General features: G+C 72.9%; 48 protein-coding genes, 1 tRNA gene and 1 pseudogene (2 of these 50 cut by a window edge). 27 read left to right on the top strand and 23 right to left on the bottom strand.

Annotation, left to right across the window (positions count from 1 at the left end):
* A protein-coding gene (locus ACFPCY_RS27595; protein WP_378259746.1) for an MFS transporter crosses the window boundary here: on the top strand, window positions 1-1,068 show its 3' portion. The gene continues 444 nt to the left of window position 1, outside the view; only the last 1,068 of its 1,512 coding nucleotides appear in the window; its start codon lies beyond the left edge, outside the window; it ends in the stop codon at window positions 1,066-1,068.
* Window positions 1,049-1,690 carry an acyl-CoA-like ligand-binding transcription factor gene (locus ACFPCY_RS27590; RefSeq protein WP_378259745.1) on the top strand — a complete coding sequence of 214 codons (642 nt, stop codon included), beginning with the start codon at window positions 1,049-1,051 and terminating at the stop codon, window positions 1,688-1,690. Before ACFPCY_RS27595 ends, ACFPCY_RS27590 begins: the two co-directional genes overlap by 20 nt.
* A 30-nt stretch (window positions 1,691-1,720) precedes the next feature.
* Here ACFPCY_RS27590 and ACFPCY_RS27585 read toward each other — a convergent pair whose 3' ends face one another.
* From ACFPCY_RS27585 to ACFPCY_RS27565, 5 genes are all read right to left on the bottom strand, one after another.
* Window positions 1,721-2,890 carry a C40 family peptidase gene (locus tag ACFPCY_RS27585; RefSeq protein ID WP_378259744.1) on the bottom strand — a complete coding sequence of 390 codons (1,170 nt, stop codon included), beginning with the start codon at window positions 2,888-2,890 and terminating at the stop codon, window positions 1,721-1,723.
* A 220-nt stretch (window positions 2,891-3,110) separates the two neighbouring features.
* Complete coding sequence (locus ACFPCY_RS27580; protein ID WP_378259743.1) at window positions 3,111-5,090, bottom strand: thioredoxin domain-containing protein; 1,980 nt, start codon at window positions 5,088-5,090, stop codon at window positions 3,111-3,113.
* A gap of 76 nt (window positions 5,091-5,166) precedes the next feature.
* Window positions 5,167-6,525, bottom strand: coding sequence for a dihydrolipoyl dehydrogenase family protein (locus ACFPCY_RS27575; protein ID WP_378259742.1), 1,359 nt, complete (start codon window positions 6,523-6,525; stop codon window positions 5,167-5,169).
* A 29-nt stretch (window positions 6,526-6,554) separates the two neighbouring features.
* Window positions 6,555-7,463: a glycoside hydrolase family 16 protein gene (locus ACFPCY_RS27570; protein ID WP_378259741.1), complete on the bottom strand. Its 909-nt coding sequence runs from the start codon at window positions 7,461-7,463 to the stop codon at window positions 6,555-6,557.
* A gap of 119 nt (window positions 7,464-7,582) precedes the next feature.
* A complete protein-coding gene (locus ACFPCY_RS27565; protein ID WP_378259740.1) occupies window positions 7,583-8,518 on the bottom strand; it encodes a ribonuclease Z in 936 nt (311 codons plus the stop codon).
* An 82-nt stretch (window positions 8,519-8,600) separates the two neighbouring features.
* Between ACFPCY_RS27565 and ACFPCY_RS27560 the strand changes: the two genes are divergently transcribed.
* Complete coding sequence (locus ACFPCY_RS27560; RefSeq protein ID WP_378259739.1) at window positions 8,601-9,074, top strand: pyridoxamine 5'-phosphate oxidase family protein; 474 nt, start codon at window positions 8,601-8,603, stop codon at window positions 9,072-9,074.
* Here the strand turns inward: ACFPCY_RS27560 and ACFPCY_RS27555 are convergent.
* From ACFPCY_RS27555 to mca, 3 genes are read right to left on the bottom strand one after another with little or no spacing between them, the layout of a single operon-like run.
* Window positions 9,049-10,323, bottom strand: coding sequence for a low temperature requirement protein A (locus tag ACFPCY_RS27555; protein WP_378259738.1), 1,275 nt, complete (start codon window positions 10,321-10,323; stop codon window positions 9,049-9,051). The genes ACFPCY_RS27560 and ACFPCY_RS27555 overlap by 26 nt on opposite strands.
* 13 nt (window positions 10,324-10,336) lie before the next feature.
* A complete protein-coding gene (locus ACFPCY_RS27550) occupies window positions 10,337-10,627 on the bottom strand; it encodes a hypothetical protein (RefSeq protein WP_378259737.1) in 291 nt (96 codons plus the stop codon).
* Window positions 10,627-11,484: a mycothiol conjugate amidase Mca gene (gene mca, locus ACFPCY_RS27545; protein WP_378259896.1), complete on the bottom strand. Its 858-nt coding sequence runs from the start codon at window positions 11,482-11,484 to the stop codon at window positions 10,627-10,629. The genes ACFPCY_RS27550 and mca overlap by 1 nt, the downstream gene beginning before the upstream one ends.
* A gap of 175 nt (window positions 11,485-11,659) precedes the next feature.
* On the opposite strand from mca, the gene ACFPCY_RS27540 reads away from it, so the two are divergent.
* The 4 genes from ACFPCY_RS27540 (at window position 11,660) to ACFPCY_RS27525 (ending at window position 15,134) form a co-directional block, all read left to right on the top strand.
* Entirely contained in the window at window positions 11,660-12,184 is a 525-nt protein-coding gene (locus tag ACFPCY_RS27540) for a DUF4307 domain-containing protein (RefSeq protein WP_378259736.1), read from the top strand.
* 224 nt (window positions 12,185-12,408) lie between these two features.
* A complete protein-coding gene (gene greA, locus ACFPCY_RS27535; RefSeq protein WP_378259735.1) occupies window positions 12,409-12,906 on the top strand; it encodes a transcription elongation factor GreA in 498 nt (165 codons plus the stop codon).
* A gap of 339 nt (window positions 12,907-13,245) precedes the next feature.
* Window positions 13,246-14,496, top strand: coding sequence for a sensor histidine kinase (locus tag ACFPCY_RS27530; protein ID WP_378259734.1), 1,251 nt, complete (start codon window positions 13,246-13,248; stop codon window positions 14,494-14,496).
* A complete protein-coding gene (locus tag ACFPCY_RS27525; RefSeq protein WP_378259733.1) occupies window positions 14,484-15,134 on the top strand; it encodes a response regulator transcription factor in 651 nt (216 codons plus the stop codon). The genes ACFPCY_RS27530 and ACFPCY_RS27525 overlap by 13 nt, the downstream gene beginning before the upstream one ends.
* Window positions 15,135-15,212: 78 nt before the next feature.
* Here the strand turns inward: ACFPCY_RS27525 and ACFPCY_RS27520 are convergent, their stop codons facing one another.
* Window positions 15,213-15,680 (bottom strand): Lrp/AsnC family transcriptional regulator, encoded by a 468-nt coding sequence (locus ACFPCY_RS27520; RefSeq protein WP_378259732.1) that lies wholly within the window; start codon window positions 15,678-15,680, stop codon window positions 15,213-15,215.
* Window positions 15,681-15,796: 116 nt separating this feature from the next.
* Between ACFPCY_RS27520 and hppD the strand changes: the two genes are divergently transcribed.
* From hppD to ACFPCY_RS27485, 7 genes are all read left to right on the top strand, one after another.
* Complete coding sequence (hppD, locus tag ACFPCY_RS27515; protein ID WP_378259731.1) at window positions 15,797-16,888, top strand: 4-hydroxyphenylpyruvate dioxygenase; 1,092 nt, start codon at window positions 15,797-15,799, stop codon at window positions 16,886-16,888.
* A gap of 484 nt (window positions 16,889-17,372) precedes the next feature.
* On the top strand, window positions 17,373-17,858 hold the full coding sequence (locus ACFPCY_RS27510; protein WP_378259730.1) for a DUF4190 domain-containing protein: 486 nt from the start codon (window positions 17,373-17,375) through the stop codon (window positions 17,856-17,858).
* Between the two features lie 82 nt (window positions 17,859-17,940).
* A complete protein-coding gene (locus ACFPCY_RS27505; protein ID WP_378259729.1) occupies window positions 17,941-18,666 on the top strand; it encodes an RDD family protein in 726 nt (241 codons plus the stop codon).
* Window positions 18,667-18,805: 139 nt separating this feature from the next.
* On the top strand, window positions 18,806-20,473 hold the full coding sequence (locus ACFPCY_RS27500; RefSeq protein ID WP_378259728.1) for a M1 family metallopeptidase: 1,668 nt from the start codon (window positions 18,806-18,808) through the stop codon (window positions 20,471-20,473).
* Between the two features lie 204 nt (window positions 20,474-20,677).
* A complete protein-coding gene (locus tag ACFPCY_RS27495; RefSeq protein ID WP_378259727.1) occupies window positions 20,678-22,273 on the top strand; it encodes a M1 family metallopeptidase in 1,596 nt (531 codons plus the stop codon).
* On the top strand, window positions 22,270-23,919 hold the full coding sequence (locus ACFPCY_RS27490; RefSeq protein ID WP_378259726.1) for a M1 family metallopeptidase: 1,650 nt from the start codon (window positions 22,270-22,272) through the stop codon (window positions 23,917-23,919). Before ACFPCY_RS27495 ends, ACFPCY_RS27490 begins: the two co-directional genes overlap by 4 nt.
* A 77-nt stretch (window positions 23,920-23,996) precedes the next feature.
* A complete protein-coding gene (locus tag ACFPCY_RS27485; RefSeq protein ID WP_378259725.1) occupies window positions 23,997-25,427 on the top strand; it encodes a M1 family metallopeptidase in 1,431 nt (476 codons plus the stop codon).
* Window positions 25,428-25,653: 226 nt separating this feature from the next.
* Here the strand turns inward: ACFPCY_RS27485 and ilvA are convergent, their stop codons facing one another.
* Genes ilvA through ACFPCY_RS27470 form a run of 3 tightly spaced genes read right to left on the bottom strand, consistent with a single transcriptional unit; the run spans window position 25,654 to window position 29,072 of the window.
* Window positions 25,654-26,868, bottom strand: coding sequence for a threonine ammonia-lyase (gene ilvA, locus ACFPCY_RS27480; RefSeq protein ID WP_378259724.1), 1,215 nt, complete (start codon window positions 26,866-26,868; stop codon window positions 25,654-25,656).
* 45 nt (window positions 26,869-26,913) lie between these two features.
* Window positions 26,914-27,909: an ROK family protein gene (locus ACFPCY_RS27475; RefSeq protein ID WP_378259723.1), complete on the bottom strand. Its 996-nt coding sequence runs from the start codon at window positions 27,907-27,909 to the stop codon at window positions 26,914-26,916.
* Window positions 27,906-29,072: an FIST signal transduction protein gene (locus tag ACFPCY_RS27470; RefSeq protein ID WP_378259722.1), complete on the bottom strand. Its 1,167-nt coding sequence runs from the start codon at window positions 29,070-29,072 to the stop codon at window positions 27,906-27,908. The genes ACFPCY_RS27475 and ACFPCY_RS27470 overlap by 4 nt, the downstream gene beginning before the upstream one ends.
* A gap of 153 nt (window positions 29,073-29,225) precedes the next feature.
* Here ACFPCY_RS27470 and ACFPCY_RS27465 point away from each other — a divergent pair, with 153 nt between their 5' ends.
* From ACFPCY_RS27465 to ACFPCY_RS27450, 4 genes are all read left to right on the top strand, one after another.
* Window positions 29,226-30,614, top strand: coding sequence for a sigma 54-interacting transcriptional regulator (locus ACFPCY_RS27465; protein ID WP_378259721.1), 1,389 nt, complete (start codon window positions 29,226-29,228; stop codon window positions 30,612-30,614).
* Between the two features lie 15 nt (window positions 30,615-30,629).
* Window positions 30,630-32,606, top strand: a complete 1,977-nt coding sequence (locus tag ACFPCY_RS27460; RefSeq protein WP_378259720.1) for a vWA domain-containing protein — start codon at window positions 30,630-30,632, stop codon at window positions 32,604-32,606.
* A gap of 251 nt (window positions 32,607-32,857) precedes the next feature.
* Entirely contained in the window at window positions 32,858-33,115 is a 258-nt protein-coding gene (locus ACFPCY_RS27455; protein WP_378259719.1) for a hypothetical protein, read from the top strand.
* A 153-nt stretch (window positions 33,116-33,268) separates the two neighbouring features.
* Window positions 33,269-33,805 carry a hypothetical protein gene (locus tag ACFPCY_RS27450; RefSeq protein WP_378259718.1) on the top strand — a complete coding sequence of 179 codons (537 nt, stop codon included), beginning with the start codon at window positions 33,269-33,271 and terminating at the stop codon, window positions 33,803-33,805.
* A gap of 62 nt (window positions 33,806-33,867) precedes the next feature.
* Here the strand turns inward: ACFPCY_RS27450 and ACFPCY_RS27445 are convergent, their stop codons facing one another.
* The gene (locus tag ACFPCY_RS27445) at window positions 33,868-34,989 is read right to left on the bottom strand and encodes an alpha/beta hydrolase (protein WP_378259717.1); all 1,122 of its coding nucleotides are present in this window, start codon (window positions 34,987-34,989) and stop codon (window positions 33,868-33,870) included.
* A gap of 163 nt (window positions 34,990-35,152) precedes the next feature.
* Window positions 35,153-36,319 carry a cystathionine gamma-synthase gene (locus ACFPCY_RS27440; protein ID WP_378259716.1) on the bottom strand — a complete coding sequence of 389 codons (1,167 nt, stop codon included), beginning with the start codon at window positions 36,317-36,319 and terminating at the stop codon, window positions 35,153-35,155.
* Between the two features lie 161 nt (window positions 36,320-36,480).
* Between ACFPCY_RS27440 and ACFPCY_RS27435 the strand changes: the two genes are divergently transcribed.
* On the top strand, window positions 36,481-38,649 hold the full coding sequence (locus ACFPCY_RS27435) for an MMPL family transporter (protein ID WP_378259715.1): 2,169 nt from the start codon (window positions 36,481-36,483) through the stop codon (window positions 38,647-38,649).
* Between the two features lie 139 nt (window positions 38,650-38,788).
* On the opposite strand, the gene ACFPCY_RS27430 is transcribed toward ACFPCY_RS27435, so the two are convergent.
* Window positions 38,789-40,192, bottom strand: coding sequence for a cystathionine beta-synthase (locus tag ACFPCY_RS27430; protein ID WP_378259714.1), 1,404 nt, complete (start codon window positions 40,190-40,192; stop codon window positions 38,789-38,791).
* A gap of 205 nt (window positions 40,193-40,397) precedes the next feature.
* Between ACFPCY_RS27430 and ACFPCY_RS27425 the strand changes: the two genes are divergently transcribed.
* The 4 genes from ACFPCY_RS27425 to ACFPCY_RS27410 all read left to right on the top strand — a co-directional run bounded on the left by ACFPCY_RS27425 (window position 40,398) and on the right by ACFPCY_RS27410 (window position 44,781).
* Entirely contained in the window at window positions 40,398-41,405 is a 1,008-nt protein-coding gene (locus ACFPCY_RS27425) for an SGNH/GDSL hydrolase family protein (RefSeq protein ID WP_378259713.1), read from the top strand.
* Window positions 41,406-41,537: 132 nt separating this feature from the next.
* Window positions 41,538-42,887, top strand: a complete 1,350-nt coding sequence (locus ACFPCY_RS27420; RefSeq protein WP_378259712.1) for an outer membrane protein assembly factor BamB family protein — start codon at window positions 41,538-41,540, stop codon at window positions 42,885-42,887.
* Between the two features lie 228 nt (window positions 42,888-43,115).
* Window positions 43,116-44,336: an acetyl-CoA C-acetyltransferase gene (locus tag ACFPCY_RS27415; RefSeq protein ID WP_378259711.1), complete on the top strand. Its 1,221-nt coding sequence runs from the start codon at window positions 43,116-43,118 to the stop codon at window positions 44,334-44,336.
* A 217-nt stretch (window positions 44,337-44,553) separates the two neighbouring features.
* The gene (locus ACFPCY_RS27410; RefSeq protein ID WP_378259710.1) at window positions 44,554-44,781 is read left to right on the top strand and encodes a DUF4287 domain-containing protein; all 228 of its coding nucleotides are present in this window, start codon (window positions 44,554-44,556) and stop codon (window positions 44,779-44,781) included.
* Window positions 44,782-45,036: 255 nt separating this feature from the next.
* Here ACFPCY_RS27410 and ACFPCY_RS27405 read toward each other — a convergent pair.
* The 3 genes from ACFPCY_RS27405 to ACFPCY_RS27395 form a co-directional block, all read right to left on the bottom strand.
* Window positions 45,037-45,112, bottom strand: a tRNA-Leu gene (locus ACFPCY_RS27405).
* A 62-nt stretch (window positions 45,113-45,174) separates the two neighbouring features.
* Window positions 45,175-46,422: a class I SAM-dependent methyltransferase gene (locus ACFPCY_RS27400; RefSeq protein WP_378259709.1), complete on the bottom strand. Its 1,248-nt coding sequence runs from the start codon at window positions 46,420-46,422 to the stop codon at window positions 45,175-45,177.
* A 190-nt stretch (window positions 46,423-46,612) separates the two neighbouring features.
* Window positions 46,613-48,007 (bottom strand): NAD(P)/FAD-dependent oxidoreductase, encoded by a 1,395-nt coding sequence (locus ACFPCY_RS27395; RefSeq protein WP_378259708.1) that lies wholly within the window; start codon window positions 48,005-48,007, stop codon window positions 46,613-46,615.
* Between the two features lie 201 nt (window positions 48,008-48,208).
* Here ACFPCY_RS27395 and ACFPCY_RS27390 point away from each other — a divergent pair, with 201 nt between their 5' ends.
* The gene (locus ACFPCY_RS27390; protein WP_378259707.1) at window positions 48,209-48,835 is read left to right on the top strand and encodes a DUF4232 domain-containing protein; all 627 of its coding nucleotides are present in this window, start codon (window positions 48,209-48,211) and stop codon (window positions 48,833-48,835) included.
* Window positions 48,836-48,971: 136 nt separating this feature from the next.
* Here ACFPCY_RS27390 and ACFPCY_RS27385 read toward each other — a convergent pair whose 3' ends face one another.
* The gene (locus ACFPCY_RS27385) at window positions 48,972-49,814 is read right to left on the bottom strand and encodes a uracil-DNA glycosylase (RefSeq protein ID WP_378259706.1); all 843 of its coding nucleotides are present in this window, start codon (window positions 49,812-49,814) and stop codon (window positions 48,972-48,974) included.
* A 166-nt stretch (window positions 49,815-49,980) separates the two neighbouring features.
* Here ACFPCY_RS27385 and ACFPCY_RS27380 point away from each other — a divergent pair, with 166 nt between their 5' ends.
* Window positions 49,981-50,646 (top strand): DUF2510 domain-containing protein, encoded by a 666-nt coding sequence (locus ACFPCY_RS27380; RefSeq protein WP_378259705.1) that lies wholly within the window; start codon window positions 49,981-49,983, stop codon window positions 50,644-50,646.
* A gap of 408 nt (window positions 50,647-51,054) precedes the next feature.
* Here ACFPCY_RS27380 and ACFPCY_RS27375 read toward each other — a convergent pair whose 3' ends face one another.
* The 4 genes and pseudogenes from ACFPCY_RS27375 to eno all read right to left on the bottom strand — a co-directional run bounded on the left by ACFPCY_RS27375 (window position 51,055) and on the right by eno (window position 54,989).
* Window positions 51,055-51,978, bottom strand: a complete 924-nt coding sequence (locus ACFPCY_RS27375) for a Ppx/GppA phosphatase family protein (protein WP_378259704.1) — start codon at window positions 51,976-51,978, stop codon at window positions 51,055-51,057.
* A gap of 164 nt (window positions 51,979-52,142) precedes the next feature.
* Window positions 52,143-52,634, bottom strand: a pseudogene (locus ACFPCY_RS27370) (DUF501 domain-containing protein); the annotation flags it as partial.
* Window positions 52,635-52,921: 287 nt separating this feature from the next.
* The gene (locus ACFPCY_RS27365) at window positions 52,922-53,644 is read right to left on the bottom strand and encodes an FtsB family cell division protein (RefSeq protein WP_378259703.1); all 723 of its coding nucleotides are present in this window, start codon (window positions 53,642-53,644) and stop codon (window positions 52,922-52,924) included.
* Window positions 53,645-53,705: 61 nt separating this feature from the next.
* Entirely contained in the window at window positions 53,706-54,989 is a 1,284-nt protein-coding gene (eno, locus tag ACFPCY_RS27360) for a phosphopyruvate hydratase (protein ID WP_378259702.1), read from the bottom strand.
* A 229-nt stretch (window positions 54,990-55,218) separates the two neighbouring features.
* Here eno and ACFPCY_RS27355 point away from each other — a divergent pair, with 229 nt between their 5' ends.
* Together ACFPCY_RS27355 and ACFPCY_RS27350 are read left to right on the top strand one after the other, a co-directional pair.
* Window positions 55,219-56,268 carry an ABC transporter substrate-binding protein gene (locus ACFPCY_RS27355; RefSeq protein WP_378259701.1) on the top strand — a complete coding sequence of 350 codons (1,050 nt, stop codon included), beginning with the start codon at window positions 55,219-55,221 and terminating at the stop codon, window positions 56,266-56,268.
* Window positions 56,265-56,455, top strand: the start of a protein-coding gene (locus tag ACFPCY_RS27350; protein WP_378259700.1) for an ABC transporter ATP-binding protein. 619 nt of this gene lie beyond the right edge of the window; 191 of the gene's 810 nt are visible here — the first part of the coding sequence; the start codon lies at window positions 56,265-56,267; its stop codon lies off the right edge, out of view. Before ACFPCY_RS27355 ends, ACFPCY_RS27350 begins: the two co-directional genes overlap by 4 nt.

Here is a 56,455-nt window from a genome sequence, read left to right as displayed (position 1 = left end):
CTCGGGCCGCTGCTGGGCGGGGTCCTGCTGGAGCACTTCTGGTGGGGCTCGATCTTCCTGATCAACGTGCCGGTCGTGGTCGTCGGCGGGATCGCGGTCGCGCTGCTGCTGCCGGAGTCGCGCGACGCGTCCGCGCCCCGGCTGGACCTGCCCGGCGCGGCGCTGTCGGCGGCCGGGCTCGCGCTGCTCGTCTACGGCGTCATCCAGGCCCCGGAGAACGGCTGGACGGACCCGGCCGTGCTCGTCGCCATCGCCGCCGGGATCGTGCTGCTCGCCGCGTTCACGGTCCGCGAGTCGCGCGTCCGGGAGCCGCTGATGGATCTGGGCCTGTTCCGCTCCCCCGCCTTCCTCTGGGGGACGCTGGCGGGCGCGGTCGGGACCGTGGTGATGTCGGGGGCGCTGTTCGTCCTGCCGCAGTACCTCCAGGCCGTGCGCGGCGCGGACGCGTTCGGCACCGGGCTGCGGATGATCCCGCTGATGGCCGGGCTGCTGGTCGCGGGCGTCGCGGTGGACCGGCTCGCGCCGCGCTTCGGGCACAAGCCGATCATCGTCGCCGGGCTGCTCGTGCTGGCTCCGGGGCTGGTGCTCGGCGCGCTCAGCACCGCCGGGTCGTCCTACGCGTTCGTGGCGGCCTGGCTCGCGATCACCGGCCTGGGCACGGGGTTCGCGCTCGTCCCGGCGATGGACCTCGCGCTCGCGGGCCTCCCGGACGACCAGGCGGGCCGGGGCTCGGGCCTGGTCCAGACGATCCGGCAGACGAGCGGCGCGCTCGCCGTCGCCGCGCTCGGCAGCCTGTCGTCGGCGGTGTACCGGCACCACCTCGGGCCGGGCGTCCCGCACGCGGCGCGCGAGTCGATCGGCGTGGCGGCGGCGCTGGCCCGCAGGACCGGGGACGCGGCGCTGCTGCGCTCCGCGCGCGACGCCTACACCGCCGGCATGGACGCCGTCCTCGCCGCGTCCGCCGCCGGCTCGCTGCTCATGGCCCTGCTGGTCTGGCGGCTTCTCCCCCGTCCCCCGCGTCCCGGAGCCGATGTACCAGAATCGGACCATGAGCACATCGCCTCCTGAGCAGCGGGCCGACCGCGCCGACGATCCGCTCGACCGGCTGCCGCTCCGGGAGCGCAAGAAGCTGAAGACCCGGAGGGCGATCCAGCAGCACGCCCTCCGGCTCTTCGAGGAGCAGGGCTACGACGCCACGACCGTCGAGCAGATCGCGGCCGCCGCGGAGATCTCGCCGAGCACGTTCTTCCGCTACTTCCCCACCAAGGAGGACGTGGTCGTCTCGGACGAGTACGACCCCGTCATGGCGCGGATGCTCCGCGAGCAGCCCGCCGACCTGCCCCCCGTCGAGGCCCTGCGCCGGGTGCTCCGCGACCTGCTGCCGGAGATGTTCGCGGCCGACCAGGAGACCGTCCTCGCGCGGGTGCGGCTGACGGCGTCCGTGCCGTCCGTCCGGTCGCGGACGTTCGAGGCGATGCGGGCGGGCACGCAGGCGATGCTCCGGGAGGTCATCGCCGAGCGCGCCGGACGCCGCCCGGACGACCTGGACGCCGACGCGCTCGCCTGGGCGGTCGTCGGCGTCCTCATGTCGGCCATGTACGCCTGGATGGACGGCGTGGTCGAGGTCGGCGACATGGCCGACCTCATCGACCACAACCTCGCGTTCCTCGCCGCGGGCTGCCCCCTCTGAGGCGGCCCGGCGACAGCGCCAGGCGGAAGGTCAGTCCGCGACGCGGGCGGCCATCTGCGGGCTGACCCGGATCGCGCCCTTGAAGTTGCGCATGTACACGTTCTGGATCTGGACGTCGGTCCCGGTGTGCGGCGCGACGATCATCTTGCCGTTGCCGATGTAGAGCGCGATGTGCGAGATGTAGCCGGGCGCCGTCGGGTCGTTCGCCCAGATCAGCATGTCGCCCGGCTGGGCCTGGCTGTAGGGGACGACCCAGCCCGCGCGGGCCTGGTCGGCGGCGACGCGCGGCAGCCGGATCCCGGCCTTGGCGAACGCGTAGAGCATCAGGCCCGAGCAGTCGTACCCGCCCTCGGACTCCGACTCGCCGCCCCACACGTACGGCCAGCCGATCCGCGACGCGGCGGCCCGGATCACCGTCTGCACCTGCGCGGCGGTCATCACCTTGCCGGGCGCGCCGGAGGTCCCGCCGGGCGCCGGGTAGTCGATCTTCGGGTTGACCTCGACCGCCTTGAGGCCCTTCGGCAGCGCCTTGCGGACCGCCTTGAGCAGCTTGTCGGTGTCCACCTTGGGCGCGCTGACCAGCATCGCGTTCCCGGACGGCAGGCCGAGCGACATCGCGGTCTGGTGCGAGACCACCGCGTCCACGTCGCCGATGCCCATCGTCGCGTACGCGCCGACGCGCAGCTCGGTCTGGTGGTCGCGCCCGCCCGCCGGGACGCGGCTGCCGAGCGCGACGCCGCCGTCGTTGCCCATCGTGAACGAGATCGCGACGTCGCCGCCCGCGACGTTCCGCCACAGCGGGTCGGACTTGGCGGTCGGCTCGGGCGTGTAGTTGCGGAAGGTCGACGGGTTGACGCCCATCAGCCCGACGCGCTTGCCCGCGATCATCGCCTGGACGGCGTCCACGGACTCGACGCCTTGCACGCCCTTCAGCTTGCGGACCTTGTCGACCACGTCGGCGGGCAGCGTGGTGGACCCGGCGACGAGCACCTGGGGCGTGAGCCGCCTGCCGATCGGGGCGACGGCCTGCGGGGACACCGACGAGTTGTCGGAGGCGACGACGAACCGCCCGCTCATCGTCTGGGGTGCGTGGGGCTTCCGCCCGTCGTAGGCCACCACGACGGCCGTGTTGACGGCCAGGGTGGTCACGACCGAAACGCCGATGATCGTCGGTAGAACCCGGCGGTTCGGCTTGCGCACGGCATCGCTCCTCGTCTTCGGTGGACCCGCTCCGGTGGCCCGCTGGGTGACCATCGACTATGGCGCAGATATGCGACCAGAGTCCAGATACCCGGCGTCTCCGCCGACACCCTGCCCCAAGGGGCCGCATTGGGTCAGTCCCGTCTCCGCTACCAAGTGGTAACACCAACCACAGAAGAGATCAAGGTCACCCCGTGACAAAAATGGACCGGGAGTCCAATTACTCCTGTAGTTCGCGTCCGAGGGCGGCGCTGGTCGTGACCGGGAGCCGGCACACGAAACCCTTGCACACGTAGGCGGTGGGCGCGCCGTCGAGCAGCGGGCGGTCGGCGAGCAGCGGGACGTCCTCGACGCCGGGCTCGCCGATGCTCACGACCGCGCCGGGCGAGGTCGCCATGAGGGCCGTGCGGTGCAGTTCGTGCGTGCGCGGGTCGTCCGGGGCGCCGACGATGCCGATCTCCAGCGGGCCCGCGAGGTTCGCCTCGGCGACCGCGAGGCCCCACCCGGCGAACCTCGCCGCACCCCGCTCGGCCAGCACTCTCGCGGGCGCGAGCGCCCCGGCGGCCGACTGCCGCGCCCACGGCGACGCGGTCAGCGCCGCGTAGGACAGCAGCGCCCCGGCGGCGGCGAACTGCCCGGACGGCGTCGCGTTGTCGGTCGGGTCCTTCGGACGCCGGAACAACCGCTCGGCGTCGTCGGCGGTGTCGTAGAAGCCGTCCTGCCCGTCGGAGAAGTGCTCCTGAACCGTTTCGAGAAGTTCACCCGCCAGTCGCAGATGCTTCGGGTCGCCGGTGACGCCGTGGAGCGCGAGTAGCCCTTCGGCCACATTTCCGTAGTCGTCCAGCACGCCGGCGTTGGCTCCGGCTACACCGTCGCGGGACGTGCGCGCCAACCGGCCGTCGCGCAGGTGCACGTCCACGAGCAGGCGCACCGCGTCCTCGGCGGCCCTGACCAGGTCCGGGCGCTCGAACAGCGCGCCGCACTCGGCGAGCGCCGCGACCGCGAGGCCGTTCCAGGACGCCACGACCTTGTCGTCCCGCGCGGGCGGGACGCGCTGCTCGCGGGCGGCCAGCAGCGCCGTCCGGACGCGTTCGTAGCGAGGGCGGTCGTCCGGGTCGTCCAGCAACTGGAGGACGGACGTCCCGTGCTCGAACGTCCCGGTGACGCAGAACAGCTCGGCCGCGGACGCCGCGTCGTCCGGGCCGATGACCTCGCTGAGCTGCTCCGGCGTCCAGACGTAGTACTTGCCTTCCTCGCCCTCGCTGTCGGCGTCCAGGGCGGAGGCGAAGCCGCCCTCGGCTGTACGGAGGTCGTGGACCATCCAGTCGCAGGTCTCCAGCGCGATCCGGCGCGCGAACGGGCTGCCGGTGACCCGCCACCAGTGCGCGTAGACCCGCGCCAGCAGCGCGTTGTCGTACAGCATCTTCTCGAAGTGCGGGACGACCCACGACGCGTCCACCGAGTAGCGCGCGAAGCCGCCGCCGAGCTGGTCGTACATGCCGCCCCGGGCCATGGCCTCCAGCGTGTGCGAGGCCATGGCGAGCGCCCGGTCGTCCTTGGTGCGCACGTGGTGGCGCAGCAGGAACTCCAGCACCATGGACGGCGGGAACTTCGGTGCCCCGCCGAACCCGCCGCGCGCGGCGTCGTAGTCCTCGGCGAGCGACTCGGCCGCGCTGATCAGCAGCTCCTCGTCCGGGGCGAGCGCGCCCGCGAGGCCGGTCCCCTTGGGGGTCAGGGCCTCGACGACGTGCCGCCCCTGCTGCTCGACGTCGTTCCGCTGCTCCGTCCACGCCTTGTGGACGGCCCGCAGGAGCGCCTGGAAGTGCGGGCGCGGGAAGTAGGTCCCGCAGTAGAACGGGGCTCCGTCCGGGGTCATGAACACCGTCATCGGCCAGCCGCCCTGGCCGGTCATCGCCTGCGTGGCCTCCATGTAGACCGCGTCGATGTCCGGCCGCTCCTCGCGGTCCACCTTGATGCTGACGAACAGCTCGTTCATCAGCGCGGCGGTCTCGGCGTCCTCGAACGACTCGTGCGCCATGACGTGGCACCAGTGGCACGCGGCGTAGCCGACGGAGAGCAGAACCGGGACGTCCCGCCGGCGCGCCTCGGCGAGGGCGTCCTCGCCCCACTCCCACCAGTCCACCGGGTTGCCGGCGTGCTGGAGCAGGTAGGGGCTGGTCGCGTCCTTGAGACGGTTCATGCCCCGATCCTCCCCCACGCCGCCCGAACAATGTCGGGGGCCTCGCCGGTGACCCGGAGACGGGCGGGCGGCGCCGTCAGCCGAGATCGGCGAGCGCCGACTCGATGGCCCGGTGGAACGTCGGATACGCGTAGATCATGGTGCGCAGCGTCTCGGTCGGGACGCGCGCGTGCACGGCCGTGGCCAGCGCGCCGAGGATCTCGCCGCCGTACGGTCCCGCCGCCGTCGCGCCCACGAGGATGCCCTTGTCCGCGTCCTCGACGAGCTTGATGAAGCCCTCGTTGCCGGGCGAGCCGTGGATCCAGCCTCGCGTCGACTCCGGGATCCGCGTCTTGCCGATGCGGACGTTCAGGCCCTCGTCGCGCGCCTGCTTCTCGGTGAGCCCGACCGCGCCGATCTCCGGATCGGTGAAGGTCACGCGCGGGACGGCGTGGTACGACGCGGCCGGTCCGTCCTCGCCGAGGATCGAGCGCACAGCGATCGCCGACTGGTACATCGACATGTGCGTGAACGCGCCCTTGCCCGTGATGTCGCCGATCGCCCAGAGGCCGTCGGTGACGCGCAGGCGGTCGTCCACCGGGAGCGCGCGGGCGGTCTCGTCCACGTCGTAGTGGTCGAGGCCGAGGTCCCGGATGTTGGGACGGCGCCCGGCGGCGACGAGCAGGCGGTCGGCGGTCAGGTCGCCGTCCGGGAGCGACAGCGTGAAGGACGTGCCGTCGTAGGACGCCGACGTCACCTTCGCGCCGGTGCGGACGGTGATGCCCTGGTCGGTGAAGACGTCCTCGATGAGCTCGGACGACTCGGGCTCGTCCATCGCGAGCAGCCGCTCGGCGACCTCGACGATCGTGACGCGGGTGCCGAAGCGGGCGAAGATCTGCGCCAGCTCGACGCCGACCACGCCGCCGCCGAGCACCAGCAGCGACTTCGGCGCGCCGGTCGCGCGGACGACGTCCCGGTTCGTCCAGTAGGGCAGGTCGGCGAGGCCGTCCACGGGCGGCGCGGACGGGCTCGTGCCGGTGTTCAGCAGGATGCCGCGGCTCGCGCGGAACACCCGGCCGTCCACGGTGACCTCGCCGCGCCCGGTGATGCGGCCGTGCCCCTTGACGACGCGGACGCCCTTGCCCTCCAGCCGCTCGACCGCGGCCTGGTCGTCCCAGTGGTCGGTGGCCTCGTCGGAGATCCGCGCCTCGACCGGCGTCCAGTCGGGCTTCACCGTCGTGGTGCCGGCGCGTCCGGACGCGCGGCGCGCCTCGGCCAGCAGGTCCGACGCGCGCGCCATGATCTTGGTCGGGACGCAGGCGTAGTACGGGCACTCGCCGCCGACCAGGCGGGACTCGACCGCCACCACCGACAGGCCCGCCTCCGCGAGCCGTCCGGCGGCGTCCTCGCCACCGGGGCCGGTTCCGATCACGACCACGTCCACCGATTCGCTCATGCGCACCATCCTGCCCTACCCGCCACCGGTCAACCGGGGGCGCGGTAGATCTTGATCCAGTCCACGGACATGGTCACCCACCTGGGCGTCGACCGGTTCCGGCAGAATCCCGGGCCGCGGTCGCAGACCTGGTCGTTCTGGAGCGCCAGCCCCATCTGGGACCGCTCCGGCGTGAGGTCGCCCCGGTAGTCCCAGACCTTCCTGCCGTCCAGCCAGAAGGTCAGGCGGTGCGGCAGCCAGTCGAGCGCGAACACGTGCCACTGCGTGAAGTCGCCGCGCAGCACGTTGTGCTTCTGCGTGTCGTTCGGCCCGTAGTGGATGTACTGGTCGGCGCTCTGCTTGGTCGAGTCGATCATCTCGGCGAAGTCGATCTCCGCCTTCTCCGGGTCGCCGAAGACCTTCGGCCACAGCAGCGCGACCGCCGAGTAGCCGGTGCCCTTCTCCGCCCGCATGCGCACCTCCCAGCGGCCGTGCGTGAGGGTCAGCCGGGACGCGATGCCGCCGGACAGGTCCTTGCCGTTGTAGATGCCGCCGGTGAGTTGCAGCGTCCCCGCGTCCTCCCTGGTCGCGGCGGCGGTGCGCGGGTTCACCCGGTCGTTGGGGCTGTCGTAGACGATCCATTTGGACGTGTCGACGGCCGTGCCGTCGAAGCCGTCCTCGACGACCGGCCTGCCCCAGAAGGCCGGTGTGGGCGGATCCGTCGTCCCGGCCGGGACGGGGCTCGGCGTCACGGATCCGCGCGTCGGCGGCACGCCGTCGGCCGTGCCCTGCCCGCCGTTCTGCCCGCCGTTCTGCCCGCCGCTCGGCGGGACGCCGCCGGGCGCGGGCGGCGGCTGGACGCGCTGCGGACCGGAGTTCGAGCAGGCGGCGGCGAGCGTCGCCGCCAGCAGCGCCGCCGCCCCGATCCGGGCGGCGCGGGTGGTCGCTGGGCTCCCCATGCCCTCATCAGAACGCCCACCGGACCACGAGTCAGCAGAAATGCCGATAGTTGCCGTTCCCTTGCATCCGTCCGCCGGGCGGCGTTCAATTCGCCTTTCAACGACCCGCCGGGGAAGGCTCAGCGGGCCGCCCGGCGCGGCGGCAGCGGGATCCGGTCCAGGTCGTGGACGAGCGTGATCTCCCCGTCGAAGACGCGCGCGGCCTCCTCGACGAACCGCGGCTCGTCGGACGGCCGGTACCGCTCGGAGAAGTGCGTCAGGACGAGCCGCCCGACGTCCGCGCGCTTCGCCACCTCGGCCGCCTGCCCGGCCGTGAGATGCCCGTACTCGCCCGCGAGCGCGCGCTCCTCGTCCAGGAACGTGGACTCGATGACCAGCATGTCCACGCCGTCGGCGAGCTCGAACACGCCCTCGCAGAGCCGGGTGTCCATGATGAAGGCGACCTTCTGCCCCGGCCGCCGGACGGCGCACTCCTCCAGGGTGACCGTGCGGCCGTCCGGCGTGACGACCCGGCCGTCCTCCTGGAGGCGGCGCACCAGCGGGCCGCGCACGCCGAGCGCGGCGAGCCGGTCGGGCAGCATCGTCACGCCGTCCGGCTCGGCGAGCCGGTACCCGTACGCCTCGACCGGGTGGGACAGGCGGCGGGCCGTCAGCGTGAACGGGTCCCCGGCGGCGAGCGTGGCGCGCTCGCCCCCGACCGGCAGCTCCACGATCACGTCGCTCTCCCGGTGCGGGGTCGCGTGCCGCAGCCGGTCCCAGTACACCGCGCCGCTCGCCGGGAACGCGGCGCGGACGGGGTGCGCGACGCCGTCCCGCGCGATCCGCTGCACCATGCCGGGGACGCCGAGGCAGTGGTCGCCGTGGAAGTGGGTGACGCAGATCCAGGTGACGTCGTTCGCGGCCAGCCCCGCCATGATCATCTGGCGCTGGGTGCCCTCCCCCGGGTCGAACAGCAGGCCCTGCCCGTCCCAGCGGAGCAGGTAGCCGTTGTGGTTGCGGTGCCGGGTGGGGACGGCGCTGGCGGAGCCGAGGACGACGAGTTCGCGAACGGACACCCGACCATGATGCCGGTGCGCCCGCGAAATAAGCGCTTGATTATTCTGGGCGCGTCGATCGAACCGTCGCAGGGAGGCCGCCGTGGCGAGCAAGCGCGAGAAGATCAGGATGTCCCCGGAAGAGGTCGCGGACTTCCTCGACGCCAGCTACAAGGTGCAGGTCGCGACCGTCGGCAAGGACGGCGAGCCGCACCTGGTCACGATGTTCTACGCGCTGCTCGACGGCAGGATCGCGTTCACCACCTACCACTCGTCGCAGAAGGTGCTGAACCTGCGCCGCAACCCCGTCATGACCTGCCTGGTCGAGGACGGCGTCCAGTACGGCGAGCTGCGCGGCGTCGCGCTCTACGGGCGCGGTCTGGTCATCGAGGACCGCGAGCCCCTGCTGAAGGTCGGGGCGGTCGTCGGCTCGCGCATGGCCGGGCTGCCCGTGCCGAGGATCGGCGACCCGGTCGATCCGGAGTTCGCCGCCGGGCTGGAGCAGGCGATGGCCAAGCGGGTCCTGATCGTGATGGAACCCGACCGCGTCGTCAGCTGGGACCACCGGAAGGCGTGACGGCGACCTCCGCGGCCAGGCCGCCGTGCTCGGCGGCTTCGAGCTCGCGCCGGGCGCGCTGGTAGGCGCGCACGTCCCAGAGCGCCAGGGCCGCGATGACGAGCGTCGTGGCGAAGCCGAGCGTCAGGGGGGTGAGCCGTCCGGCGACGAGCCCGACCGCGCCGAGCGCGATGATCGTCACGACGCGCGCGGTCGTGAAGTGCCCGAACACCACCCGCTTGAACAGCGCGTGCCCGGCGACGAACAGCGCCGGGCCGCCGAGCGCGACCGCGATCATCCCGCCGGACACGTGCCCGGACGGGTGCGCGATCACCATCTCGTCCGCGACCGCGCCGACGATGATCCCGGCCACCATCGGGATGTGCATGAACGTGTACGCCGAGCGGCCGAGCCGTCCGGGGTCGTCGGACCCGGCGATCCGCTCGGCGGCGACGTCGGCGGTGTGGTCGAAGTAGATCCACCACAGCGCGACGCTGCCCACGAACGCCGACGCGAACGCCGCCACGTGCGGCGCGTCCACCGGCAGCCCGCTGATCGTCGCCCCGGTGACCAGCACCGACTCGCCCAGCGCGATGATCACGAAGAGCTGGCAGCGCTCGGCCATGTGCGCGCCGTCGATCGTCCAGTCCCGGGTGGAGGAGCGGCCGAGGCCCGGCACGTAGAAGCCGAACCACGGGACGGTCTGCTCGACGGCGATCGCGGCCACCCAGAGCAGTGCCCGCTCGCCGGGACGGTCCACGAGGCCGCCGATGATCCACAGCGCGGACGCCACCGACAGCCAGGTCAGGACGCGCTGGAAGTTGCGACCGAGGACGTGCCGCCGGGTCACCCAGGCCACGAACAGCGTCCGGCCGACCTGGATCACCGCGTACGTCGCGGCGAACCAGACCCCGCGCGCGCCGAACGCGGCGGGCAGCGTCGCCGCCATCAGCAGCCCGGCCACCATCACCCCGACCAGCATGATCCGGACGGCCGGATGGTCGGGATCGAACCAGTTGGTCGTCCAGCAGGTGTACATCCACGCCCACCAGACGGCCATCAGCAGGATCAGCGTCTCGCCCGCGCCGCGCCAGGACAGGTGCTGGAGCAGACTGTGCGAGAGCTGGGTGACCGCGAAGACGAAGACCAGGTCGAAGAACAGCTCGAAGAAGGTGACCCTGCCGCCCTGGCCGTCGTCACTGCGGATGCGCAGCACCGGCATCGCGGCCGCGACGCCGGTGCTCCGCGCCCGGGGGGTCGGCGCGCTCATCGGGCGGGGACGGTCAGCCGTCGGAGTCGGACGAGGCGGAGCCCGACGCGGGACCCGTCTTGGAACCGGCCGTGGAGCCGGCCTTCGCCTTGGCGGCCTCGGCGCGCTCCCACTCCTGCTGCTTCAGGTCGGCCTCCTTCGGCGCCTGGATCTTCTTCATCTGCTTGTTCATCGAGCGGATGAGGAAGAACAGCACCACGCCGAGCGCCACGAACACGCCGAACCCCAGGAAGCCGGGGCTGACCGTGTCGTTGTTCAGCGGCAGGTTGTTGTCCGCGAGGACGGTGGTGGCTAGGGCGAGCATCAGACTGACACCTTCTCCCGGATACCGGCGAACAGATCGTCCTCCGGCAACTCGGTGTCGACCAGGGACCTCGCCAAATGGTAGTCCTCGGTCGGCCAGGCCTCGCGCTGGACGTCCAGTGGGACGGCGAACCAGAACCCGTTCGGGTCGATCTGGGTCGCGTGGGCGAGCAGCGCCCGGTCCCGCGTCTCGAAGTGCTCGCCGCACGGGACGCGGGTCGTGACCTCCCACTTCTCCGGCCGCTCCTTGGCGCGCTCGCGCCAGTCGCCGTAGGGGGACTCCAGCCCGGCCGCCTTCATCGCCTCGTCCAGCGCCTGGATCCGGCCGTGGTTGAAGGTCATGTGGTAGTAGAGCTTCAGCGGCTGCCAGGGCTCGCCCCCGGCGCCCGGGTAGCGGTCCGGGTCGCCGGCCGCCTCGAACGCCTCGACCGACACCTCGTGCGTCTTGACGTGGTCGGGATGCGGGTAGCCGCCGTTCTCGTCGTAGGTGAGCATCACGTGCGGGCGGAACTCCCGGACGGCCCGGACCAGCGGCTCGGCGGCCGTCTCCAGCGGCTCCAGCGCGAAGCAGCCCTCCGGTAGCGGCGGCAGCGGGTCGCCCTCGGGGAACCCCGAGTCGACGAAGCCGAGCCAGCGCTGCTCGACGCCGAGGATCTCCCGCGCCCGCGCCATCTCCTCGTTGCGGACCTGGCCGATGTTCGCCAGGATCTCCGGCCGGTCCATGGCCGGGTTCAGGATGGAGCCGCGCTCGCCGCCGGTGCAGGTGACGACCAGGACCTCGACGCCCTCGGCGACGTAGCGGGCCATCGTGGCGGCGCCCTTGCTCGACTCGTCGTCCGGGTGGGCGTGGACCGCCATGAGCCGCAGCCGGGGCCGGCCGGGGCCCGCGTTCTCGGACGGGGCGGTGGTGAGCTCGGACACTCTGGGACTCTCCCTCGCAGCACGGTTCGACGGGACCCGGTGCGGAGCATCAGCCGGGACCGAAGAGAATTGTTCCTGACAACGCCGCCACCCCGCACGGAGATTCCCCGCCATGAGCGCCAGCGTCCCAGCAGACTCCGCGCCCGAGCCGTCCGCTCCGGGCACCGCCGAGGCGCGCCCGAGCGCGGTCGGCACGGACGCGGAGCCGACCGCGGCCGGCACGGACGCGGAGCCGACCGCGGCCGTGGTCGAGGAGGAGTCGTCCTCGCCGTTCCGGCGGCGGGCCGACCGGCCGCGGCTGGGCTGGCTCGGCTGGGTCGTGATCGGGATCCCGACCGCGGTGCTGGCCGGGGGCTGGGCGATCATCATGGCGCACGTCGGGCAGACGCCGGGAATCTCCATGGAGACCCGGACCGTTGAACTGAGGGAGAACGCCGCCGTCGTGACCTACGCGGTCGGCAAGCCCAAGGACGAGCAGGTGCGGTGCGTGGTGGACGCCTACGACGACCGGTTCGGCGTGCTCGCCCAGCGCGAGATCACCGTCCCGAAGGGGACGGCGAAGGTGACCGCGCAGGAGACGTTGCCCACGTCGAGGAAGGCGACCGGAGGCCGCGTCCGCGACTGCCACCGGGTGTGAGGGACCGGCCTGACCGGCCCAAACGCCCCACCGGGTCGGACATACCCGGATTTACAGGACCCGGCGAAGCCGAAACCCTCCCGGCAGATTGCGGGGACCGGCTTCAGGGAACCTTTACCGCACACACCGGATAGGCTAGAGGTTTAACCCGGCCGCACTTCATGTCGATGTGTCGCTCTCCCGTCCGGGCGAGCGAGATCGCAACATGTGGATGAGGAGTACCCGTGACCGAGACCCGCGCTGACAACGTCACCTGGCTCACCCAGGAGGCGTACGACCGGCTCAAGGCTGAGCTGGACCACCTGTCGGGCCCGGGCCGCATCGAGATCGCGCAGAAGATCGAGGCGGCGCGGGAGGAGGGGGACCTGCGCGAGAACGGCGGCTACCACGCGGCCAAGGAGGAGCAGGGCAAGATCGAGGGCCGCATCCTGCAGCTGCAGAGCATTCTCGAGAACGCCCGCGTCGGCGAGGCGCCCCGCTCGGAGGGCGTGGTCGGTCCCGGCATGACCGTCACGATCTCCTTCGAGGGCGACGACGAGGAGGTCACCTTCCTGCTCGCGTCCCGCGAGGAGAGCGGCGTGCCGATCGACGTGTACTCCCCGAACAGCCCGCTCGGCTCGGCGATCAACGGCAAGAAGGTCGGCGACAAGGCCACCTACACGCTGCCGAACGGCCGGGGCATGACGGTCGAGATCCTCGACGCCACCCCGTACGGCGGCTGATCCGCCCCCGGCGAACGTTCGCACGCCCCGTCCCGGCTTCCGGGACGGGGCGTCGCGCTGTCCGCCCCCTTCCTGAGCCCAAGCGCGTACTGTCCGCGCCCTTCCTGAGACCAAGCGTCCACTCGGACGAGTCCGCGCCGCGCGTCCGCCCGAATGAGCCGGGGTCGCACCCACCTGGCTCGGCGGGTGGGGTCGGCCACACGACGGGGTGGGGCTGGACCCACTTCCCGCCCGGACGGCCCTGGTCCGGAGTCTCCGGCGTGCAGAGTGGGAGGTCCAAGCCGTAATGTCCGGGTCGGCGTCGCGCCGGCGCGGGACGTGGAGCGAGAAGGAACACTCATGGGACGACTGGGGTCGTGGGCGCGGGGTGCCTGCGTCGGGTTCGTCCGCGCGTGCGCGGTGGCGGCCCTGGGGTTGCTCGTCCCGGCGGTGTGGGCGGCGCTCGCGGCGGGCATCTGGCGGTTCGGCAACCCCTGGGCGTGGACGGCCCCGATCGTGTTCGCGGCGCTCGGCACCGCGCTGTACGCGCGCCCGCTGTGCCGGGCGTTCCGCGCCCTCGTCGCGCGCTGGACGGGCACCGTGATCCCCGGCGGATACCGGGAGGCCATGCCGGTGCTGCGCATGTCCACCGGCTACTGGTGGAACGGCTACTCCTACGCGCGCACCAGCAAGGAGGCCGCCGAGGACCAGCGGCTGCGGCTCCTGTGGGCCGATCCGGCGAACTGGCGCGATCTGCGGTTCGTCGCCATCGCGCCGCTCGCCGGGCTGGTCGCGGCCGTCCCGCCGGCCGGGCTCGCGCTGGCGATCGTGGCGGCGGTCGCGGGTCGCGGCCCGTCGGCGCTCGCGGTCGGCCTCGGCGGGCTGGCCGTCGCCGTCGCGTCCGCCCCGTACGCGTGGCGGGCCGCTCCCCCGCTGGCCGTCCGGTTCCTGCGGCCGTCCGGCGCGATGCTGCTCGCCGACCGGGTGGACGAGCTGACCGTCCAGCGGGCGGACACGACCGTCGCGCAGGCCGCCGAGATCCGGCGCATCGAGCGCGACCTGCACGACGGGGCGCAGGCGCGGCTGGTCTCCCTCGGCCTGTCCCTGGCGACCGCCGAGAAGCTGATGGAGACCGATCCGGAGGCGGCGCGGGCGCTGATGCGGGAGGCGCGGGCGGGCGCGGCCTCGTCGCTGACCGAGATCCGCGACCTGGTCCGCGGCCTCAACCCGCCGCTGCTGAGCGAGCGCGGGCTGGTCGACGCCGTCCGCGCGCTCGCCCTGGACACCCCGCTCGCGGTGACCGTCAGCGCCGACCCGCTGCCCCGCCTGGACCCGCCGATCGAGTCCGCCGTGTACTTCGGCGTCGCCGAGCTGCTGACCAACGCGGTCAAGCACGCGCGCGCGTCCGAGGCGCGGGTCTCGATCGTCCGGGACGGCGGGGACCTGATCGTCGAGGTATGCGACGACGGGCGCGGCGGAGCCGATCCGGACGCGGCGGGCGGCCTGGCCGGCCTCCGGCGGCGGCTGGCGGTGTTCGACGGCGTCCTGGAGATCACCAGCCCGGAGGGCGGCCCGACCCGCGCGAGAATGGCGGTGCCATGCGAGTACTGATCGCCGAGGACCTCTACCTGCTGCGGGACGGCCTGGTCCGCCTGGTCGAGGCGTACGGGCACGAGGTGGTCGCGACGGCGGCCAGCGGCCCGGAGACGCTCGACGCGCTGCTGAAATGGCGTCCGGACGTGTCCGTCGTGGACGTCCGGATGCCGCCCGACCAGACCGACGAGGGCCTGCGCGCCGCGCTCGCCGCCCGCCGCGAGGTCCCCGGCCTGCCGGTCCTGATCCTGTCCCAGCACGTCGACCAGCTCTACGCGCGCGAGCTCCTCGCGGACGGCGGGGGCGGCATCGGCTACTTCCTCAAGGAGAGCGTCTTCGACGCCGACCAGTTCGTGGACGCGCTGGAGCGCGTCGCCGCGGGCGGCACCGCCATGGACCCGGCCGTCGTCGCGAAGCTGCTGTCCACCGGGCCGTCCGACGGGGTCCTCGGCAGGCTCACCGAACGCGAGCGGGAGGTGCTCGCGCTGATGGCCGAGGGCCTGTCCAACCAGGCGATCGGCCGCCGCCTGTTTCTGAGCGAGAGCGCGATCGGCAAGTACACCACGTCGATGTTCGGCAAGCTCGGGATCACCGACGACGACTCCGGCAACCGGCGGGTCCTGGCCGTCCTCACCTACCTGAACCGAACCGGCTGAACCGAACCGGCTGAGCCGGACGGGCTGAGCCGGACGGGCTGAGCCGGGCGGGCTGAGCCGGGCGGGCTGAGCCGGGCGTCAGCCGCGGCTGGCGGCGCGCACCAGCGGGAGCGTCCGGGTGGGGATCTGGTTGGCGAGGGAGATGACGGACGCGGCGCGCTCCACCCCGTCCGTCGCGACGATCTGGTCGATGACCCGCTGGAGGTCGGCGTTGGACCGGGCCACGACGCGGCAGAGCATGTCGCCGGGGCTCGTGATCGTGTGCGCCTCGATCACCTCCGGGATGCCCGCCAGGCCGTCCGCGACCGGGTCATGGCCGCCCGCCTGGCGGAGCTGGAGGGTCACGAAGGCCGTGACGGTGTAGCCGAGAGCGGAGGGGTCGATCTCCGGACCGAAACCCCGGATGACGCCGGTGCGGGCCATCCGGTCCAGCCGGGCCTGGACGGTGCCGCGCGCGACGCCGAGGCGGCGGGACGCCTCCAGCACGCCCACGCGGGGCTCGGCGGTGAACAGTTCGATGATGCGGCCGTCCAGGGCGTCGATCATCTCGGGCCTCGTCAGGTTGCTCGGTCTGCCGGGTCGGGGCGCTGATCCGCTGGGCAGGTTGCACAGTGATCCGGACCACTCTTGCGCATTCTGCGAGGGCTGTCGAGATTGGCGGTATGGACGAGTTTCCGGTCAAGGGCATGGACGCGGTCGTGTTCGCCGTCGGCAACGCGAAGCAGGCCGCGCACTACTACTCCACCGCGTTCGGGATGCGCCGGGTCGCCTATCGGGGGCCGGAAACGGGGTATCCGGACGAGGCCGTGCACGTGCTGGAGTCGGGTTCCGCCCGGTTCGTCTTCCGCGGACCGGTGCGCGCCGGGACGGAGATCGGACGGCACGTCGCCGAGCACGGCGACGGCGTCGTGGACCTCGCCATCGAGGTCCCGGACGTCGAGCACGCCTACCGGCACGCGATCGGCAAGGGCGCGCGCGGGCTGGAGGAGCCGCACGTCCTGGAGGACGAGCACGGCAAGGTGACGATCGCGGCGATCGCGACCTACGGCGAGACGCGGCACTCGCTGGTCGACCGCTCCAACTACCACGGGCCCTACCTGCCCGGCTTCCAGGCGGCCGAGCCGTTCGTCGCGCCCCCGGAGAAGCGGTACTTCCAGGCGATCGACCACTGCGTCGGCAACGTCGAGCGCATGGACGAGTGGGCCGGCTTCTACCACCGCGTCATGGGCTTCACCGACATGGCCGAGTTCATCGGCGACGACATCGCGACCGAGTACTCGGCGCTGATGTCCAAGGTCGTCGCGGACGGCACCCGCAAGGTCAAGTTCCCGCTGAACGAGCCCGCCGAGAGCCGCCGCAAGTCGCAGATCGAGGAGTACCTGGAGTTCTACGGCGGCCCGGGCGTGCAGCACATCGCGCTCGCGACCAACGACATCCTCGCGTCGGTGGACGCCATGTCGGCCGCCGGCCTGGAGTTCCTCGACACCCCCGACTCCTACTACGAGGACGCCGAGCTGCGCGAGCGGATCGGCACCGTCCGGGTGCCGGTCGAGGAACTGCAGAAGCGGAAGATCCTCGTGGACCGGGACGAGGACGGCTACCTGCTCCAGATCTTCACCAAGCCCGTCCAGGACCGCCCGACGGTGTTCTTCGAGCTGATCGAGCGGCACGGCTCGCTCGGCTTCGGCAAGGGCAACTTCAAGGCGTTGTTCGAGGCGATCGAGCGCGAGCAGGCCCGCCGAGGCAACCTCTAGGACCCGTTTCCCCTCCGGATCGATCCGAGAAGCGCGGCGCGCGAACCTCCCCGCGCGCCGAGCCCGCGGTGGGACGCCGTGCGGAGCCGACGTCCACCATCCCGTCCCGCCCGCGCGGACGGCCCACCGCGGCGCCGGTCCGGCGGCCCCGCCGACCCTCGTCCCCGGCGGGCCGCCGGACCGGACCGTTCCTCCAGGCGGACGCCCACCGCCCGCCCCCCGCCGCCCGCGCGCCGCCCGCTCCCCGCCCGCGCGCCGCCCGCTCCCCGCCCGCGCGCCGCCCGCTCCCCGCCCGCGCGCCGCCCGCTCCCCGCCCGCGCGCTGTCCGCTCGCCGCCCGCGCGCTGTCCGCTCGCCGCCTGGGCGCCGTCCGCTCGCCGCCTGGGCTGCGCGTGCGCGCCGTCCGCCGGAGGAATCGGGCGACGGGGCCCGGACCGGCCGTCGGAACAGGTTTGAGGTGGCGTCCGCGTGCCGAGATTGAGGGCATGACGCAACCGCCGCACCCACCGCCGGGGGAGCCGCCGGAGGACAGACCGTCCGGGAGCCCCTACGGCAGCCCGCCGCCCGCCCACCAGGGCTGGGGCGAGCAGGGCCAGCAACCGCACTACGGGGACGCCTACGGCGATCCCTACTCCTGGCAGAACCAGCAGCAACAGCAGCCGTACGGCTACGGCCAGCAGCCGCAGTACGGCCCCTACGGCGGACCGCCGGGCGGCGCGTCCGGCGGCACGAACGGGATGGCGATCGCCTCCCTCATCACGGGGATCATCGGGCTGTTCTGCGGGATCTCGTCCATCCTCGCGGTCGTGTTCGGGCACGTCGGGCTCGGCCGGATCAAGCGGACCGGCGAGGGCGGCAAGGGCATGGCCGTCGCGGGCCTCGTCCTCGGCTACCTCGGCCTGGTCGGCTGGATCCTCTACCTGATCGTGGTCATCGCGGTCGCCGCCAACCACTCGGGCTCGGGCTACTGATTCCCGCAAGCCCGCGCAAAGATCTCTTCACGGGACGGCGGAACCGTGTTTGCGCGCGCCCCGCGGGGCACACCTTCACGGCATGACGCATCCGCCTTCCAACCCGCCGCCGGGCGAGGACGACCAGCCCTGGCAGCCTCCGCAGCAGCCCCCCGAACAACCGCACCACCACCAGCAGCCGCCCGCGTACGGCGGCGCTGGCCAGACGCCCTACGGAGGCGGTGAACAGCCGTCCTACGGCGGGTCCGGACCGGGACAGCCGCCGTACGGCGGCTCCGGGCAGGAGTCGTACGGGTCGCCGCCGGGCTACGGCGGCCACTCCGGCCCGTCCGCCGGGCTCGCGAGCCCGTGGCGGCGGCTCGGCGGCATCATCATCGACTACATCATCCTCGCGATCGTCGGCTGGCTGGTGACGCTGCCGTTCGGGCAGGTCGTCGAGGTGTCCGGGCCGCACGGGAACCAGCGGGTCGCCTGGCACGCGGGCGGCGCGTTCGCCAACCTGCTCGTCTTCGTGATCACCCTCGCCTACTTCACGATCATGCAGGGAAGGTTCGGGCAGACGGTCGGCAAGATGGCGGTCGGGACGCGCGTCGTGCGCGCCGAGGACGGCGGCGCGATCAGCTACGGCGTCGCGCTGCTCCGCTCGTTCGTCATGTACGTCCTGTGGGCGATCTGCTGCATCGGCGGCATCGTGGACAGCGTGTGGCTGCTCGCCGACTCGCGCCGCCAAACCCTTCACGACAAAGCCGCCAGGACGGTCGTCGTCCGAGCCGACCCGAACACGCCCAACCCCTACCGAACCCGCTGACCCCACCCGCGCAGCGGTGCGGTGAGGCTTCGCGGGGTCTGGGCGCGGTCGCGCATCGGGGGCGGGGGAGGCCTTGCGCGGGTGGCCGGTCGGGGTCGGGAGTTGCTCAGGCCGCTGCCGGGCGGGCAGGCTGGGGCCCGTGCAGCAGGACGCCCGCTCCCCCCGATTCGTCCGGTTCCCCCGTGCCGCCCGGCCCGGACGACCCGGTCCGCTACCGCGCGGTGTCGCGGGACTGGCCGTGTTCGCGCTGGTCGCGGGCTGCTCGGTGTCGGTCCGCACCGGCAACGGCTCCGATCCGTCCCCCGAACGCGCGCCCGGCGGCCTCGCCACGGCGGGCGACCCGTACACGCCCGGCGACGGCAACGCGGGGTACGACGTCCAGCACTACGGGCTGAAGCTGACGATCGTCCCGGACAACGAGGCCCGCGAGCTGGACGGCACGGCGGAGATCACCGCCCTGGCGACCCAGCGCCTCACCATGTTCGACCTGGACCTCACCGGTCTGACGGTCGCCGAGGTCACGGTGGACGGCCGGCCCGCCAGGTACCACCGGGACGGCTCGGAGCTGGTCGTCGAGCCGGCGAAGGCGCTGGAGAAGGGCGCGCGGTTCGTCACGACCGTCCGGTACTCGGGGACGCCGCAGCCCGTCCGGGACAAGGTGCTCGGCAAGTACGGCTGGATCCGCACCCGCGACGGCGTGTTCGTGGCGTGCCAGCCGAGCGGCGCGCACACGTGGTTCCCGAGCAACGACCATCCGAGCGACAAGGCCACCTTCGACATCCAGGTGTCGGTCCCGCAGGGGCTGACGGCGCTCTCCAACGGAGAGCCGACCCCCGGCACGTTCCAGGGCGGCGGTGGCGCCGGTGGCGGCGGGGGCGCGAATCCGGGCGGACCGGACGCGCCGACCGTCCCGGACAGCCCGCTGCCCGGCGAGGGCCCGGGCGAGGGCCCGCCGCCCGGCCAGCCGCCCGGCCAGCCGCCGGGCCAGCCGCCGGCCACGCCGGAGCCGACCGTCACCACGATCGCCTACGAGCAGCGCCAGGCGATGACGACGACGACCTGGCACGTCGCGCAGCCGATGGCGACCTACCTCGCGACCGTGGACGTCGGCCGGTTCGACATCCGGCAGGGGAGGACGCCCGGCGGCATCCCCTACATCACGGCCGTGGACCCGACCGTCCCCGGGCCGGGCGTGGACGCCGTCGCCGCCAAGACCGCGCAGATCACCGACGAGTGGACGCGGCTGTTCGGCCCGTTCCCGTTCTCGTCCACCGGCGCGATCATCGACGACGCGGACGTGGACTTCGCGCTGGAGACCCAGACCCGGCCGGTCTACGGGTCCTTCGGCCCGGACGAGACGATCATGGCGCACGAGCTGGCGCACCAGTGGTTCGGCGACAGCGTCAGCCTGGAGCGCTGGAAGGACATCTGGCTCAACGAGGGCTTCGCCACCTACGCCGAGTGGATGTGGGGCCAGCGTACGGGCGGGCCGACCGTCCAGCAGCGGTTCGACCAGCTGTACCGGCAGGGCGGCGCGGAGCTGTGGGGCGTCCGCATCGGCGACCCCGGCCGCACGGACCTGTTCGGACGCGCCGTGTACGACCGCGGCGGCATGACGCTGCACGCGCTGCGCACCAAGGTCGGGGACGCGGCGTTCTTCAAGATCCTGCGCACGTGGACGACCGAGAAGCGCGGTTCGAACGGCACGACCGCGCAGTTCATCGCCACCGCCGAGAAGGTGTACGGGCGCAAGCTCGGCGGATTCTTCGACGCCTGGCTCTACCAGCCGCACCGTCCCGGCCTCTGACCCCCGGCGCCTGGCCGCATCGTCCCGGCCTCTGACCTCCGGCGCCCAAGCCGCGCGCCCCGGCCTCTGGTTCTCGAGCGCCCTGGCCGCGCGTCATGTTCGGGCGGGCCGAGCGTCCGGCGGCGGTGAACGGGCGGCAACGGGTGATCAAAGGCCCGGTCTGGCGGCGGGACGGCGCGTCCCCCGCCGCTCAGGCTGGATCGGGTGAACGGCCAACGAGCACGTGCGACCGGACGGCGGATCACGGCCGCGGCCACCGCCGCGACGACCGCCGCGGCTTTGCTGGCGACCGCCCCGTCCACGGCGAGCGCCGTCTCCCGTCCGCCCGCCCCCACGGACACCGCCTCCCCGCCGCCCACCCCGGCCGAGCCGCACGCCCCGGCCGACGCCGCATCCCCGCCTCCCACATCACCGGACGCCGCGCCCTCGGAAGCAGCGGCCGGAACGCCGCAGACGAAGACGAAGACGGAGACGAAGACGAAGACGGAGACGGTCGCCGGACGGCCCGGTTCGTCCGGGATCGGCGACGCCTACTATCCGGCGGCGGGCAACGGCGGCTACGACGTCGGGCACTACGACGTGGCGCTGGCCTACGCGGGCCACGCGTCCGGACGGGTGGACGCGACGGTCACCGTCACCGCGACCGCGACGCAGGCGCTCTCCCGGTTCGACCTCGACTTCCGCGGTCCGCAGGTCACCGAGGTCACCGTGGACGGCCGCACGGCGACGTTCACCCGCGACGGCCAGGAACTCGTCGTCACCCCGTCCGCCGCGATCCCCGAGGGCGCGCGGTTCAGCACGGTCGTCCGGTACTCGGGACGTCCCGGCCCGGTCGGCAACGGCTCGCTCGGCACCTACGGCTGGATGCCGTCCAGGGACGGCGCGGTGGCGCTCGGCGAGCCGGACGGCACGCCGACCTGGCTGCCCGTCAACGACCATCCGCGTGACAAGGCCACCTACGCGTTCCACGTCACCGTGCCGTCCGGGCTCCAGGTCGTCGCGAACGGGACGCCGGGCCCGGTCGTGAAGCGGGGCGCGACGACCTCCTACGACTGGACCGAGACCTCGCCCATGGCCAGCTACCTGGCGATGGTCGCGATCGGGAAGTTCCGGGTGAGGCACGCGAAGGCCGGGAAGGTCCCGGTCATCACCGCCGTGGACGCCAAGTACGCCGCGTCGGCGCGGAAACTGGAGAAGACCACCGTCGCCGCGCTCAGGTGGGCGTCGACGAAGTTCGGCCCGTACCCGTTCGCGACGGCGGGCGGCGTGGTCGACGATCCGCGCCTCGACTACGCGCTGGAGACGCAGGAGCGTCCGGTCTACGCCGGGTTCGCCCCGGACGGCGCGTTCGTCGTGCACGAGCTGGCCCACCAGTGGTTCGGCGACAGCGTGAGCCTGCACGACTGGAAGGACATCTGGCTCAACGAGGGCTTCGCCACCTACGCCGAATGGTTGTGGGCGGAGCACCGCGGCGTGGACTCCGCCAAGCGCGTCTTCAAGCGGTACTACGCCCAACCCGCGCAGTCCCCGGTGTTCACGCCGCCGCCCGGTGCCCCGGCCCGCCGCGACCTGTTCGGCTTCTCGGTGTACATCCGGGGCGCGATGGCTCTGGAGGCGCTGCGCGAGCGCATCGGCGACAGGAAGTTCTTCAGGCTCGTGAAGGCGTGGGCGAAGCGCGGCGGCACCGAGACCGCCACCACGGCCGACTTCGTGGCGCTGGCCGACAAGATCTCCGGCAGGCGGCTGGACGGGCTGTTCCAGTCCTGGCTCACCAAGAAGGGCAAGCCGAAAAAGTGGTGACGAAACGGGCAGCCGCGCTGCTGATGACCCCGAGCGTGGCGCTGGCGGCGACCGTGAGCGCTCCCGCCGCGACCCGCACTCCGGCCCGCGCGAGCACCACCGGACGCGCCGCTCCCACTTCCACTCCAGGCGCGGCCGGCCTCCGCGACCCCGACGTCACCTCCAGCGCGGCCGGCCTCCGCGACCCCGAGTTCACGCCCGGCGCGGCCGGCCTCGGCGACACCTACTTCCCGGACGCCGGGAACGGCGGCTACGACGCCTCCCACTACGCCATCGACCTCGCCTACCGTCCGAAGAGCCGCCGCATCCGGGCGACGACGACGGTCACGGCGACCGCGACGCAGAACCTGTCCCGGTTCGACCTGGACTTCATCGGCAACCACATCGACGACCTGCGGGTGGACGGCGTGCACGCCGGCTACGCCCGGCACGGCCAGGAGCTCGTGATCACCCCGCCCAAGGGGATCGTGAAGGGCTCGGAGTTCACGGTGACCGTCCGGTACGCGGGCCGTCCGCATCCTCTGAACGACCCGAGCCTCGGCCAGGTCGGCTGGCTCTCCACCTCGGACGGCGCCACCGCGCTGTCCGAGCCGACCGGGTCGCCGACGTGGTTCCCGCTGAACGACCACCCGTCCGACAAGGCCACCTACGAGTACCGCGTGACCGTCCCGAAGGGGCTGACCGCGCTCGCGAACGGCGAGCCGCACGGGACGGTCCGCAGGGCCGGGACCAGCACGTTCTCGTGGTCGTCGCGCCGTCCGATGGCGGGCTACCTGGCGCTGCTGGCGATCGGGCGGTTCGTCACCCGCCAGGGCCGCTCCCCCGGCGGCGTCCGGACGATCACCGCCATGGACGTGAAGCTCGCCGGCCGGTCCGGACGCCACACCGACCGCCGTCCGGACCGCCATGCCGACCGCCGCGCCCACAGCCGAGCCGACCGCCGCGCCCGCAGCCGAGCCGACCGCCGCGCCCGCAGCCGAGCCGACCGCAGCGTCCGCACCCAGGCCGACCGCGGCGCCCGCCGCCGGGCCGACCTGTTCCAGGCCGTGACCGCCCGCGTCACCGACTGGGAGGCGTCGGTCTTCGGCCGGTTCCCGTTCGGCTCGACCGGCGGCATCGTGGACGACGCTCCCGCCGGGTACTCGCTGGAGACCCAGAACCGGCCGGTCTACACCGGCGCCGCGAACACGACACTGATCGTCCACGAGCTGGCGCACCAGTGGTTCGGCGACAGCGTCAGCCTGGAGCAGTGGAAGGACATCTGGCTCAACGAGGGCTTCGCCACCTACGCCGAGTGGCTCTACCTGGAGCGGCACGGCGGCCCGAGCGCGGCGCGGAACTTCGCCGTGTCGTACCGGCGGCCCGCGTCCGACCCGGCGTGGCGGCGCGAGCCCGGCGATCCGGGCCGCAAGGGGCTGTTCGACTCCTTCGCCGTCTACGAGCGCGGCGCGATGACGCTCCAGGCGCTGCGCCGGACGGTCGGCGACAGCGCGTTCTTCGCGACGCTGCGCGCGTGGGCGTCCGAGCACGCCTACGGGACGGGCAGCACGCCCCAGTTCATCGCTCTCGCCGAGCGGCTCTCCCACCGGGACCTCGGCCCGCTGTTCCAGTCCTGGCTGTATACGCCGAATAAACCGAAGATTTGATACCAAATCGCGCTTGATCCGCACGTGACGGCGGGGAAATTCTGAGGCGGACGATAACCCTCGCAAGGATGAGGCGAATGAGCAGAGTCCCCAGAGCGCTCACGACCACCGCCGTCGCCGCCGGCCTCGCGCTGGCCGCCACCACGGCGGCGGCGCTGCCCGCGAACGCCGCGCCGCCCCGGTTCACGCCGGGCGCCGCGGGAGCGGGCGACCCGTACTTCCCGCAGATGGGCAACGGCGGCTACAGCCCGATCCACTACGAGATCGGGCTGAAGTACGACCCGAAGAGCAAGGGCATCGACGCGGTCACGACCGTCCAGGCGCGCGCGACGCAGAACCTGTCCCGCTTCGACCTGGACTTCCAGGGACTCACCATCAAGTGGCTCACCGTGGACGGGCACCGGGCGTCCTACAAACGCGTGGGCGCCCAAGAGCTGGTGATCACCCCGCCGAAGGGCCTGCGCAAGGGCAGGAAGTTCGCGGTCACGGTCGCCTACTCCGGCGTCCCGCAGACCATCAACGACCCCGCGCTCGGCATCTCCGGATGGGTCCCGACGGCCGACGGCGGGCTCATGCTGAACCAGCCGATCGGCGCCGCGACGGTCTACCCCGTGGACGACCACCCGACCGAGAAGGCCACCTACGGCTTCACCCTCTCCGCCCCGAACGGCCTGACCACGGTCGCGAACGGCGACCTGAAGGGCACGTGGTCGCGCAACGGCTGGACGACCACCCGCTGGGTGATGGACCGGCCGATGGCCAGCGAACTCGCCATGATCGCCATCGGCAGGTACGACGAGATCAGGGGCAGGACCGCCGCCGGACGGCCGAACCTGACCTACACCGACGTCACCATGAAGATCCCGGCCGACAAGGCCCGGCAGTTCAACACCCAGACCGCGCAGGTCGTGGACTGGGAGTCCTCGATCTACGGACGCTACCCGTGGTCGTCCACCGGCGGCATCACCGTCGCCGCCAAGGTCGGCTACGCGCTGGAGACCCAGGGCCGCCCGGTGTACGACCTGTACCGGTACCCGGGGACCGTCCCGTCCGGCGAACTGCTCGCGCACGAGCTCGGCCACCAGTGGTTCGGCGACAGCGTCTCCCCCTACCGCTGGTCCGACATCTGGCTGAACGAGGGCTTCGCCACCTACTCCGAGTGGCTGTGGCAGCAGAAGTTCAACAACACCCCCATCGAGACCAGCTTCCAGAAGGTCTACTCCAAGCCCGCCACCAACTCCCTCTGGAAGGGCGTCGTCTCCAACCCCGGCCGCGACCACATCTTCGACGCCCTCGTCTACGACCGCGCCGCCGTGGCCATCCACGTCCTGCGCAAGCAGATCGGCGACAAGTCCTTCTTCCGGCTCCTGCGCACCTGGCAGGACGTCAACCGCTACGGCAACGGCTCCACGGCCCAGTTCGTGCGGATCGCGCAGAAGGTCTCCCACCAGAACCTCTCCAAGTGGGCCCACGCCTGGCTCTACAGCGAAGGCAAGCCCTCCCTCTAGCTCCAACCAAGCCCGGCGCTCCGGGCGCAGAGCGCCCTCCGCGCCGTGCGCGAGTGGGGCGGCCCGCCTTCAAAGCGAACCGCCCCACTCCCACCCCCGCACCCCGCGCCCGTCGCGCGGCCCCGCGCGGCCAGTCCACGAAGGACGCGCGCACGGGCGCAGGAGGGCCACGAAAGACGTGCGAGCGCCGTGGGGGCAGGGGGTGGGGGCGCAGGGGGAGGGTGGGTCAGGTGCCTATGGTCAGGGTGTAGCCGCGTTCGCGGAGGCGGCGGGTGACCTCTTCGCTGTGCTCGGTGCCGCGGGTTTCGAGCTGGAGGAGCACCTCGGCCTCTTCGACGGGGAGGCGCGGGGCGATGCGTTCGTGGACGACGTCCAGGACGTTGACGCCGAAGCCGGCGAGTTCGCCCAGCAGCGTGACCAGAGCTCCCGGACGGTCCTTCAGGCGGCAGCGGACGACGAGGTAGCGGCCCGCTCCGGCGAGGCCGTGCCGCAGCACCTTCGTCATGAGCAGCGGGTCGATGTTGCCGCCGGACAGGATCGCGACGACCGGCGTCCGGACGGCGTAGGAGTGCTCCAGCAGGGCGGCGACGCCCGCGGCGCCCGCCGGTTCGACGACCTGCTTGGCGCGTTCGAGGCAGAGCAGCAGCGCCTGCGAGATGGACTCCTCGGTCACCGTGACGACCGCGTCCAGCAGCTCGCTGACCAGCCGGTACGTCAGCGCGCCGGGGCGTCCGACGGAGATGCCGTCGGCCATCGTCGGGCGGCACTCGACCCGCACCGGGTGGCCGGCGGCCAGCGAGGCGGGGAACGCGGCGGCGCGCTTGGCCTGCGCTCCGACGATCTTCACCGGGCGTCCGGCGGCGCGCGCGATCGCCGTGGCCACGCCGGACATCAGCCCGCCGCCGCCGACCGCGCCGACGACCGTCCGCACGTCCGGGCACTGCTCCAGGATCTCCAGGCCGATGGTGCCCTGGCCGGCCACGACGTCCGGATGGTCGAACGGGTGGATGAACACCGCGCCGCGCTCCTCGGCGTACGCGGCGGCGGCCTCCAGGCAGTCGTCCACGGTCGGGCCGGGGAACAGGACCTCGGCGCCGTAGTTGCGGGTCGCGGCGACCTTCGGCAGCGGCGCGCCCTCGGGCATGAACACCGTGGCCTTCGTGCCGAGCATGGACGCGGCGAGCGCGACGCCCTGGGCATGGTTGCCCGCGCTGGCCGCCACGACGCCGCGCGCCCGCTCCCGCGCCGGCAGCCGCGCGATCCGCACGTACGCGCCGCGGATCTTGAACGACCCGGTGCGCTGGAGGTTCTCGCACTTGAGCAGCACCGGCCCGCCGACCAGCTCCGACAGCACGCGGGACGGGATGAGCGGCGTCGGGACGGCCACGGCGGAGAGCAGCTCCCGGGCGTCCCGGACGTCTTCGAGCGCGACGGAGTCCATCCCCCGAATCCTGCCACGACCTCGATCGCCGGCGGCGCGGACCGGTCAGTCCGCGGACCAGTACTTCTCCGGCTCGAAGATCAGGGCCGCGGCGCCGACCAGCCCGGACGTCTGGCCGAGAGCGGCCGGGACGACGCTGACCCGGCGGGCGAAGTCCATCCGCGCGTAGGTGCGCAGGGTCTCCTCCAGCGGCTCGAACAGCAGCGCGCCCGCCTGCGAGATGCCGCCGCCGATCGCCACGACCTCCAGGTCGCACAGGTGCGTCGCGGACGCGATGGCGAGGCCGAGCGCCCGGCCCGCGCGCCGCATCGCGGCCTGCGCCACCGGGTGGCCCCGGCGGGCGTCGTCGGCGAGCGCGACGCCGGTCGTCCCCTGCCAGCCCTGCTCGCAGGCCCAGTTCACCAGGCCGGGGCCGCGCGCGATCGCCTCCAGGCAGCCGCGTCCGCCGCACTCGCAGGACGGGCCGTCCGGGTCGACGACGATGTGCCCGATGTGCCCGGCGTTGCCGCTCGCGCCGTCGATGAGGCGGCCGTCGAGGATCAGCCCGCCGCCGACGCCGGTGGACACGACCATGCCGAGCATGTTGCCGCGGCCCCGGCCCGCGCCGCGCCAGTGCTCCCCGATCGCCAGGCAGATCGCATCGTTGTGCACCCGGACGGGCAGCCCCGGATAGGTCTCGCGGAGCCGCTCGCGGAGCGGGAAGCCGCGCCAGGCGGGGATGTTCAGCGGCGAGACGTGCGCGTCCGGCCAGGTCATCGGGCCGCCGCAGCCGACGCCGACGCCGGCGAGCGCGGGCTCGCCCGCCTCGGCGAGCAGCTTCTCCAGCATCGCGGCGAGCGTCCGCCACAGTGCCTCGCCGTCCATCGACGGCTCGTTCGGCGTCGGGACGCGGTCGTACACCGCGACGCGTCCGCCGGGCTCGACGACGGCGGCGGCGAGCTTGGTGCCGCCGATGTCGATCGCGAGGACCGGCGCGTCCGGCGCGCCCCCGCCGGTCTCCAGGAGCGCCTCGGCCGGGCGCGGGACGAGGATGCTGGTCACTGGGCGTCTCCCGAGGATCCGAAGGCGAGGATGGAGGCGGTGAAGCCGTGCACGTGGTTGCGCCCGCCGACCGGACCGATCTCCCCGGCGGCGAAGAACCCGCCGACCCCGGCCGCGCCGCCGAACGCCCGGTGCAGCACCCGCGCGTCGTGGTCGGAGTCGGGGAACATCGCCCGGCCGCGTCCGTTGCAGGAGAACAGCAGGGCGCCCTCGACGGGGGCGAGGTCGAACCGTTCGAGCAGCTCGGCGAGGTCGGCGTCGGCCGCGTCGGCGTCGCGCACCTGGAACCGGACGGTCCGCCCGACGTCCACGACGTCGCCGATGGCGATCGCGCCGGTGTCGGTGTCCGCGCCGACGACGCCCCGGACGAGGAAGTCGCCCTGCTCGTGCTCGTCGGCGTACTCGTCCATCGCGACGCCGATCAGCAGGCCGCGGCCGGCGAGCTCCTGCTCGTCGGGGGACAGCCCGAGCACGACCTCCTCCAGCTTGGTCAGCGCGGGCGCGCCCGCCAGCTCGTAGAGGACGTTCTCGTCCGCCTTGGTGACGACCATGTCCGGGCCGATCGGCCGCGCGCCCTGGCTGACGACGGTCGCGGCGTGCACCGGCCCGCCGAGGACGACCCCGACCGCGCCCTCCCCGAACGCCTCGCCGTTCACGAACACGCGCGCCGCGCCGCGGCCGGGGCCGTCGGCGAGGCCGCCGACCAGCGGCAGCCCCGGCATCGCCTCGCCGGACCGCTCGACGAACGCGTCGACCGGGAAGCTGTAGGGGTCGGCGAGCAGCACGCCCACCACGTCGTCGTCGCCGCTCTCGGGCATGCCGACCACGACGAGCCGGTCCTCGGTCTTCAGCGTCTCCAGCCGGAACGGCGTGAGCCGCGCGTCCGGCAGGACGGCGGCCCAGGCGCTCACGGCGCCCCGGTCCTCGACGCCGCGGCCCGCGCCGATCACGCCCGCCGCCGAGCAGCCGAGGAACACCCGCGCGCCCGCCGTCGCGTGCGCGCGCCGCGCCGCCGCCTCGACCTCGTCCGGGTCGCCGCCGGAGACGAAGACGAAGACCAGGTCGGGCGCTTGCGCCAGGTCGGCGCGGGCCTGCCGGACGGCGGTCTCGGCCGCCTCGGTCAGGTCGGGGCCGAACGCCAGCCCGTCACCGAATCGGGCCATCGGTGCCCCCCATTCTCCGTACGGTCACCCCTCCAGTCTCCCCGTTCGACCGGGCCGGACGCGAACGACCGGGCCGGTCCGGACGCGCGGGGAGCGGGTCCGGCCGTCCGCAAGGGGGTTCCGGACGGCCGGACGCGACGTAGGGTCGGTCGCGTGCGTGCATCCACACCTCGCGAGAGCACACTGGGCGAGCTGCGTACCAGCGGCCACCGGTTCGAGACCGTGAAGGAAGAGATCCAACGGAACCTGCTGGACCGGCTGAGATCCGGGCGGCCGAGGTTCCCCGGCATCGTGGGCTTCGACGACACCGTCCTCCCCCACCTGGAACGCGCCCTGCTGGCCGGGCACGACCTGGTCCTGCTGGGCGAGCGCGGGCAGGGCAAGACCCGGCTGATCCGGACGATCGCCGGCCTGCTGGACGAGTGGACCCCCGTCGTCGAGGGCTGCGAGATCAACGACCATCCGTACGCGCCGGTGTGCGTGCGGTGCCGCCGCATGGCGGACGAGCTGGGCGACGCGCTCCCGGTCGCCTGGAAGCACCGGGACGAGCGGTACGGCGAGAAGCTCGCCACGCCCGACACGTCCGTCGGCGACCTGATCGGCGACGTCGACCCGGTGAAGGTCGCCGAGGGACGCACCCTGGGCGACCCCGAGACGGTGCACTACGGGCTGGTCCCGCGCACCAACCGGGGCGTGTTCGCCGTGAACGAGCTGCCCGACCTGGCCGAGCGCATCCAGGTGTCGCTGCTGAACGTCCTGGAGGAGCGGGACGTCCAGATCCGCGGCTACGCGCTGCGCCTGCCCCTGGACGTGCTGCTCGTCGCGTCCGCCAACCCCGAGGACTACACCAACCGCGGCCGCATCATCACCCCGCTGAAGGACCGGTTCGGCGCGGAGATCCGCACCCACTACCCGATCGAGCTGTCCGACGAGCTGGACCTCGTCCGGCAGGAGGCCGAGTTCGGCCCGGACGTCGAGGTGCCGGACCACCTGCTGGAGGTCGTCGCCCGGTTCACCCGGCTCGTCCGGGAGTCCACGGCGGTCGACGCCCGCTCCGGGGTGTCGGCGCGGTTCGCGCTCGCCGGGGCCGAGACGGTCGCGGCGGGGGCGGTCCGGCGGGCCGCGCTCGCCGGGGAGGACCGTCCGGTCGCGCGCGTCTGCGACCTGCCCGCGGTCGTCCCGACGCTGATGGGCAAGGTCGAGTTCGAGGTCAGCGAGGAGGGCCGCGAGCAGGAGGTGCTGGAGCACCTGCTGCGCCGCGCGGTCGCCGAGACCTACCGGCGGGCGCTCGGCGGGGCGGACCTGTCCGGCCTGCTGGCGAAGTTCGACTCCGGGGAGACCGTGGAGTCGGGCGAGCTGGTGCCCGCGGCGGAGCTGCTGCGCCGCACCGGACCGGTCCCCGGCCTGGCCCGGATCGTCGAGCGGCTCGGCATGTCCGGGGAGTCCCCCGGCCAGGCCGCGGCCGCGCTGGAGTTCGCGTTGGAGGGGCTGTTCCTGACCCGGCGCCTGTCGAAGGACGACACCGGCACCTATTCCCTGTGACCGTTTGAGGTTGGCATGAGCCGTTACCGGTACGGGGCCTACCACGAGGGCCCCGACCCGCTCGCCGCTCCGTACGACGTCCGCGAGGCGCTGGACGCCCTCGGCGACTCGGTGCTGGAGGGCACCCGCCCCGGCGACGCGCTGCGCGAGCTGCTGCGCCGCGGCCTGCCGAACGACGCGCGGAACCGCCGCGGGCTGGACGAGCTGCTCCGCGAGGTCCGCGAGCGGCGGCGCGAGCTGCGCCGCCGCGGCCGGATGGACGGCACGCTGGAGCAGGTCCGCGCGCTGCTCGACACGGCGGTCGGGCAGGAGCGGGCCGAGCTGTTCCCCGACCCGTCCGACGACGCGCGCCTGCGCGAGGCCGAGCTGGACGCGCTGCCGTCCGACACGGCGCAGGCCGTCCGGCGGCTGTCGGACTACCAGTGGCGCTCGGACGCGGCGCGCGAGACGTTCGAGCAGCTCAAGAACCTGCTGCGCAGCGAGGTCCTGGACTCGCAGTTCGAGGGCATGCGGCAGGCGCTCGCCAACCGGGACCCGGCCGCCATGGAGCGCGTCCGGGACATGATGGCCGCGCTGAACGACATGCTCGACAGGGACGCGCGCGGCGAGCACACCCAGGAGGACTTCGACCGGTTCATGCGGGAGTACGGCGAGTTCTTCCCGGAGAACCCGGCCGACCTGGAGGAGCTGGTCGACTCGCTCGCCCGCCGCGCCGCCGCGATGGACCGGCTCATGGCGTCGCTGACGCCCGAGCAGCGCGCCGAGCTGTCCGGCCTCATGGACCAGGTCATGCAGGACGCGGGCCTCGCGATGGAGATGACCCGGCTGACCGAGTCGCTCCGCATGCGCCGTCCCGAGCTGGGCTGGGGCACGCCCGAGCAGATGACCGGGGACGATCCGCTCGGCATGAGCGACGCCACCGGCGCGCTCGCCGAGCTGGCCGACCTGGCCGAGCTGGAGGCCGCGCTCGGCCAGGACTACCCCGGCGCGCGGCTGGACGACATCGACGAGGACGCCGTCCGGCGCGCGCTCGGCCGCTCCGCCGTGGACGACCTCGCCGCGCTGCGCCGCCTGGAGGCCGAGCTCGAGCGGCAGGGCTACCTGCGGCGCAACCGGGGCGAGCTGGAACTGACGCCGAAGGCCGTCCGGCGGCTGGGCGAGACCGCGCTGCGCCGGGTGTTCTCCAAGCTCACGGCGGGCCGCTCCGGCGACCACGACCAGCACGACGCGGGCCAGGCGGGCGAGCTGACCGGCTCGACGCGCGAGTGGCGGTTCGGGGACGAGCAGCCGATCGACGTCGTCCGGACGGTCTCCAACGCCGTCCGGCGGTCGGCGATGGCGCCCGCCGCGCCCGGTTCCCGGGGGGTGAAGCTGAGCGTGGACGACTTCGAGGTCAAGGAGACCGAGCGGCGCAGCGCCGCCGCGGTCTGCCTGCTGGTCGACCTGTCCTACTCGATGGTGCTGCGCGGCACCTGGGCCGCCGCCAAGCAGACGACGCTGGCCCTGCACACCCTCGTGACCAGCAAGTTCCCGCAGGACGCCATCCAGATCATCGGGTTCTCCAACTACGCGCGGGTGCTCCAGCCGACCGAGATGGCGGGCCTGGACTGGGACATGGTCCAGGGCACCAACCTGCACCACGCGCTGATGATCGCCGGACGCCACCTGGACCGGCACCCCGACTTCGAGCCGATCGTCCTGGTGGTCACCGACGGCGAGCCGACCGCGCACCTGCGTCCGGACGGCCGGTCCTGGTTCGACTACCCGCCGTCCGCCGACACGCTCGTGCTGACGACGGCCGAGGTGGACAAGATGACCCGGCGCGGCGCGGCGCTGAACTTCTTCATGCTCGCCGACGACCGCCGCCTGGTCGCCTTCGTGGACGAGGTCGCCCGCCGCAACGGCGGCCGGGTCTTCGCGCCCGACGCCGACCGCCTCGGCGAGTACGTCGTCAGCGACTACCTGCGCGTACGCCGCGGCGGACGCCGCTAGCGAGCCGAGACTCGGCGCCGGGAGCCGGGGCTCGGCGGCCAGGGCCGGGGCTCGGGGCCAGGGCCGGGGCTCGGGGCCAGGGCCAGGACCGGGGTTCGGGGCCAGGGGCGGGGCTCGGCGCTGGGGGCGGGGCCGGGGGTCGTGGTCGGCCCTTTGCCGACGATCTCGGTTGCGCCCGGACGATGGCGGGGAGAAATCACCCGAAGTGACAGACACAGCACTTTAAGTGTCTTTCGGGGGGTTCAGTGACCATGACAGGTCGACGGCTGATCCTCAGCGGGCTCGCCGCTGCCACCGCCGCCGTCCTCGCGTTCGGCACCGGGACGGCACTGGCCCGCCACGAGCCCGGCCGTCGAAGCCCGGCCACAGGACGCCACATCTGCCCGCCGGCGAACGATAAGGGCGACGCGCTGGCAGAGGGGCGTTTGTGCCCGCCGCCGCCGGTGGTCGACTACTGGCCCGGCATGGTCTTCCCGGCCGTCCGCGCCGGGCAGGGGCCCATGGACTAACGGGATTGCCCCATTCGGCCGCTTCGCATGGGTGCGATCCGGCCGCGACGGCCGCCCGGCGCTCCCGCGCCGGGCGGCTTCCGCCGTCCAGGCCACCTTCCGCTCAGGGCGGCTTCCGCCGCTTCGGCGATCGACGCAGGCTAGGGTCGGGACATGTCGAGTTCCGATCGTCTGCTGCTGATCCTGCACATCGGATTTGCGATCTTCACCCTGGGACCGCTGACCGCCGCGACGATGTCCACCCCGCGCTACATCCGCAAGCGGGACGTGACGGTCCTGCGGTACCTGAACCGGACGACGGCGATCTACGCGTTCGGATCGCTGGGCGTGTTCCTGTTCGGGCTGTTCCTGGCCGAGGGGAAGTTCGCCAAGGTCTGGCTGTCGGCGTCCATGACGCTGTTCATCGTGGCACTGGTGCTGCTGTTCATCGTGGAGCGTGACCAGCGCAAGGCCGTCAAGCTGCTGGAGGCCGCCGCCGGGTCGTCCCCCGTCCCCTCCGAGACGGCGGCGGCCGGCGCCGAGGACGCGGACGCCGCGAAGGACGCCGTCAAGGAGGCGAAGGACGCGGCGACCGCCACGGGCACCGCGGCCGACGACGTCGCCGCCGTCCAGCGCGGACGCATCGCCGCGTTCTCCGGGGTCATCGCCCTCATCTGGATCGTCATCCTGATCCTGATGGTCTGGCACTGACCGCGTCACGTTGAAAGGGGCCGCGCGAGATCGCGCGGCCCCTTTCAACGTGCAGGGATATTTCAGGCGGTGCGGGCCTTCAGCCAGGCCAGCAGCGTCGGATAGACGGTCGGGTCGACCATCAGCGCCATGCCGTGCCGCGTCCCCGGGACGGTCCGGACCGTCGCCTGGACGCCCGCCGTGCGCATCGCGCCCGCGAGAGCGGTGCTCTGCGTCACCGGGACGAAGTCGCGGCTGCTGTGGAAGAGCAGCATCGGCGCGTCCCCGTGCGAGACGTGCTGGGCGGTGTTCGCGTCGTCGAGCCTGCTCCAGCAGGACGACGCGGGCCCGGCCGGGACGCAGCCGACCAGCTTGGTCACCGCGCCGCGCAGCTTGCGCTGGGAGGGCGACGCGGTCGGGCCGCTACCGTCCTGGAAGGCTAGGTAGGGCGTGTTGACCGGGGACAGCGCGACCACGCCGCGGACCCGCTCGGCGCCCTCGTCGAGCGCGCCGACCTGGGTGGCGAGCAGTCCCCCGGCGGACGACCCGAGCACCGCGATGCGGTTCGGGTCGAGGTTGAAGGACTTGGCGTGCTTGCGCACGTAGGCGAGGGCGGCGAGCGAGTCGTCCCGCTGGGCGGGCCACCGGGCCGTCGTCGCGAGCCGGTAGTCGGCGGCGAAGACGGTGAAGCCCTGCGCGGTCAGGCGGCGGGCGAAGTACTTGAACCCGCTCTTGTCGCCCTCCAGCCAGTAGCCGCCGTGCAGCAGCAGGACGCCGGGACGCGGCTTGGCCTTCTTGTCCTTGGGGTCCGCGGGCTGCCAGTAGACGTCCACGCGCTGCCGGGCGTCCTTGCCGTAGGCGAGGGTGCGCGACTTCGGCAGCTTCGGCGTGACCATGACGGCCCTGCCGGTCACGGTCGCGCTGGGATCGGCGTCCGGCGCGCCGGCCGGCGTCCGGGTGGGGCCGGACGGTCCGGTCGACGGCGTCTCCCCCGTCGGCGCCTCCCCGGTCGGCGACTGCGACGGCGAGCCCGTGGCGGACTCGGTGTCGGTCGGCGCGGGCGGGGACGGCAGCGTCGGCGGGGACGCCGGCCCGAGGGACGAGCCGGGAGTCGGCAGCGGGGCCGCGCCCGCGACACCCGGAACCGATGCGACGGACACGCACGCGGCGGCGAAGGCCGCTCCGCCGACCAGGACTCTGCGCACTCCAACCCCTTTCGGACACCCGTTTCACGGGCGATCCCGGGCACATCATACGGCTTTGATCATCCAACCGGCCGATCCCCGGCCCGCCTGCCGGCGAACCGGGGATCCACCTGCGCAAACGTCCCGCGCGAACACGCTGGGCGGACGCCCCGCCTGCGACCGCCTAGGAGAGCGCCTGCTCCAGGTCGGCGAGCAGGTCGGTGACGTCCTCGATGCCGACCGAAAGCCGGACGAGGTCGTCCGGAACCTCCAGCGGCGACCCGGCGGCCGACGCGTGCGTCATCCGGCCCGGGTGCTCGATCAGCGACTCGACGCCGCCGAGGGACTCGCCGAGGGTGAACAGCTTCGTCCGCTCGCAGATCCGGACGGCGTCCTCGGCCGACCAGGCGCGGAACGACACCATGCCGCCGAACCGCTTCATCTGCTTGACCGCGACGTCGTGGCCGGGGTGGTCCGGCAGGCCCGGGTAGAGGACCTCCTTGACCGCGCGGTTCCCGACCAGCATCTCGACGATCTTCTCGGCGTTGTCGCAGTGCCGGTCCATCCGGACGCCGAGCGTCTTGATCCCGCGCAGCGTGAGCCAGGCGTCGAACGGCCCGGCGACCGCGCCCATCGCGTTCTGGTGGAAGGCCAGCCGCTCGCCGAGTTCGGCGTCCCGGACGGCCAGCGCGCCGCCGACCACGTCGGAGTGCCCGCCCATGTACTTGGTGGTCGAGTGGACGACCACGTCCGCGCCGAGCGTCAGCGGCTGCTGGAGGTAGGACGAGGCGAAGGTGTTGTCCACCACGAGCAGCGCGCCGCCCTCGTGGGCGACGGCCGCGAGCGCGGCGATGTCGGAGACGCCGAGCAAGGGGTTGGTCGGGGTCTCCACCCAGACCAGCTTGGTGTCCGGGCGCATCGCGGCCCGCACCGCCGAGACGTCCCCGAGCGGGACGGGGTCGAACGTGACGCCCCAGGGCTCGGCGACCTTGGCGAACAGCCGGTAGGTGCCGCCGTAGGCGTCGTTCGGGATGACCACGTGGTCACCTGGGCGGAGCAGGGACCGCAGGATCGCGTCCTCGGCGGCCAGTCCGGACGCGAACGCGAGCCCCCGCGTCCCGCCCTCGATCGCCGCGACGCACTCTTCCAGCGCGGTGCGGGTGGGGTTGGCCGAGCGCGAGTACTCGTAGCCGCCGCGCAGGCCCCCGATGCCGTCCTGCTTGTAGGTGGAGACCTGGTAGATCGGCGGCACGACCGCGCCCGTACTCGGGTCCGGCTCCTGGCCGGCGTGGATCGCCAGCGTCTCGAACCCCTGCTGAGGGACGTTGCCCTGCGGAACCTCGTTGTCCATAGGCACGAGGTTATCCACCCGGACCCCCTCCCAGAGGAGGAGGACATCCCCCCCAGGTATGGCCTGGCATTTCGGCTCACCGGGTGACCCCATCGCCCCCGTCGTTCCCTACCGTTATGGAGTAGATCCCCGGTTGCATTCGCACTTCCAAAGGAATTTGCATGTTCGCACGTCTTGGGCGCGTGGTGGTCAGACACCCCGTGTGGACGATCCTCGCCTGGCTGGTGGTGGCAGGCGCGCTCGTCGCGCTCGCCCCGAGCCTTAAGACGAAGTCCGACCAGAAGGACTTCCTGCCCTCCAAGTACGAGTCGATCCAGGCCGCCAAGCTGGCGGAGTCGGCGTTCGCCAACAAGGACGACCAGAAGACCGCCCCGGCGATGATCGTCTTCAAGCGGTCGGACGGCGGGAGGCTCCAGCCCTCGGACACCGCGAAGATCAAGCAGATCGCCGCGGATCTCCAGTCCAAGCACATCCCGGGCGTCACCGTCGCCCAGGCGATGCCGCCCGCCACCAACGGCAAGATCCAGGTCATCGCCGTTCCGCTGCGCAACGACTTCGACCAGAAGATCCGCAACCAGGGCATGGACGCGGTGAAGAAGCTCCGCGTCGAGACCACCGCCCAGCTGCGCGGCTCCCCGCTGAGCTACGGCGTGGCCGGGGACATGGCGTCGAGCGTCGACAACGAGAAGTCCGACAACCAGACCATGGCGATGATCGGCATCGCCACCGTCGCGCTGATCGTCATCCTGCTCGGCGTGATCTTCCGCGCCCCGCTGGCGGCGCTGCTGCCGATCGTGATGATCGGCCTGGTGTCGATGGTCTCGAACGCGGTCACCGCGATCATCGGTAACGCGTTCAACCTCAACTTCGACAAGGGCTTCAACGAGATCATCGTCGTGGTCCTGTACGGCATCGGGACCGACTACATCCTGTTCCTGCTGTTCCGCTACCGGGAACGGCTGCGGCTCGGCGAGGACAAGAAGACCGCCATGATCACGGCGGTCGAGCGGGTCGGCGAGGCCATCGCGTCCGCCGCGGGCGCGGTCATCGTCGCCTTCCTGGTGCTGCTGCTGGCCTCCTTCAAGGCGTTCGGCGGCCTCGGCCCGCAGCTGGCCATCGCGGTCGCGGTCATGTTCGTCACCTCGATGACCCTCGTCCCGGCCGTCATCTCGCTGATCGGCACGGCCGTGTTCTGGCCGTCCAAGTCCTGGAAGAAGGAGGCCCGCGCGGGCCTGTGGGCCAAGCTCGGCGCCGGTGTCGGCCGCCGTCCGGTGGTCGCGCTCGCCGCGTCCGGCCTGGTGCTCGTCGTCCTCGCGCTCTCGGCGCTCGGCTTCAAGGCCGACTACGACTTCGAGGGCAGCGCCCCGCAGAACACCGAGTCCGCCAAGGCCATGAAGGACCTGCGGTCCAGCCTGCCGGCGGGCATCCTCAACCCGACCGAGGTCTACGTCCAGAGCGGCGCGCCGCTGCAGAAGCCGGCGCTCACCGAGTACCAGTCGAAGCTGAAGACCATGCCGGGCGTCGGCGAGGTGCGGACCCCGCAGCTCAACGCCGACAAGACCGTCGCCAAGTACGACGTCCTGCTGACGAAGAACCCGAGCTCGAACGAGGCGATCGACCTCGTCAAGGGTCCGTTCCGGAACGCGGCGCACGCCGCGGCCCCGGAGGGGTCCAAGGTCCTGGTCGGCGGCACGACCGCGGTCTTCGCCGACATCAACAAGATCAACAACCGGGACCTGTCGGTCATCCTGCCGGTCGCGGTGGCGCTCATCGGGATCATCCTGATGCTGCTGCTGCGGGCGCTGGTCGCCCCGCTCTACCTGGTGGCGGCGGTGCTGCTCGGCTACGCCGCGACGCTGGGCGCGAGCGTGCTGCTGTTCCAGAACGTCGAGAACAAGCCCGGCCTGATGTTCCAGCTGCCGATCATCCTGTACCTGTTCGTGCTGGCCATCGGAACCGACTACAACATCCTGATGATCGCCCGGCTCCGCGAGGAGGCCCGCGAGGGCCACGACCCGCGGCGCGGCGTGGCCCTCGGCATCCAGCACGCGGGCCCGACCGTCGCGGCGGCCGGTGTCATCCTGGCCGGCACCTTCGGCGTCCTGGTCCTGTCGCCCCAGTCGATGACGGCCCAGATCGGCTTCGGCGTGGCGATCGGCATCCTGCTCTCGGCGTTCGTGATGTCGGCGTTCTTCGTCCCGGCCATCACCGCGCTGCTCGGCCACAAGGCCTGGTGGCCCGGGAAGAGCGACCAGGCCCGCGCCGTCCCGCCGCCGCCGCAGGACCCGTACGCGGACACGCCCTACGCCCCGACGGGAAGCCGCTACTAGACGTCGGGACGCGCGCCGGGACTATCCAAGCCGCCCACACCCCCCGGCGCGCGCCCCGACCCGGGGAAGACCGAGGCCCCGGAGACCGTCAGGTCTCCGGGGCCTCGTCGTGCCCGCCGATCAGCCGCCGCCTTCGCGGTCAGGCGTCGGTGAGGAAGGTGAGGAGGTCCTGCCGGGTGACGATCCCGGCGGGCTTGCCCGACACCAGGACGACGGCGGCGTCGCGTCCCTCCAGGACGGACATCAGCTGCGCGACGGGCTCGCCCGAGCCGACGACCGGCAGCGGACGGCTCATGTGCTTCTCCAGCGGGTCGTCCGCGCCGGCCTGGTCGGTGTACAGCGCGTGCAGCAGCTCGCGCTCCTCGACCGCGCCGATCACCTCGCCGGCCATGACGTCGGGGTGCCCGGCGCCCGGCGAGACCACCGGCATCTGCGACACGCCGAACTCCTTCAGGACCTTCACGGCCTCGCCCACGGTCTCGGTGGGGTGCATGTGGACGAAGCTCGGGATGCCCTCGGGCGACGCGGCCGCCTTCTTGGCCAGGACGTCGCGCACCGACGCGTCCGTCGTCGGCTGGTCGCTGAAGCCGTGCTGGTTCATCCAGTCGTCGTTGAAGATCTTGGAGAGGTAGCCGCGCCCGCCGTCGGGGAGCAGGACGACGATGACGGCGTCGTCCGGGGCGTCCTCGGCGACGCGGAGGGCCGCGACGACCGCCATGCCGCAGGAGCCGCCGACGAGGAGGGCGTCCTCGCGGGCGAGCCGCCGCGTCATCGTGAAGGAGTCCTTGTCGGACACGGCGATCACGCGGTCGCAGATCTCGCGGTCGTAGGTCTCGGGCCAGATGTCCTCGCCGACGCCCTCGGTGAGGTACGGGCGGCCCGAGCCGCCGGAGTAGACCGACCCCTCGGGGTCGGCGCCGATGATCTGGACGCGTCCGCCGGAGATCTCCTTGAGGTACCGGCCGGTGCCGCTGATCGTTCCGCCGGTGCCGATGCCCGCGACGAAGTGGGTGATCCGGCCCTCGGTCTGCTCCCAGATCTCCGGGCCGGTGGTCTCGTAGTGCGAGCGCGGGTTGTTCGGGTTGGTGTACTGGTTCGGCTTCCACGCCCCCGGCAGCTCGGCGGCGAGCCGGTCCGACACCGAGTAGTAGGAGTCCGGGTGGTCCGGCGAGACGGCGGTCGGGCAGACCACGACCTCGGCGCCGTAGGCGCGCAGGACGTCGATCTTGTCTTTGGCGACCTTGTCCGGGCAGACGAAGACGCACCGGTAGCCGCGCTCCTGGGCGACGATGGCGAGCCCGACGCCGGTGTTGCCGGACGTCGGCTCGACGATCGTGCCGCCCGGCTTCAGCTCCCCCGACCGCTCGGCGGCGTCGATCATCCGGACCGCGATGCGGTCCTTCACCGAGCCGCCCGGGTTGAAGTACTCGACCTTGGCGAGCACCTGCGGGCCGTCCGGCCGGGTGATGCCACGGCTCACGTTGCGCAGCCGGACCAGCGGCGTGTTGCCCATCAGCTCGACGAGCGAGTCATGCACCTGCATCGCGACGTCCTTGTCGTGATCAATGATCTTGTCGTGATCAATGATGTGAAACCTGGATGACATCCCGTTGGGGCAGTGTTGAACCCGTTAGGTGGGAATGCGGTTTCGGTTAGATTTCGGTTCCCGACGGTAGCCCAGATCGACGTGGCCGGGCATCTCCACCCTACGGGGGCGAGAGTCCTGCTCGGACGGGGGGTGACTGACCATGGTGAGAGCCTTCACCGCGCGACGCGTGGCCACGGCGGCGGCCTACGGCGGCGGCGGGATCACCGCGCTCGGCGGGATCACGGTGGGCCTGGTCATGGCGGAGGTGCGGCTCGCGCGCCGGATCATCCAGGCGACGCCGAGCGGCGACCCGCCCCACGCGGACGGCCTGTACGGGGCGTCCCTGCCCGGCGAGCCCCTCGTGTTCGCCATGCTCGGCGACTCCACGGCGGCCGGGCTCGGCGTCCGCACCCCGGACGAGACCCCCGCGGCGCTGCTGGCGGACGGCCTGTCCGCGATCTCCGGACGGCCCGTCCGGCTGCTGAACGTCGCGGTGTCGGGATCCCGCTCGGACGCGCTGCCGGGCCAGGCGGAGCAGGTCCTGCCCGCCGCCCCGGACATCAGCGTCATCATGATCGGCGCGAACGACGTCACCTCGCGGGTGCGCACCGCCGACGCCGTCCGGCACCTGGCCGCGACGGTGGAGCGGCTGCGCGCGGCGGGCGGCGAGGTCGTGGTCGGCACCTGCCCGGACCTCGGCTCGGTGAAGCCGCTGATGCAGCCGCTGCGGTGGGTGGCCCGCCGGGCCAGCCGCCAGCTCGCCGCCGCGCAGACGATCGCGGTGGTGGAGCGCGGCGGCCGGTCGGTGTCGCTGGGCGACCTGCTCGGCCGCGAGTTCGCCGCCGACCCGGCCGGAATGTTCAGCGAGGACCGGTACCACCCGTCCGCGCGGGGGTACGCGTCCGCCGCGATGGCCCTGCTGCCGTCGATGGCCGCCGCGCTCGACCTCGACCCCGACCTGGACGAGATCATGCCGGACGCACGGCGCGGCGAAGGCGTCCTGCCGGTCTACCTGGCCGCCGCCGAGGCCGCCGAGGAGCCGGGCACCGAGGTCGCCGCCACGCGCGTCGCCGGCCGGGACAGCGGCCCGCGAGGCCGCTGGGCGACCCTCCTCCGCCGCGTCCGCCGAGCCCCCGCCGCAGCCCTCAACGAACTCCACGCCGCCTGACCCCTTGGGCCGGCGGGCGCGGGAATCGGCTTCGCGGGAGCGGGGATTCTGCGAAATCGCTTCCGTTGCGTGGTCGTGCTGCTACTTTCCGCTCGAGACGGTCTGTCCGGTGCGGGGAGCGAGGGAGCCGTCATGGGCTCGTGCGGGGTGCGGAAGGCGCGATGGCTGGGCGCGGCGGCGGTGTGCGCCGCGCTCGCGGGGAGTTCGGCGCTCGCCGGGTGCTCCGGCGGGGGGAACGACGCGCTGGGGTCGCAGGGCTGGTCCGCGCCGGGCCTGAACGTGGTGAGCAAGGCCGCCGTCGGCGGCGGGTTCGCGGCCGTCACGGCGCTGCGTCCGGACGGCACGCTGGAGACCGACACGTTCGACCTCGCCAAGGGCAAGCGGCTGTGGGCGAAGGCCGCGACGATGCGCGGCCGGACGCCGGACCAGGGCGTCCAGCCGCCGGCGGTGTCCGGCGGGATGGTCGCGGCGGTCGAGCCGAGAGGCGGGGACGCGGTCCTCGTCGCGCGGGACGCGCGGACCGGCACGCTGAAGTGGGCGCGGGACGTCCGGACGACGTTCGGCCCCCAGGCGTGCGGCCCGATGGTGTGCCTCGCGGAGCGGACGGCCGACACCGACGCCCGTTTCGTCGCGCTCGACCCGTCCGCGGAAGGCAAGGAGCTGTGGCGGATGGACGGCGTCGCCGAAGTCGAGTGGGCGGACGCGTCGCGCGTGGTCGTCTTCCGCATGGCGAAGCATCCGTCCCTTGAGCAGCGTGACCTGCGCACCGGCAGGACCCTCTGGACGTACCCGGTCGAGGACGCCGTGGGGAACGGCGTCAACCTCTCGGGCGGCTGGGCGTTCGGCTCGCTCGGCGACACGCTCGTCGGCTACCTCGGCCCGCACCAGGCCGCGCGCGGACGTCCGCTCACCGCGTTCGGCTTCTTCGCGATCAGGCTCGCGGACGGCGGCCTGGCCTGGACGCGGCCCCGGCGGCTGCGCGTCTACCCGAGCGCCAGCCCGGCGGTCGCGCTGATCGCGCGGCAGGTCACGGCGGCGGGCGGGTACGGCGCGTTCGAGCAGATCGATCCGCGCACGGGCCGGACGGCGGCGACGCTCCCGGCCGACCGCGCGCCCCGCTCGTCCTGGTGGCTGTCGCTGCCGTCCGATCTGGCGCAGGTCGGGTTCCTCAGCCCGGACCGTCCGGGCCGGGCGGTCTCGCTGCGCAACGCGGCGCCCGTCCCGGCGCGCGGGCTGCGCACGTGGTCGTTCTGCACGGTCACGCCGTCCACGCTGAAGATCACCGGACGTCCCGGCTTCTACCCCGTCGCCCCGCTGTGCGCCTACGACCTGGGCACCGGCCGTCGGGTGGACGATCCCGGCGCGCCGCCCGGCTGGTACACCGGCGCGTCCGACGGCTGGCGCGTCTGGCGGGACGAGTCGGGCACCCTGCACGCCCTGCACGACGCCCGCGGCACCGCCCCCGGCATGTACGGCTCCTAGCCCCGCCGTCCCCCAGCCCTCGCCCGCCTGATCGTCTTGCTAGCCGGGGCTGAGCGTCGGCGGGGCGAGCACGCGCACTTCGGGACAACGGGTGCGCGCCGCACCGGACCCGGCGTGTACGCGCCTCGCGGCAGCGGCTACATTGCGGAGGTGACCGGCGAGTAACCCAGGTACCGCCGGCCGGTACGAGACCGGACCGGAAGGTCCCGCAGAACAGGGAGTCACGCAATGCCCGAGGCAGTCATCGTCGCCACCGCGCGTTCCCCCATCGGACGGGCCTTCAAGGGTTCGCTGAAGGATCTGCGTCCGGACGACCTCACCGCGCGCATGGTCGAGGCGGCCATGGCGAAGGTCCCGCAGCTCGGCCCGGACCAGATCGACGACCTGCTGCTCGGCTGCGGCCTGCCCGGCGGCGAGCAGGGCTACAACATGGGCCGCGTCGTGTCGGTGCTGCTCGGCTGGGACAACGTGCCCGGCGCGACGATCACCCGGTACTGCTCGTCCTCGCTCCAGACGACCCGGATGGCGCTGCACGCGATCAAGGCGGGCGAGGCCGACGTGATCGTCTCGGCGGGCGTCGAGATGGTGTCGCGGTTCGCCAAGGGCAGCTCCGACGGCCTGCCCGACACGCAGAACCCGCTGTTCGCGAACGCCGAGGCGCGCACCGCCAAGCGCGCCGAGGGCGGCGCCGAGACCTGGTCGGACCCGCGCGAGCAGGGCGAGCTGCCCGACGTGTACATCGCGATGGGCCAGACCGCCGAGAACGTCGCGCAGAAGCTCGGCGTCACGCGGCAGGCGCAGGACGAGTTCGGCGTCCGCTCGCAGAACCTCGCCGAGAAGGCCCTGGAGAACGGCTTCTGGGAGCAGGACATCACCCCCGTCGAGCTGCCGGACGGCACGGTCGTCAGCAAGGACGACGGCCCGCGTCCCGGCACCACCTACGAGAAGGTGTCGCAGCTCCAGCCGGTGTTCCGCCCCGACGGGACGGTCACGGCGGGCAACTGCTGCCCGCTGAACGACGGCGCCGCCGCGGTGATCGTGATGAGCGACACCAAGGCCGCCGAGCTCGGCATCACGCCGCTGGCGCGGATCGTGTCGACCGGCGTGTCCGGTCTGTCCCCGGAGATCATGGGCCTCGGGCCGGTCGAGGCGTCCCGCAAGGCCCTCGCCAAGGCCGGGATGAGCATCGGCGACATCGACCTGGTCGAGATCAACGAGGCGTTCGCGGCGCAGGTGCTGCCGTCCGCCGAGCAGCTCGGCATCGACATCGACAAGCTGAACGTCAACGGCGGCGCGATCGCGGTGGGTCACCCCTTCGGCATGACCGGCGCGCGGATCACCTCCACCCTGCTGAACAGCCTGAAGTTCCACGACAAGCAGTTCGGCCTGGAGACGATGTGCGTCGGCGGCGGCCAGGGCATGGCGATGGTGGTCGAGCGGCTGTCCTGACCGTCCGGACGGCTGATCGTCCGACGGCATGATCACTTAGCGTCATCCCAGCGTGGCCCGGGTTTTCACCGAAACCCGGGCCACCTGCGTCTTCGCGCGCCGCCCGCGCTTTACGAACGATCTACGTTACGTGATGGATAGGTCGGCGTTAGGGGGTTGTCACATCCGGGTCCGTGTTGCACAGTCGGCTGAAGAGCCCCGCGACATGGAGGTGCCTATGTCACTGAACCACTCGTCGGAGACGCACACCAAGCTCATCGCACGCATCCCGCATGTCACAGGACGTGACATCCCCGAGTGGTTCACCACCATCGAGAACGGTCCCTCGTTCCTGCGCTGCGACGAACGCACGACCTGGCTCGCCGCGGAACACGGACTGTCGCACGGCTACGCCGCCGCCATCGTGCGCGAGCACGAGCGGGTCCGGCGCGAACGCCACTACTGAAGGGCGCGACACGCGAAGCGGCGCCTTCGGTCTTACCGCCGCCACAACTCAAGAGCTTTCGCGGGAACCCGTCACCGGACAGCCCCCGCTGTCGCGCCGCTACGCGAGCGCGACCGTGACGCCAGAGTTCCCGCAAACGAGCAGCCCCTCGCCGGTCTCCGCTTCCGGCGAGGGGCTGTTCGCTCGCCCCGACGCGCGGACGGTGGGGCGGGGAAGCGGTGAACCCCCGGTCGCTGGAGCGGCCGGGGGTTCGGGTGGTGCCCCTGGTCGGATTCGAACCGACACAAAAGCTCTTTTAGGGAGCCTGCCTCTGCCGTTGGGCTACAGGGGCGCGCGCCAGCATACCGGCGGCACGCGGCGTCCACCGCGCGTAATTCCCCACAACGCCCGGGTTCAGCGGCGAAGCACGGCGCGGTCTTCGACGAGCGTGGTTCCGGCCCGTCCGTCACGGTCTCGGCGGACGGCCGTAATGGCGTGGACGCCGATCCGTCCGCTCTCGCAGGCGAGCGCGGACGCGGCGAGGTAGAGCAGCCAGACGCGGGCGCGCCCGGCCCCGGCCCGCTCGACGGCGGTGGGCCAGTGCAGGCGCAGCGCCGCCGCCCAGGCCCGCAGCGTCCGGGCGTGGTGCTCGCGCAGGGCCAGCGTGCCGCGCACTTCGAGGCCGGCTTCTTCGAGTCCGCCGACGATCGACCCCAACGTTCTGAGCTCGCCATCCGTTGGAAACATGTAGGAGGTGGTGAAGGTGCGGCGGATCTGGTGGGGTCCGGGGCGGCGGGTCTGCTGCTGGAGGAGCAGGCGGCCCCCGGGCGCGAGCAGGGCGTACAGGCGCGCGGCGGGCGGGTCGAGGGCGTCCACCCCGGCGAGCCCGGCGATGGCGTCGAACGGGCCGTCCCCGGCGACCGACAGGTCGCCGACGCGCGGGTCCACGGGCAGGTCGCCGCTGCGCTTGCGGATGTACTCGGCCTGCTCCGGCGTCCTTACGAGGGCGACGACGCGCGCGCCGTGCTCGGCGGCGGCGTGGTGCGCGAACGCGCCCCAGCCGCCGGAGAGGTCCAGCACGCGCGCGCCGGAGAAGAGCCCGAGCCGTTCGGCGACGGCCGCCAGCGAGGCGCGCTGGGCGTCGTCGAGATCGACGGCCTGGTCCCACAGCCCGGTCGAGGTCGCGAGGGACGGTCCGAGCATCTGGGTGAAGAAGTCGGCGGGCGCGTCCAGCGGTCCCGCGATCTCCCGCGTGTCACCGGGCGGGAACTCCTCGGCGGGCGGGCGCGGCTCGGTGCCGACCGCGCCGAGCAGCACCGCCGTCCGGACGATCTCGCGCTTGTCCTCGCCGGTCAGCCGGATCGGCTCGTCCCCGATCCGCATCACCTGCTGGACGGCCTCCAGCGCGTCGAACACGTCGCCCTCGATGTCGAGCTCCCCGGCGACGTACGCGCGCACCAGCCCGATCTCGCCCGGCTTCCACAGCAGCCGCCGCAGCGCCCGCCGGTGCCGCACGACGAACGCCGGCGCCCCGGCCGGCCCGACCGAGCTCCCGTCCCACGCCATCACCCGGATCGGCAGCTCGCCGACGGGCGCGTCCGCCTCCCCGAGCATGATCCGCGCCAGCAGCGGCCCGAGCCGTCCGGCGACGCCCTCACTCACGCCCGCTCCCCCTCCCCGCACGCACGCGACGCCCCCTCAGGCAGACTCCCCAACACTCCCCGCCGACGCGCCGGGACCTCGCCCAGCCCCCACGACACCGGGCGCCGGCGCGACGGCGTCGGGTCAACGGGGGTGGTGGAGGCGGGGTGGCGGGCGGGTGGTCGGGTCACGTGCGCCTCCCCGGGGTCGGTCAGCCTTTGCCGGGCCGACGCTCGGTCGCGAGTTCGAACTCCGCGCGCGGGCTGGACAGTTCACCCAGGGACACGATCTCGCGGCGGAAGAAGAGGGCGAGCGTCCAGTCCAGGGTGACCCGGAACTTCCGGTTGACCGTCGGCATCCGAGACAGATGGTATGTCCGGTGCATGAACCAGGCGACCAGTCCGCGAAGTTTGAGCCCGTAGACGTTCGCCACACCCTTGTGCAGGCCGAGGCTGGCCACCGAGCCGACGTAGGCGTGCTTGTACGCCTTGCGCGGCTTGCCGCGCAGGTCGGCGGCCAGGTTGTCGCCGAGCGTGCGGGCCTGGCGGACGGCGTGCTGCGCGTTCGGCGCGGTGAACTCGCCGAACCCGCTCAGGTCGGGGACGCGCGCGTTGTCCCCGGCGGCGTAGACGTCCGGCAGCCCCTCGACGGTGAGTTCGGCGGTGGCCTTCACGCGGCCCTTGTCGTCCAGGGGGAGGTCGGTGTCCTTGAGCATGGGATGCGGCTTGACGCCCGCGGTCCAGACGAGCGTGCCCGCGTCGAACTCCTCACCGTCGCTGAGCACGATGCGTCCGCCCTCGGCCGACTTCAGGAGGGTTCCGAGCTTGACCTCGATGCCGCGCCCGCGCAGCGCCTCGACCGTCCAGTTGCCCATCTCGGGGCCGACCTCGGGCAGGATGCGGTCGGCGGCCTCGACCATCATCCAGCGCATGTCCTCGTGCCGGACGGTCGGGTACCAGCGGCACGCGTCCTTCGCCATGTCCTCCAGCTCGGCGAGGGCCTCGACGCCCGCGAAGCCGCCGCCGACGAACACGAACGTGAGCGCCCTGCGGCGCACCTCCGGGTCGTCGTTGGACGCCGCGATGTCGAGCTGGTGCAGCACGTGGTTGCGCAGGTAGATGGCCTCCTCGACGGTCTTGAACCCGATCCCGCACTCGGCGAGGCCGGGGATCGGCAGCGTCCGGGAGATCGAGCCGAGCGCGATCACCAGCCGGTCGTAGGGCACCTCCTGGACGTGCGTCCCGCTGCCCGTCCCGACGCCGTCCCAGCCTTCGGGGCCGGGGTCGGAGCCCGCCGGGTGCACCCGCACCACGCGGCGTTCGGCCGAGACGCCGACCACGTGCCCGTTCAGCACGCGGCAGCGCCGCAGGACGCGGCGCAGCGGCGCGACGACGTGCCGGGGCTCCAGGTTTCCGGCGGCCGCCTCGGGCAGGAAGGGCTGGTAGGTCATGTACGACTGGGGATCGATCACGGTGACGGCGACCTCGCCGCGTCTCAGCTCCCGGCGCATCCTGCGCTGGAGCCGGAGGGCGGTGTACATGCCGACGTAGCCTCCGCCGACGATCACGATGTGCTTGGCGGCCGGGGGGATCTGCTCGACAGACATACCGCTCCCGGTACCCGAGCGCAGGACGTCCTCACCTCATGAACCACACATCCGAACAACTCGTCCCTTTCCGGCATCTCACTAGGTGTATCGCGCAAGACGGCGGGACAGGGCCGGACGGGGGCGCCAAGCGGCGGACGTCGCAGACTCCACCGCTTGGCCAAGGCCCTGCCCCGCCATCACAGTCCAGGGGAGACGCACATGTCACGGATCGTCCAGGGGTCCTTCGTCGCCGCAGCCGTCGCCGTACTGGCGACCGGATGCACGTTCTCGCTCAACGGCAAGACAAGCGACAGCAAGACCACGGGCGCCGCGGGGGGTACGGCGTCGAGCCCTTCCACGGGAGGCGGCGGAGGCGGCACCGGCGGCGGTAGCGGCGGCGGCACGGGCGGCGGGGCCGCCGGCGACCGCTGCACGGCGGCCCAGTTCCGCGCGTCCGTCATCGGCCTCAGCCCGGGCGCGGGCCAGCGCTACGCGCGCCTCGCCCTCACGAACATCTCGGGCCGCGCCTGCCGGGTGCACGGCTTCCCGGGCCTCGGCCTCGCCAACCCGCAGAACCCGAACATCCCGGCCTCGACGCGCCGCACCGGCTCGCCCACGTCCTTCGTGGTGAAGCCGGGCGGGCACGCCTACACGCTGCTGCACTGGGCCGCCGTCCCGGGCGACGGCGAGACCGGCTCCCAGTGCGAGCCCTCGCCGACGGCCCTGCACGTCACCCCGCCGGACGAGCGTTCCTGGGTCCGCGCGTCCTGGTCGCTCGGCCCGGTCTGCCAGCACGGCCAGATCGAGGTCCAGCCCCTCGCCCCGGTGGCGCCCTCCGCCCAGTAAGCGGCACCGCACCACCCACCGATCTTCACGGCGGGCCGGACCTTCCAGCGCACGCACCCGGCCCGCCGTGATCCTTTTCCGACCCGCCCACCGCCCCACCACTCCAAATCGCCCGAACCACGCCACGCGCTCTAGGTCAGAGGTCGGCCAGGTGTTTGGCGCGGGTGAAGAGGGTGTCGAGCATGGCTTCGGTGACGCGGCCGGTGAAGGTGTTCTGCTGGCTGGGGTGGTAGCAGCCCAGGACCGTGATCGGTGCGGTGCCGGAGAGCTCGGCGGGGGCGGTGCCGGAGGGGGCGATCTCCACCTCGACGCCGTGGCCGAACTTGGGGCGGGGGCGCGGGACGGCATAACCCGCCTGCTTCAGCACGGGCCAGACGCTCTGCCAGGCGAAACCGCCCAGGCAGACCACGCAGCGGACGGACGCGGCCACCTCGTCGATCTCGCGCGCCAGCCAGGGGACGCAGGTGTCGCGTTCGGCCGGGGTCGGCTTGTTGTCGGGCGGCGCGCAGCGGACCGTGGCGGCCATCCGGGTGCCGATGAGGCGCAGGCCGTCGTCGGCGCGGACGCTGGTGGGCTGGTTCGCCAGCCCGACCCGGTACAGGGAGGCGAACAGCCAGTCGCCGGAGCGGTCGCCGGTGAAGATGCGGCCCGTGCGGTTGCCGCCGTGCGCGGCGGGGGCGAGCCCGACGACCATGATCCGGGGTTCGGGGTCGCCCCACCCGGGGACGGGACGGCCCCAGTACGGCTCGTCCGCGAACATGCGGCGGCGCTCGACCGCGACCTTCTCCCGCCAGGCGACGAGCCGGTCGCAGGCGCGGCAGACGGACTGGCGGGCGACGAGCTCGGGCAGGTCCGGCGCGGACGCGGCGAGCGCGGCGACCTGTCCGGCGTCGTGCGCGACGGGCGTGCCGGGCTCGGCGGGGTCGTCCGGCCACCCGGTTCCCGGCGGGACGTAAGGCGCGTTGGCGGCGTCGCTCATGTTGCGATCCTCGCACGTCAGAGCACCCGCGCGCGGCCCGGACGGTGATCATGACGCTGTAGGACAAAACACACATGACGGGCACGGCCCATCGGTACGATGCGTCCACGCCGGAGGGGGGCGGGAATCCGTGCGCGGGGGCCCGCGCGGAGCGGAGGGCAGACCGATGACCCGACCTGGTTGGTATCCCGACCCGTTCGGCGAGAGCAAGCTGCGCTGGTGGGACGGCGAGGCGTGGACCGAGGCCCTCAACCCGCAGCCGACCCGCCCGTCCCGGTTCGCCACCGCGCGGCGCCCCGCCGGCCCCGGCCTCGCCGCCGACGTGCGCGGCCTCCGCCTCTACCTGGACGACCAGGTCGTCGCCTACGGCAGCAGCTCGCTGGCCTGGGCGCACGTCGAATGGACGGCCTACTGGAAGACCGCCCTGCCGACCCAGTGGATCTTTCGCGTCGGCCGCCACCCGTTCCAGGCCGGGCCCCGCGTGGAGGTCGCGCTCGACCCGTCCGGCGAGTACGACGCGCAGGGCCTGTGGACGCAGCTCGTCGAGACCTGCCGCGAGCACGCCGAGTCCCGGCTGATCGCCGAGATCGCCGCGCGGGTCCGCACCGGCGAGGCCGTCGAGGTCACGCAGGGCCTCGTCCTCCATCCCGGCGGACTGCGCGGCGGCCGCACCTCCCTGTCGTGGCCGATGGTGGCCGACGCCGTGATCGAGCAGGGCCGCGTCCTGATCCGTCCGGCGGGCGGCGGCACGGCCCTCCTCCACGTCCCGCAGCAGAGCCCCAACGCGATGATCATCCCCGCCCTCATCGCCACCCTCCGCAACGACTTCTAGCGGACGGCCCGCTTCACCCGCCGCCGCGTCCAGCGGCCCGCGCCCCTCGCGTCTCGCGCGCGCCGCAGCCAGGCGCGGTCACCCGAGAAAGCCGCTCAGCCGCCCCACCCGCTCAGCCGCCCCACCCGCTCAGCCGCCCCACCCGCGCAGCCGACGCACCTGGTCAGCCGACGTAGCCGGTCCTCGCGGAACGTCAGCGACGGGGGGCTCCGGACGGGCGGCGGCGAGATCCTCGTTCCGCTCGCCCCCACCGGACATCGCTTCGCCGCAGGTCACCGTGTCCGCGTCCTGGTCGGCGGCCCGCCGCGCCCCCGCTACGCGAGGGGCGACGCCGCCACGTTCACGCTGGCCGCGCCGCCCGAACTCGTCGGTCCCGGAACGCCCCGGCGCTGAGCGGCCGGGCGGGGGTCAGCCGGCGAGGGACCAGGCGATGCCGTCGAGGATGTCGTGCTCGCTGACGACGACGGCGCCGAAGCCGTACTCGCGCATGATGCGGTCGAGGATCAGGGAGCCGGCGCCGATGACGTCCACGCGGCCGGGGTGCATGACGCCGATCGACGCGCGTTCGGCGCGGGTGGCGTGCAGCAGGTCGCGGGTCACCTCGTGGACCTGGGCGGCCATGATCCGGGACAGGTGGATGCGGGTCGAGTCGTACTCGGGCAGGCCGAGCGCGATCCCGGCGACCGTCGTCACCGAACCCGCGAGGCCGACCAGGGTGCGCGCCTCGTCCACCGGGACGGTCTCCCGGACGGTCGCGAGCGCCGCGTCGATGTCGGTGATCGTCGCGGCGATCTGCTCGGGGCTCGGCGGATCGGCGTCCTTCAGGTGCCGCTCGGTGAGGCGGACGCAGCCGATGTCCATCGACACCGCCGCCTCCACGCCGGACGCGCCGAGCACGAACTCGGTCGAGCCGCCGCCGATGTCCACCACCAGGTACGGACGCGCCGGACGCAGCGCCGCGAGCTCGCGGGTCGCGCCGGTGAAGGAGAGCCGGGCCTCGTCGTCGCCGGTGATCACCTCGGGGACGACGCCGAAGACGTCCACCACGCCGCTGACGAAGTCGGCGCGGTTCTCCGCGTCGCGGGTCGCGCTGGTCGCGACGACGCGGACCTTCTCCGCGCCGTGCCGCCGGATGAGGTCGGCGTAGCCGCGCATGGCGGCGAAGGTGCGGTCGAGGGCCTCGGGGGCGAGCCGTCCGGTCTCGTCCACGCCCTGGCCGAGCCGGACGATCCGCATCTCGCGCTCGACGTCGGTGAGCGTGTCGCCCTCCACGTCGGCGATGAGGAGCCGGACCGAGTTGGTACCGCAGTCGATGGCGGCGACGCGCGTCACCGTTCCCCCTCCTGGTCTGGCCTGTCTTCGGTCGTGTTCCGCGCCGTGGACGCGGCGGCGGTCCGTGTCGTGGACTCGGCCGCGGTCTGCGTCGCGGACGCGGTCGTGTTCTGCGTCGCGGCCGTGGTCGTGGACGGGGAGGTGTCGGGACGGTCGGCGGTGGGGCACACGCAGGGGCCGTTCCGCCACCATTCGGGCAGCTCGGCGAGGGCTTCGCGGCCGAACGGGTTGACGCCCGGGACCGCGAGCTCGTGCGCGATCAGCGCGTGCAGGCATTTCACGCGCTCGGGCATGCCGCCGGCGCTCTGCATGCCCTCCGGCAGCGGCTCGACGCCCTCCTGCTCCGTCGCCTCGTCGCGGCGGCGCAGGTAGTCGGCGTGCGCGGCCTCGTAGTCGGCCTTCAGCTCCGGGTCGTCCGCCAGCCGGGCCTGCATCTCCCGCATCATCCCGCCGCCCTCCAGCGTCCCGATCGCGGACGCCAGTTTCGGGCAGGTCAGATAGAACAGCGTCGGAAACGGCGTGCCGTCCGGCAGCCGCGGCGCCGTCTCGATGACGGCCGGATTCCCGCACGGGCAGCGGTAGGCCACCCGCCGCACGCCGCGCGGCTCTCGTCCGAGCTGCTGCGCGATGGCGGCCCTGTCGCGTTCGTCGATCATGTCCCGTCCCCACCCGCGGGCCGCGCACCGGCCCGCGCCGTGCCGCCTCCCCGCGGCACCTGCCGCGACGGCCCGCTCTCCGGACCGCCGTACCTCTCCCCCACGCCCCCCACGGGACGCACCGCCGCCCGGCCGGACGTCCCCGCCCCGCCGGACCGTGTGGCTTCGCGGCTGGTCCGGACGGAGTTTTTCGTCCCGCCGGACCGTCCGGCTCCGTCGCCCCGCCGGCGGTCCCTCAACCACCGGACGTGCCCGCGCCCGCCGGGGGTCACCCGGCGCGGCCCGGGTCAGCGGGTGCGGTCGGCGGTCTCCACCGACCGCCAGAGCGCCTCGTACCACGGCGGACGCTCGTTCGCACCGCCCCGCTGGGCCTGCTCCCCGTCGCTCGCGCCACCGTCCAGGACGATGTAGCACTTCTCGTCGGGCATGCAGTAGTGGAGCCGTCGCTTCGCCTCACGTTCAATGTACGACTTGTCGGTCAGCCGTTGCTTGCGTTGCTCGAGTTCCGCGACCTGTTTCTGCGCCACCGACTGCTTGTGCTCCAGGTCGGCGATCTCCTGCCGCTGCGCGATGTACTCCCGGACGGGGTAGGCGAGCGTCAGGGCGATGGCGCAGACCACGACCGCGAGGATGGCGGCCCGGCCGGTGAGCGCGGATCCGCCCTGCCTGCCGCGCTGCCGTCCGGCCCGCGCGTCCGCTGCGGCGTCCCCGCCGACCTCGGCCGACGCCTCCGAACCGGCCGACGCGTCCGAGCCGACGCCCGCGCCCCGATCCGCGCCCGAACCCGAACCTACGCTCGCGCTCCGTCCCGCACGCGAGCCGGTGCCCGAGCCCCGACCCGTGTCCGGACCCGCGCCGACGCTCGCGCCTGAAGCCGCGGCCCGGCCTGCGCCTGCGCCGGTGCCCGCGTTTCGACTCGCAGCCGGACCGGCGCCCGTGCCCCGACCCGAGCCCGGGCCGGAACCGGTGGTCGGGCCGGAAGCGGGCCGGTTGCCGTCGTCCGCCGCCATCAGCGCTCCCTCGGTCGGGACCGCCGGCCGGGACGGGCCCGGCCGGCGGTCCGGCACGTGCTCAGGACTCCAGGGTGAAGCGCGGGAAGGCCGACGCGCCGGCGTACCGGGCGGCGTCGTCCAGGATGTCCTCGATGCGGAGGAGCTGGTTGTACTTGGCGACGCGGTCGGACCGGGCGGGCGCGCCGGTCTTGATCTGCCCGCAGTTGGTCGCGACGGCGAGGTCGGCGATCGTGGTGTCCTCGGTCTCGCCGGACCGGTGGCTCATCATGCAGCGGTAGCCGTTGGTCTGCGCGAGCGCGACCGCGTCGAGCGTCTCGGTGAGCGTGCCGATCTGGTTGACCTTGACCAGCAGCGCGTTCGCGGCGCCCTCGCGGATGCCGCGGTCGAGGCGCTCGGGGTTGGTGACGAACAGGTCGTCCCCGACGAGCTGGACCTTCGACCCGATGGCCTCGGTGAGCGCCTTCCAGCCGGACCAGTCGTCCTCGTTGAGCGGGTCCTCGATGGAGACGAGCGGGTAGGCGTCGACGAGCTCGCCGTAGTAGGCGGCCATGTCCTCGGCCGAGCGCTTGGAGCCCTCGAACTCGTACACGCCGTCCGAGTAGAACTCCGAGGCGGCGGCGTCGAGCGCGACGGCGATGTCGCGGCCCGGCTCGAACCCGGCCTTGCGGATGGCCTCCATGATGAGGTCGAGCGCGGCGCGGTTGGACGGCAGGTCCGGCGCGAAGCCGCCCTCGTCGCCGAGGGCGGTGTTGAGGCCCTGGGCCTTCAGCACGGCCTTGAGCGAGTGGTAGGTCTCGGCGCCCCAGCGGACGGCCTCGGAGAACGTCGGCGCGCCGATCGGCGCGATCATGAACTCCTGGATGTCGACGTTGGTGTCGGCGTGCGCGCCGCCGTTCACGATGTTCATCATCGGGACGGGCAGGACGTGCGCGTTCGGGCCGCCCACGTAGCGGAACAGCGGCAGCCCGGACGAGTCGGCGGCGGCCCGGGCGACGGCGAGCGAGACGCCGAGGATGGCGTTGGCGCCGAGGTTCGCCTTGTTCGGCGTGCCGTCGAGGTCGATCAGCGTCTGGTCGATCAGCCGCTGCTCGGTCGCCGGGTAGCCGACGAGCTTCTCGTCCACGGTCTCGTTGACGGCCTTGACGGCGTCGCGCACGCCCTTGCCGCCGTAGCGGTCGCCGCCGTCGCGCAGTTCCACGGCCTCGAACTGGCCGGTGGACGCTCCGCTCGGCACCATGGCGCGGGCTTCGGTCCCGTCCGCGAGCAGCACCTCGACCTCGACGGTCGGGTTGCCACGGGAGTCCAGGACCTCACGGCCGAGGACGGCCTCGATCGACGACACGGGCATCTCCCCTGTTGCTTGGCGTGCTCAGTCAGCGCACCCGCTCGGGCGGATGCTCCCCGAGCCTATCCAGCGCCCGGTCCGGACTTCGAACTGGCACGCCGCCCCAACCGGACGGGCCGTGACAAACCCGCGACGATTCCCCATCCCGCAAGCGACTTGACGAACGCATTACCTACATTATCTACTGTGCACGTCAATCCGACCTGCTTAGTAGGGAATTATGCCGATGCATCGCAGCCTCCGCCTGCGCGCCGCCGCCGCGGCCCTGACCGTCCTGGCCGGTGCGGGGACGCTCAGCGCCTGTGGCGGCGACGACAAGGGCGGCAAGGACGGCGCGTCCGCCCCGCTGAAGCTGGGGTACTTCCCGAACATCACGCACGCGACCGCGCTCGTCGGGATCCAGAAGGGCATCTTCGCCAAGCACCTCGGCGTCGCCCCGAAGACCGCGACGTTCAACGCCGGTCCCGCGGCGGTCGAGGCGCTGTTCTCCGGCGCGGTGGACGCGACGTTCGTCGGCCCGAACCCGACCGTGAACGCCTGGTCCAAGTCCCACGGCAAGGCGGTCAAGGTCATCTCCGGGGCGGCGTCCGGCGGCGTGTCGTTCGTCGTCAAGCCCGGCATCAACGGCCCGCAGGACCTCAAGGGCAAGAAGATCGCCACCCCGCAGCTCGGCAACACCCAGGACGTCGCGCTGCGCTACTGGCTGAAGAAGAACGGCCTGTCCGCCAACAAGGACGGCTCGGGCGACGTCAAGGTCGTCCCGCAGGACAACTCGCAGACCCTCCAGACCTTCCAGCAGGGCTCCATCGACGGCGCGTGGGTGCCCGAGCCGTACGCGTCCCGCCTGATCCTGGAGGGCAAGGGCAAGAAACTGCTGGACGAGTCGTCCCTGTGGCCCGGCGGCAAGTTCGTCATCACCAACCTGATCGTCCGGCGTGACTTCGCCGACAAGCATCCCGACCAGGTCAAGAAGCTGCTGGCCGGCGTGGTCGAGGCGACCGACTACATCAACTCCGACAAGCCGGGCGCCGAGCAGGCCACCAACGACGCGCTGACGAAGCTGTCCGGCAAGCCGATCAAGCAGAACGTGCTGGACGCCGCGTTCAAGAGCATCACCTTCACCACCGACCCGGTCGCGTCGTCCCTGGTGGCGGGGGCGCGCCACGCCGAGGAGATCGGGCTGCTCGACAAGGTCGACCTGACCGGCATCTACGACCTCGGACCGCTCAACGACGTGCTCAAGGCACAGGGAAAGGCACAGGTCAGCGACAAATGACACAGGCCGTCGAGGCCGCCGCGAGCCGGGCCGTGCCCTCCGGGGCAGCGGTCCGGCTCGACGGCGTCTCCAAAGCGTTCGGGCCCCTGCTGGCCCTCGACGACGTCTCGCTGACGGTCGAGCCGGGCGAGTTCGTCTGCCTGCTCGGCGCGTCCGGCTGCGGCAAGAGCACCCTGCTCAACCTCGT

The sequence above is a fragment of the Actinomadura gamaensis genome (assembly GCF_042652125.1).
Classification (GTDB): domain Bacteria; phylum Actinomycetota; class Actinomycetes; order Streptosporangiales; family Streptosporangiaceae; genus Spirillospora; species Spirillospora gamaensis.
The sequence above is the reverse complement of the archived record's forward strand: the minus strand, read 5'-3'. Positions and strand labels throughout refer to the sequence as shown.

Coding starts and splice junctions, on each gene's coding strand:
- ACFPCY_RS27530 (WP_378259734.1), top strand. CDS start 13,246: ATGGGACGACTGGGGTCGTGGGCGCGGGGTGCCTGCGTCGGGTTCGTC.
- ACFPCY_RS27440 (WP_378259716.1), bottom strand. CDS start 36,319: ATGGACAACGAGGTTCCGCAGGGCAACGTCCCTCAGCAGGGGTTCGAG.
- ilvA (WP_378259724.1), bottom strand. CDS start 26,868: ATGGACTCCGTCGCGCTCGAAGACGTCCGGGACGCCCGGGAGCTGCTC.
- ACFPCY_RS27520 (WP_378259732.1), bottom strand. CDS start 15,680: ATGATCGACGCCCTGGACGGCCGCATCATCGAACTGTTCACCGCCGAG.
- ACFPCY_RS27460 (WP_378259720.1), top strand. CDS start 30,630: ATGAGCCGTTACCGGTACGGGGCCTACCACGAGGGCCCCGACCCGCTC.
- ACFPCY_RS27435 (WP_378259715.1), top strand. CDS start 36,481: ATGTTCGCACGTCTTGGGCGCGTGGTGGTCAGACACCCCGTGTGGACG.
- ACFPCY_RS27485 (WP_378259725.1), top strand. CDS start 23,997: ATGAGCAGAGTCCCCAGAGCGCTCACGACCACCGCCGTCGCCGCCGGC.
- ACFPCY_RS27580 (WP_378259743.1), bottom strand. CDS start 5,090: ATGAACCGTCTCAAGGACGCGACCAGCCCCTACCTGCTCCAGCACGCC.
- ACFPCY_RS27420 (WP_378259712.1), top strand. CDS start 41,538: ATGGGCTCGTGCGGGGTGCGGAAGGCGCGATGGCTGGGCGCGGCGGCG.
- ACFPCY_RS27395 (WP_378259708.1), bottom strand. CDS start 48,007: ATGTCTGTCGAGCAGATCCCCCCGGCCGCCAAGCACATCGTGATCGTC.
- ACFPCY_RS27505 (WP_378259729.1), top strand. CDS start 17,941: ATGACGCATCCGCCTTCCAACCCGCCGCCGGGCGAGGACGACCAGCCC.
- ACFPCY_RS27430 (WP_378259714.1), bottom strand. CDS start 40,192: ATGCAGGTGCATGACTCGCTCGTCGAGCTGATGGGCAACACGCCGCTG.
- ACFPCY_RS27555 (WP_378259738.1), bottom strand. CDS start 10,323: ATGAGCGCGCCGACCCCCCGGGCGCGGAGCACCGGCGTCGCGGCCGCG.
- ACFPCY_RS27470 (WP_378259722.1), bottom strand. CDS start 29,072: ATGGCCCGATTCGGTGACGGGCTGGCGTTCGGCCCCGACCTGACCGAG.
- ACFPCY_RS27550 (WP_378259737.1), bottom strand. CDS start 10,627: ATGCTCGCCCTAGCCACCACCGTCCTCGCGGACAACAACCTGCCGCTG.
- ACFPCY_RS27540 (WP_378259736.1), top strand. CDS start 11,660: ATGAGCGCCAGCGTCCCAGCAGACTCCGCGCCCGAGCCGTCCGCTCCG.
- ACFPCY_RS27455 (WP_378259719.1), top strand. CDS start 32,858: ATGACAGGTCGACGGCTGATCCTCAGCGGGCTCGCCGCTGCCACCGCC.
- ACFPCY_RS27425 (WP_378259713.1), top strand. CDS start 40,398: ATGGTGAGAGCCTTCACCGCGCGACGCGTGGCCACGGCGGCGGCCTAC.
- ACFPCY_RS27355 (WP_378259701.1), top strand. CDS start 55,219: ATGCATCGCAGCCTCCGCCTGCGCGCCGCCGCCGCGGCCCTGACCGTC.
- hppD (WP_378259731.1), top strand. CDS start 15,797: ATGGACGAGTTTCCGGTCAAGGGCATGGACGCGGTCGTGTTCGCCGTC.
- ACFPCY_RS27410 (WP_378259710.1), top strand. CDS start 44,554: ATGTCACTGAACCACTCGTCGGAGACGCACACCAAGCTCATCGCACGC.
- ACFPCY_RS27570 (WP_378259741.1), bottom strand. CDS start 7,463: ATGGGGAGCCCAGCGACCACCCGCGCCGCCCGGATCGGGGCGGCGGCG.
- ACFPCY_RS27525 (WP_378259733.1), top strand. CDS start 14,484: ATGCGAGTACTGATCGCCGAGGACCTCTACCTGCTGCGGGACGGCCTG.
- ACFPCY_RS27415 (WP_378259711.1), top strand. CDS start 43,116: ATGCCCGAGGCAGTCATCGTCGCCACCGCGCGTTCCCCCATCGGACGG.
- ACFPCY_RS27450 (WP_378259718.1), top strand. CDS start 33,269: ATGTCGAGTTCCGATCGTCTGCTGCTGATCCTGCACATCGGATTTGCG.
- ACFPCY_RS27390 (WP_378259707.1), top strand. CDS start 48,209: ATGTCACGGATCGTCCAGGGGTCCTTCGTCGCCGCAGCCGTCGCCGTA.
- mca (WP_378259896.1), bottom strand. CDS start 11,484: ATGGCGGTCCACGCCCACCCGGACGACGAGTCGAGCAAGGGCGCCGCC.
- ACFPCY_RS27385 (WP_378259706.1), bottom strand. CDS start 49,814: ATGAGCGACGCCGCCAACGCGCCTTACGTCCCGCCGGGAACCGGGTGG.
- ACFPCY_RS27365 (WP_378259703.1), bottom strand. CDS start 53,644: ATGGCGGCGGACGACGGCAACCGGCCCGCTTCCGGCCCGACCACCGGT.
- ACFPCY_RS27575 (WP_378259742.1), bottom strand. CDS start 6,525: ATGAGCGAATCGGTGGACGTGGTCGTGATCGGAACCGGCCCCGGTGGC.
- ACFPCY_RS27510 (WP_378259730.1), top strand. CDS start 17,373: ATGACGCAACCGCCGCACCCACCGCCGGGGGAGCCGCCGGAGGACAGA.
- ACFPCY_RS27380 (WP_378259705.1), top strand. CDS start 49,981: ATGACCCGACCTGGTTGGTATCCCGACCCGTTCGGCGAGAGCAAGCTG.
- ACFPCY_RS27590 (WP_378259745.1), top strand. CDS start 1,049: ATGAGCACATCGCCTCCTGAGCAGCGGGCCGACCGCGCCGACGATCCG.